This is a genomic window from Mucilaginibacter phyllosphaerae, from assembly GCF_004378255.1.
Taxonomy (GTDB): domain Bacteria; phylum Bacteroidota; class Bacteroidia; order Sphingobacteriales; family Sphingobacteriaceae; genus Mucilaginibacter; species Mucilaginibacter phyllosphaerae.
Genome location: NZ_SNQG01000002.1, coordinates 1 through 57,671, shown reverse-complemented (window position 1 = coordinate 57,671; position 57,671 = coordinate 1). Strand labels below are relative to the sequence as shown.

45 protein-coding genes and 1 riboswitch (1 of these 46 running past the window's edge) are annotated in these 57,671 nt (G+C 44.5%); of the genes, 25 read left to right on the top strand and 20 right to left on the bottom strand.

Annotation, left to right across the window (positions count from 1 at the left end; all coding sequences use genetic code 11):
• From E2R65_RS05130 to E2R65_RS05105, 6 genes are all read left to right on the top strand, one after another.
• On the top strand, positions 1–1,437 hold the 3' portion of the coding sequence (locus E2R65_RS05130) for a triple tyrosine motif-containing protein (protein ID WP_134335428.1). It extends 1,449 nt beyond the left edge of the window; only the last 1,437 of its 2,886 coding nucleotides appear in the window; its start codon lies off the left edge, out of view; its stop codon occupies positions 1,435–1,437.
• A gap of 256 nt (positions 1,438–1,693) precedes the next feature.
• Positions 1,694–4,717 carry a SusC/RagA family TonB-linked outer membrane protein gene (locus E2R65_RS05125; protein ID WP_134335427.1) on the top strand — a complete coding sequence of 1,008 codons (3,024 nt, stop codon included), beginning with the start codon at positions 1,694–1,696 and terminating at the stop codon, positions 4,715–4,717.
• A gap of 12 nt (positions 4,718–4,729) precedes the next feature.
• Positions 4,730–6,214 carry a RagB/SusD family nutrient uptake outer membrane protein gene (locus E2R65_RS05120; protein WP_134335426.1) on the top strand — a complete coding sequence of 495 codons (1,485 nt, stop codon included), beginning with the start codon at positions 4,730–4,732 and terminating at the stop codon, positions 6,212–6,214.
• A 107-nt stretch (positions 6,215–6,321) separates the two neighbouring features.
• Positions 6,322–7,674 carry a glucoamylase family protein gene (locus E2R65_RS05115; protein WP_134335425.1) on the top strand — a complete coding sequence of 451 codons (1,353 nt, stop codon included), beginning with the start codon at positions 6,322–6,324 and terminating at the stop codon, positions 7,672–7,674.
• A gap of 54 nt (positions 7,675–7,728) precedes the next feature.
• Positions 7,729–9,078: a glucoamylase family protein gene (locus tag E2R65_RS05110; RefSeq protein ID WP_204986285.1), complete on the top strand. Its 1,350-nt coding sequence runs from the start codon at positions 7,729–7,731 to the stop codon at positions 9,076–9,078.
• 67 nt (positions 9,079–9,145) lie between these two features.
• On the top strand, positions 9,146–9,946 hold the full coding sequence (locus E2R65_RS05105; protein WP_134335424.1) for a carboxylesterase family protein: 801 nt from the start codon (positions 9,146–9,148) through the stop codon (positions 9,944–9,946).
• A gap of 15 nt (positions 9,947–9,961) precedes the next feature.
• Here E2R65_RS05105 and E2R65_RS05100 read toward each other — a convergent pair whose 3' ends face one another.
• Both E2R65_RS05100 and E2R65_RS05095 read right to left on the bottom strand, forming a co-directional pair.
• Positions 9,962–10,216 (bottom strand): hypothetical protein, encoded by a 255-nt coding sequence (locus E2R65_RS05100; RefSeq protein ID WP_134335423.1) that lies wholly within the window; start codon positions 10,214–10,216, stop codon positions 9,962–9,964.
• Positions 10,217–10,612: 396 nt separating this feature from the next.
• Positions 10,613–12,016, bottom strand: a complete 1,404-nt coding sequence (locus E2R65_RS05095; RefSeq protein ID WP_134335422.1) for a tetratricopeptide repeat protein — start codon at positions 12,014–12,016, stop codon at positions 10,613–10,615.
• A 237-nt stretch (positions 12,017–12,253) separates the two neighbouring features.
• Here E2R65_RS05095 and amaB point away from each other — a divergent pair, with 237 nt between their 5' ends.
• Both amaB and E2R65_RS05085 read left to right on the top strand, forming a co-directional pair.
• Entirely contained in the window at positions 12,254–13,795 is a 1,542-nt protein-coding gene (amaB, locus tag E2R65_RS05090) for an L-piperidine-6-carboxylate dehydrogenase (RefSeq protein WP_134335421.1), read from the top strand.
• A 130-nt stretch (positions 13,796–13,925) separates the two neighbouring features.
• Positions 13,926–15,569 carry a S8 family serine peptidase gene (locus E2R65_RS05085; protein WP_134335420.1) on the top strand — a complete coding sequence of 548 codons (1,644 nt, stop codon included), beginning with the start codon at positions 13,926–13,928 and terminating at the stop codon, positions 15,567–15,569.
• A 1,359-nt stretch (positions 15,570–16,928) separates the two neighbouring features.
• Here the strand turns inward: E2R65_RS05085 and metF are convergent.
• The 10 genes from metF to E2R65_RS05040 all read right to left on the bottom strand — a co-directional run bounded on the left by metF (position 16,929) and on the right by E2R65_RS05040 (position 31,885).
• A complete protein-coding gene (gene metF / locus E2R65_RS05080) occupies positions 16,929–17,885 on the bottom strand; it encodes a methylenetetrahydrofolate reductase [NAD(P)H] (RefSeq protein WP_134335419.1) in 957 nt (318 codons plus the stop codon).
• A gap of 92 nt (positions 17,886–17,977) precedes the next feature.
• On the bottom strand, positions 17,978–21,694 hold the full coding sequence (gene metH / locus E2R65_RS05075) for a methionine synthase (RefSeq protein WP_134335418.1): 3,717 nt from the start codon (positions 21,692–21,694) through the stop codon (positions 17,978–17,980).
• A 190-nt stretch (positions 21,695–21,884) separates the two neighbouring features.
• Positions 21,885–21,996, bottom strand: a riboswitch (SAM riboswitch).
• A 500-nt stretch (positions 21,997–22,496) separates the two neighbouring features.
• Complete coding sequence (locus E2R65_RS05070; protein WP_134335417.1) at positions 22,497–22,862, bottom strand: response regulator; 366 nt, start codon at positions 22,860–22,862, stop codon at positions 22,497–22,499.
• A 153-nt stretch (positions 22,863–23,015) separates the two neighbouring features.
• A complete protein-coding gene (locus tag E2R65_RS05065; RefSeq protein WP_134335416.1) occupies positions 23,016–24,746 on the bottom strand; it encodes a helix-turn-helix transcriptional regulator in 1,731 nt (576 codons plus the stop codon).
• Positions 24,747–24,924: 178 nt separating this feature from the next.
• Entirely contained in the window at positions 24,925–26,232 is a 1,308-nt protein-coding gene (locus E2R65_RS05060) for an MFS transporter (protein ID WP_134335415.1), read from the bottom strand.
• Between the two features lie 66 nt (positions 26,233–26,298).
• On the bottom strand, positions 26,299–27,687 hold the full coding sequence (locus tag E2R65_RS05055; protein ID WP_134335414.1) for a M20/M25/M40 family metallo-hydrolase: 1,389 nt from the start codon (positions 27,685–27,687) through the stop codon (positions 26,299–26,301).
• A gap of 53 nt (positions 27,688–27,740) precedes the next feature.
• On the bottom strand, positions 27,741–29,849 hold the full coding sequence (gene recG, locus E2R65_RS05050) for an ATP-dependent DNA helicase RecG (RefSeq protein ID WP_134335413.1): 2,109 nt from the start codon (positions 29,847–29,849) through the stop codon (positions 27,741–27,743).
• Positions 29,850–29,861: 12 nt separating this feature from the next.
• Complete coding sequence (locus tag E2R65_RS05045; protein ID WP_134335412.1) at positions 29,862–30,242, bottom strand: RidA family protein; 381 nt, start codon at positions 30,240–30,242, stop codon at positions 29,862–29,864.
• A 20-nt stretch (positions 30,243–30,262) separates the two neighbouring features.
• A complete protein-coding gene (locus E2R65_RS19710) occupies positions 30,263–30,406 on the bottom strand; it encodes a DUF6728 family protein (protein ID WP_183500346.1) in 144 nt (47 codons plus the stop codon).
• A 72-nt stretch (positions 30,407–30,478) separates the two neighbouring features.
• A complete protein-coding gene (locus E2R65_RS05040; protein WP_308472310.1) occupies positions 30,479–31,885 on the bottom strand; it encodes an OmpA family protein in 1,407 nt (468 codons plus the stop codon).
• Positions 31,886–31,995: 110 nt separating this feature from the next.
• On the opposite strand from E2R65_RS05040, the gene E2R65_RS05035 reads away from it, so the two are divergent.
• Complete coding sequence (locus E2R65_RS05035; protein ID WP_134335411.1) at positions 31,996–33,288, top strand: aminopeptidase P N-terminal domain-containing protein; 1,293 nt, start codon at positions 31,996–31,998, stop codon at positions 33,286–33,288.
• Between the two features lie 60 nt (positions 33,289–33,348).
• Here the strand turns inward: E2R65_RS05035 and meaB are convergent, their stop codons facing one another.
• Positions 33,349–34,245, bottom strand: coding sequence for a methylmalonyl Co-A mutase-associated GTPase MeaB (gene meaB, locus E2R65_RS05030; protein ID WP_134335410.1), 897 nt, complete (start codon positions 34,243–34,245; stop codon positions 33,349–33,351).
• A gap of 109 nt (positions 34,246–34,354) precedes the next feature.
• Between meaB and E2R65_RS05025 the strand changes: the two genes are divergently transcribed.
• The 7 genes from E2R65_RS05025 (at position 34,355) to E2R65_RS04995 (ending at position 41,966) form a co-directional block, all read left to right on the top strand.
• A complete protein-coding gene (locus E2R65_RS05025) occupies positions 34,355–35,242 on the top strand; it encodes a glycosyltransferase family protein (protein WP_134335409.1) in 888 nt (295 codons plus the stop codon).
• 5 nt (positions 35,243–35,247) lie between these two features.
• On the top strand, positions 35,248–36,246 hold the full coding sequence (locus E2R65_RS05020) for a glycosyltransferase family 2 protein (protein ID WP_221229858.1): 999 nt from the start codon (positions 35,248–35,250) through the stop codon (positions 36,244–36,246).
• A 23-nt stretch (positions 36,247–36,269) separates the two neighbouring features.
• Entirely contained in the window at positions 36,270–37,241 is a 972-nt protein-coding gene (locus E2R65_RS05015) for a glycosyltransferase family protein (RefSeq protein ID WP_134335408.1), read from the top strand.
• A 58-nt stretch (positions 37,242–37,299) separates the two neighbouring features.
• Complete coding sequence (locus E2R65_RS05010; protein ID WP_134335407.1) at positions 37,300–38,253, top strand: glycosyltransferase family protein; 954 nt, start codon at positions 37,300–37,302, stop codon at positions 38,251–38,253.
• 115 nt (positions 38,254–38,368) lie between these two features.
• A complete protein-coding gene (locus E2R65_RS05005) occupies positions 38,369–40,201 on the top strand; it encodes an ABC transporter ATP-binding protein (RefSeq protein ID WP_134335406.1) in 1,833 nt (610 codons plus the stop codon).
• Between the two features lie 21 nt (positions 40,202–40,222).
• Positions 40,223–41,035 (top strand): DUF5672 family protein, encoded by an 813-nt coding sequence (locus tag E2R65_RS05000; protein ID WP_134335405.1) that lies wholly within the window; start codon positions 40,223–40,225, stop codon positions 41,033–41,035.
• Between the two features lie 13 nt (positions 41,036–41,048).
• Positions 41,049–41,966, top strand: a complete 918-nt coding sequence (locus E2R65_RS04995; RefSeq protein WP_158285217.1) for a glycosyltransferase family 2 protein — start codon at positions 41,049–41,051, stop codon at positions 41,964–41,966.
• An 11-nt stretch (positions 41,967–41,977) separates the two neighbouring features.
• Here the strand turns inward: E2R65_RS04995 and E2R65_RS04990 are convergent, their stop codons facing one another.
• Positions 41,978–42,862 carry a glycosyltransferase gene (locus E2R65_RS04990; RefSeq protein WP_134335403.1) on the bottom strand — a complete coding sequence of 295 codons (885 nt, stop codon included), beginning with the start codon at positions 42,860–42,862 and terminating at the stop codon, positions 41,978–41,980.
• Between the two features lie 121 nt (positions 42,863–42,983).
• Positions 42,984–43,664: a porin family protein gene (locus E2R65_RS04985; protein WP_229704711.1), complete on the bottom strand. Its 681-nt coding sequence runs from the start codon at positions 43,662–43,664 to the stop codon at positions 42,984–42,986.
• A gap of 178 nt (positions 43,665–43,842) precedes the next feature.
• Here E2R65_RS04985 and E2R65_RS04980 point away from each other — a divergent pair, with 178 nt between their 5' ends.
• A complete protein-coding gene (locus E2R65_RS04980; RefSeq protein WP_134335402.1) occupies positions 43,843–45,564 on the top strand; it encodes a glycoside hydrolase family 3 protein in 1,722 nt (573 codons plus the stop codon).
• Here the strand turns inward: E2R65_RS04980 and E2R65_RS04975 are convergent, their stop codons facing one another.
• Positions 45,565–47,151: a S41 family peptidase gene (locus E2R65_RS04975; protein ID WP_134335401.1), complete on the bottom strand. Its 1,587-nt coding sequence runs from the start codon at positions 47,149–47,151 to the stop codon at positions 45,565–45,567. It lies immediately after the preceding gene.
• Positions 47,152–47,366: 215 nt separating this feature from the next.
• Here E2R65_RS04975 and murQ point away from each other — a divergent pair, with 215 nt between their 5' ends.
• The 6 genes from murQ to E2R65_RS04945 all read left to right on the top strand — a co-directional run bounded on the left by murQ (position 47,367) and on the right by E2R65_RS04945 (position 51,939).
• A complete protein-coding gene (gene murQ, locus E2R65_RS04970) occupies positions 47,367–48,176 on the top strand; it encodes an N-acetylmuramic acid 6-phosphate etherase (protein ID WP_134335400.1) in 810 nt (269 codons plus the stop codon).
• Positions 48,177–48,324: 148 nt separating this feature from the next.
• Positions 48,325–48,891 carry a hypothetical protein gene (locus E2R65_RS04965; RefSeq protein WP_134335399.1) on the top strand — a complete coding sequence of 189 codons (567 nt, stop codon included), beginning with the start codon at positions 48,325–48,327 and terminating at the stop codon, positions 48,889–48,891.
• A gap of 91 nt (positions 48,892–48,982) precedes the next feature.
• Entirely contained in the window at positions 48,983–49,720 is a 738-nt protein-coding gene (locus E2R65_RS04960) for a Bax inhibitor-1/YccA family protein (RefSeq protein ID WP_134335398.1), read from the top strand.
• Positions 49,721–49,826: 106 nt separating this feature from the next.
• On the top strand, positions 49,827–50,417 hold the full coding sequence (locus E2R65_RS04955) for a TetR/AcrR family transcriptional regulator (protein WP_134335397.1): 591 nt from the start codon (positions 49,827–49,829) through the stop codon (positions 50,415–50,417).
• A gap of 4 nt (positions 50,418–50,421) precedes the next feature.
• Positions 50,422–50,652, top strand: a complete 231-nt coding sequence (locus E2R65_RS04950) for a hypothetical protein (RefSeq protein WP_134335396.1) — start codon at positions 50,422–50,424, stop codon at positions 50,650–50,652.
• 6 nt (positions 50,653–50,658) lie between these two features.
• Positions 50,659–51,939, top strand: a complete 1,281-nt coding sequence (locus E2R65_RS04945; protein ID WP_134335395.1) for an MFS transporter — start codon at positions 50,659–50,661, stop codon at positions 51,937–51,939.
• Between the two features lie 218 nt (positions 51,940–52,157).
• On the opposite strand, the gene E2R65_RS04940 is transcribed toward E2R65_RS04945, so the two are convergent.
• From E2R65_RS04940 to pdxA, 3 genes are all read right to left on the bottom strand, one after another.
• Positions 52,158–52,646 (bottom strand): cupin domain-containing protein, encoded by a 489-nt coding sequence (locus E2R65_RS04940; protein WP_134335394.1) that lies wholly within the window; start codon positions 52,644–52,646, stop codon positions 52,158–52,160.
• Positions 52,647–52,775: 129 nt separating this feature from the next.
• Entirely contained in the window at positions 52,776–53,960 is a 1,185-nt protein-coding gene (locus E2R65_RS04935) for a heparan-alpha-glucosaminide N-acetyltransferase domain-containing protein (protein ID WP_134335393.1), read from the bottom strand.
• A 79-nt stretch (positions 53,961–54,039) separates the two neighbouring features.
• Positions 54,040–55,095 carry a 4-hydroxythreonine-4-phosphate dehydrogenase PdxA gene (gene pdxA, locus E2R65_RS04930; protein WP_134335392.1) on the bottom strand — a complete coding sequence of 352 codons (1,056 nt, stop codon included), beginning with the start codon at positions 55,093–55,095 and terminating at the stop codon, positions 54,040–54,042.
• Positions 55,096–55,290: 195 nt separating this feature from the next.
• Here pdxA and rsmA point away from each other — a divergent pair, with 195 nt between their 5' ends.
• Positions 55,291–56,070, top strand: coding sequence for a 16S rRNA (adenine(1518)-N(6)/adenine(1519)-N(6))-dimethyltransferase RsmA (gene rsmA, locus E2R65_RS04925; protein WP_134335391.1), 780 nt, complete (start codon positions 55,291–55,293; stop codon positions 56,068–56,070).
• Between the two features lie 98 nt (positions 56,071–56,168).
• Complete coding sequence (locus E2R65_RS04920) at positions 56,169–57,035, top strand: PfkB family carbohydrate kinase (RefSeq protein WP_134335390.1); 867 nt, start codon at positions 56,169–56,171, stop codon at positions 57,033–57,035.
• A 129-nt stretch (positions 57,036–57,164) separates the two neighbouring features.
• Here the strand turns inward: E2R65_RS04920 and E2R65_RS04915 are convergent, their stop codons facing one another.
• Complete coding sequence (locus E2R65_RS04915) at positions 57,165–57,509, bottom strand: hypothetical protein (protein WP_134335389.1); 345 nt, start codon at positions 57,507–57,509, stop codon at positions 57,165–57,167.
• Between the last annotated feature and the right edge of the window lie 162 nt (positions 57,510–57,671).

Here is a 57,671-nt window from a genome sequence, read left to right as displayed (position 1 = left end):
CTTACCCTAAGCGCCGATCAAAAAAGAGTGATAACACAAAAGTATTATGATAAAAGTTCGGGCTTGCCCGATAATTACAATATTGGCGTATTTAACCTGGATAACAGGATTGTCTTCTCGTCCGACTCGGGTTTTTACGTATATGATGATATTACCGATCGTTTTTATAAATACCAGCAGCTAAATAAAAAGCTGCATACGTTTGCATCATCCAATAAAGTTATAGCGGCTATTGGTAAAAAGTACTGGTTTATAAACCATGGCCGTGTAGCACTTGCAGATCTTTCGGTACCCGGGCGGCTCACTATCGATTCTAACCGGTTTAGCATGCTCAACGGCCAGATGGTGCAGAATTACGAGAATATCAACCTCATTAATAATCTTACCTATCTTATTAGTGTAGATGATGGCTTTGTGATCGTTAACGATAAGGATGCTACCCGCGAGCCGCATTTTAAGCTGCCGCCAGTGCTTATCCGCAAAGTAGAGAATATTACCGACAAGGTTTACCCGCTTAGTGATATGAGCTACGGTGATGCAAAAATATCCATCCCATATAATCAAAACAATATCCGCATAGCGTATTCACTACCTTATTACAAACAGGCAAAAATTAAATATCAGTACTATCTGGAAGGTTATTCGCGCCAATGGAGCGACTGGAGCCCGCAAAGCCAAAAAGAATTTACCAACCTTAACCGGGGCACCTACCATTTTAATGTACGTGCTAAGATCAATGATGAAAACCAATCGCCGGTAACCACATTTACCTTTGAGGTTTTGCCGCCCTGGTATGCCGGCAATGCTGCCATTGCATTTTATGTATTGCTGCTGATATTGATCTATTATGGCATACGCAAGTATTATTTGTTAAAGCTTAAACGGCATCAACAGGAGATCCAGGAAAAACTGCAACGTGAAAAGGAGGAATTTTTACGGCAGGAAGCGATCATTAGCGAGCAGCAGATCGTAACTATTAAAAATGAACAATTGCAGGCCGACCTGGCCAGTAAGAACCGCGAACTGGCCAATTCTGCCATGAACATTGTTTATAAAAATGAACTGCTGCAAAAAATAAGCGACGAGATCAACAATTTTAAAGATAGCACAGGTAAAAAGCTTTCTGAAGATCAGCTGAAAAAAATCCATAAGGTTATTGACGAAGGCATGAGCGATGAACGCGACTGGAATGTTTTTGAAAACAGCTTTAACGAGGCACATGAAAACTTTTTTAAGAAGTTAAAACATGACCATCCCGACCTGGTACCTAACGACCTAAAACTTTGTGCCTACCTGCGCATGAACATGAACAGTAAAGAAATGGCATCGTTACTGAACATTTCTTTACGCGGTGTAGAGATAAGGCGTTACCGGCTGCGCAAAAAGCTTAATTTACCCCACGATAAAAACCTGGTAGAGTTTCTCATTGAGTTATAATACTACATCATCACCTCTCACAGCTATATAAAGCAGGTATGTTTAAAACCCATATGTTGTAGTATAGGTTATACATTTTTACAATATATAAGCAATTGTAAATAAGATATTTATACTTTATTCTTAAAATTATTGAGAAAGTATTTTTAGCCTGATGTAATAATGTAGAGTTATAATATTTGTTAAAATTGTATTATCTGCACAATTTCGAACCTACAAAACCAATTAACCAAGTACTCAAAAATTATTAACCACTATGAAGAGAATTTACTCAATCTCGGGGTTACTGCTATTGTTTACTTTTTTCTCGACTGTTGTTTTAGCACAAAACGCTACTGTTAAAGGTAAGGTTACTGATGCTAAAACAGGCGAAGCGCTTATTGGCGTTACAGTTGCGGTAAAAGGTACATCAACAGGCGCCCAAACAGATGTTAACGGCGCTTACACAGTAAATGCCCCATCAAACGCAACCCTACAGGTATCTTATATAGGCTATACCACGCAAGAAGTTGCAGTAGCGGGCCAAACTTCAATTGATTTTAAACTGCAAAGCTCAACCAACGAATTACAGGGCGTAGTAGTTGTTGGTTACGGTACCCAGCGCAAGGTAGATGTTACCGGTTCTATAGCAACCGTTAAAGGGGCCGATGTAGCCAAGCAGGCATCACAGAACGCCGTTAGCGGATTGCAGGGTAAGGTAGCCGGCGTGCAAATTGTAAATAACGGCACACCTGGTTCAACGCCGGATATAACCATTCGTGGTTTAGGTACTATTTACGGTAATACTAAACCATTATTTGTGGTAGATGGTGTTTGGTATGATGATATCAATTTCCTTAACCCACAAGATATAGAAAGCTTCAGCGTACTTAAAGATGCGTCAAGTACCGCAATTTATGGTATCAGGGCGGCTAACGGTGTTGTTTTAATTAGTACCAAACGTGGTGCAAAGGGCAAGCCGGTAATTAACTATAATGGCTTTGCTGGCGTACAGGCTGTAACCAACCAGGTTAAAATGGCTAATGCAACCCAGTATGCTACTGCCGTGAATGAGCTGGCTGCCTTAAACAACGGCGCCGCAGTATTTGCAGACCCTGCAAGCTACGGCACCGGTACAGACTGGTATAAACAAATACTGCGCAAAGCTTTTATAACAAACCACCAGGCTTCAATAAGCGGCGGTACAGATAAATACACTTATAATTACTCTTTTGGTTATTTAAACCAGGATGGTATTGTTAAAACCAACAATTTTCAGCGTTACACCGTACACTTATCAAACGATTTTAAAATTAGCAAGGCCCTAAAACTTGGCTACACTGCCAGCGGCTTATCTGATAAATCAAGGGATGTTAGCGGCGATATATTTCACCAGCTGTACGGCGCTGCACCAACCCTGCCTGTACGTAAGGCAGATGGCAGCTACGGCGACCCTAATGATTATGGCACTGGTGACGGTAACAATTATAACCCGCAGGCTACGCTTGATTTTTATAATCAGCGTACCAAAAACAAACGTGTTACCTACAACGTGTACGGCGAAGTTACTTTTCTTAAGAATTTCAAATTCAAATCAAGCTTTGGTGGCGATGTAAGCCAAAACGAGATCAGATCATATACGCCGGAATACCAGGCTACTGTAAAACAATTCAGCAACAAAACAAACCTTAGCCTTACCCATACCGATGTGCGTAACTGGATCTGGGAAAACACTTTATCTTACGAGGTTAAGTTAAACGACCACCGGATCACCGCATTATTAGGCTACAGTGCGCTTGAAAATGTTACCAGGCAAATAAATGGCCAGGCAGATAACGTACCTTATGCTGCAAAAGGTAACCTGCAAACATCTTTCCCAGATGACGCCAACGTTACCTACCTGGCTACACCAGGCGACCAGATACGCAACCGTGCGCTATCGCAATTCGGGCGTGTAAACTACTCTTATAAAGATAAATATCTGTTAAACGCGTCTATCCGCCGTGATGGTGCATCGCAATTTTTTGGTGCAAATACCTATGGTTACTTCCCTTCGGTTGGTGCCGGCTGGGTAATTACCAACGAAGATTTTATGAAGGACCAAAAAGTGTTCAGCAATTTAAAACTTCGTGGTAGTTGGGGTAAAGTAGGTAACTCGGTAGTACCTATTAATCCCACCGTACAGGTAATAGCTACTGATCCATATCTTACAGCAATATTTGGCAACCCGCAGGTAGCTTATCCGGGCGCCAGCATCAACAGCATCGTACCGCCATCTATCGTATGGGAAAAAACGGTATCGTCTGACTTTGGTATAGAGGGTGGTTTGTTTGATAACAAACTAACATTCGAAGCTGATTATTATAACCGCGAAACACAGGATGCCATATTTGCTATACCTGTAGCAGGGTCATTAGGTACAAGTAACAGCGCACTTATTGGCAACCAGGCCAGCATCCAAAACCGTGGTTTTGAGTTTTTGGTAGGCTGGAAAGATCAGGCTTCAAATAAATTCTCTTACAGCATTAGTGCCAATCTTGGTATCAACACCAACAAAGTATTGAATGTAATTACCGGCAAAAACCCTATTTACCAGGGTGGCGACGGCATTGCAAACGGTGCATTGGCAACACGCACCGTAGTAGGCGAACCTATAGGCCAGTTTTATGGTTATAAAGTTGTAGGCGTATTTCAAACGGCAGACCAGGTTTCCAAATCGGCCCAAATAGGCGCTAAACCCGGCGATTTTATTTATCAGGATACCAACAACGATAAAATTGTTGACAGCCGCGACCGCGTAGCTTTAGGCAGCCCGCTTCCTAAATACAGCTATGGTGTAAATACTTCATTTACATACAAAAACTTTGACCTTGCCTTAGATTTTCAGGGTGTGGCAGATGTAAGCGTTTATAATGCAAACGTTGCATATCGTTTCGGTAACGAAAACTTCACTCAAGATTTTTATAACAACCGCTGGCATGGCGAGGGTACTTCAAACACCTACCCATCTGTAAACGTTGGCAAAACAACCAATGCAGCGCCAAACTCTTTTTATGTAGAAAGCGGTTCGTATTTAAGGCTTAGGAATGCACAATTAGGTTACGTTTTACCACGCAGCCTGTTAAATACCTGGAAAATATCAAGAGTTAGGTTATTTGCCAATGCCCAGAATGCGCTCAACATCTTTGGCTACAAAGGTTTCTCACCAGAAATTGGCGGTGGTGTTGGCAGTCGTGGTATTGATGCTAATGTTTACCCGTTATATGCAACCTATAACTTTGGCGTTAACGTTACTTTTTAATCTTAAAAGAAGATGAATAACAAAAAATACACATTTATGCGCAAGGCCTCAGTTTTAGGCCTTATTGCATCAACCATATTAATTCAAAGCTGTAAAAAAGACTTTTTAAACACAGCCCCGGCCCAAAACACTGCAGCAACGCAGTTTTTTAAAACACCGGAAGATGCCGGCAAGGCAGTTAATGCCATGTATGCAAACCTGCACGAGTGGAACAACATTGCCTTTGCCCCTATTGCCATAGAAAGCATGGGATCTGACGATGTAGAAAAAGGTAGCAGCGCCAGCGACGCAACATTTTTTAATGATTACCACAACTTTACCATCACTGCCGGCGACGGACAGTTAGGTGGTTTTTGGACAGGGCAATACCAAACCATCAATTTTGCTAACCAGATTTTGGCAAATGTGCCCGGCATTACTATGGATGAGGCACTTAAAAACCGGTATCTGGCCGAAGCTAAATTTATTAGAGCGTATGAATATTTTAGGCTGGTAAGGGCTTTTGGCGATGTTCCTTTGCGCCTTACAATCCCTAAAGACGCATCCGAATATAATTTGCCACATACGCCAAAAGAACAGGTTTGGGCACAAATTGAAAAAGACCTTACCGAAGCCGCGGCTGTTTTACCGCAAAGCTATGGCTCGGCAGATATTGGCCGTATAACAAAAGGCGCAGCCTTAACCATGCATGCAAAAGTTGCGATGTACCTTAAAAAATGGAATGACGTTTTAAGTTATACCAATACCGTTATGGGCATGGGCTATTCGCTGTTCCCTAATTACGAGCAAATGTTTCGTACAACAAATAAAAACAACCAGGAATCGATATTTGAGATCCAGAATAACGTGATACCAAATAATCCTTCTGCCTCAAATTCGCAATATTCGCAGGTACAGGGCGTGCGCGGTTCTACAGGTGGTGGCTGGGGATTTAACGTACCAAGCCCGGAATTAGCTGCAGCTTACGCAACCGGCGACCCGCGCCGTGATGCAACAATTATTTTTAGGGGAGAAACTACACCCGAAGGTGATAAAATACCTTTGGAAGGCGATAACCCCATGTATAACCAAAAATCATATGTGCCGTTCGGCCTGTATGTATCGGGCTTTAATGAAGGTGCGCAGCAAAACAAAATCGTATTACGCTATGCAGATGTATTGCTGATGAATGCAGAAGCCAACAACGAACTTGGAAATTCAGCAGCAGCTTTAGGCCCGTTAGAGCAGGTGCGCGCACGTGCACGTGCTGGCAACGCAGGTGTATTACCTGCGGTTATTACTACAGACCAAGGCACCCTGCGCACCGCTATTTATAACGAAAGGCGCTTTGAATTTGCAATGGAGTTTGAACGTTATTTTGATGTGATACGCCAGGGCAGAGGAGCCGAAGTATTTGGGCCGCGCGGATGGAAAGCCGGTAAAAACGAGGTTTGGCCAATACCACAAACCGAGATAGATATTAGTGGTGGTACGTTAACTCAAAACCCGGGATACTAATCTCCTGCAACAATAAGTTTTATAACCGGGCACGGCCCAAAATCTGATTGATATAAGGCTGTCGTTGTTACGGCAGCCTTTTTTTGGCAATAACAAAGTGCAGCTATATGATAAATTTTCTTAAGCTTTTTACCGGTTTGTTTCTTATCGGCTCGTTATTTACCTGTAAGGGGGGTAATGAAGCACGCCCAACTCAACCGGTAAAACCAAACCGCATAGATTCTGCCGACAAATTCCCAAGAATATCAGACGACCAGCTGCTCACCCTGGTGCAAAGGCAAACCCTCAAATACTTTTATGATTTTGGGCATCCTACCAGCGGCCTGGCCCGCGAACGCAATACATCCGGCGATGTGGTAACCACCGGCGGTTCGGGCTTTGGCATAATGGCCATGATAGTTGGTGTGAACCGCGGCTTTATCACCCGCGCCGAGGGCTTGGCGCGGATGCAAAAAATTGTTGGTTTCTTAAAAAATACGGCACAAACCTTTCATGGTGCGTTTCCGCATTGGTTAAACGGCGCAACAGGCGCCGTGCAGCCTTTTAGCGCGCAGGATAACGGGGCCGACCTGATAGAGACATCCTTCCTGATGGAGGGTTTGCTAACTGCCCGGCAGTTTTACAATGGGGCAGGCGCCGATGAAACCGCCTTGCGCGCCGATATCAATACCCTTTGGCAAAATGTAGAATGGGACTGGTTTAGGCAAGGCGGACAAAATGTATTATACTGGCACTGGAGCCCCACCAACGGCTGGGCCATCAACATGAAAATTACCGGCTGGAACGAAGGATTGATAGCCTACGTACTGGCAGCGGCATCACCCACACATAACATACCTAAAATAGTATATGATAACGGCTGGGCAGGCAATGGCGGCATGAAGAATGGCGCTGCCTACTACGGTGTTAAATTACCTTTAGGCCCATCGCTTGGCGGCCCTTTATTTTTTGCGCATTACTCTTTCCTGGGTATTAACCCTAATGGCCTGGCCGATGCTTATGCCAACTACCAGCAACAAAACATTGCACACAGCCAAATTAATTACAAGTACACGGTTACCAACCCTAAAGGTTATTATGGGTACAGCGCAGATAGCTGGGGCTTAACAGCCAGCGATATCCAGAATGGTTACACCGCAAGCTCGCCAACAAATGATGTAGGGGTAATTGCGCCAACTGCGGCCATCTCATCATTGCCTTACACACCAACAGAATCTATGGCGGCGCTCCGTTTTATGTATTACAAACTGGGCGATAAAATATGGGGCAATTACGGTTTTTACGATGCCTACAACTTAACCAATGCCTGGTTTGCCAACTCGTACCTGGCTATTGACCAGGGACCGATTGTGGTGATGATAGAAAATTACCGCACCGGCCTTTTATGGAACTTATTTATGAGCTGCACCGAAATTAAAACGGGTATGAAAGGGCTTGGGTTTACAAGCCCGAATTTATAAAAACTAAAAATTGCCCAAAATTGAATGGGCTTTATGACTTAATAACATCAACACATGAAAAAAATATTACTATCAGCGTTTATGGCTGTAGCATCCTTATATAGCGTAGCCCAAAAACCTGCGGCAAAAGCAGATGCTATCAAGCCGGTAGGCATTATCAAAAACCTCAGCGATAGTGCCCTGTTAGATGTAGTGCAGCGCCAAACGTTCCGCTATTTTTGGGATTTTGGGCACCCCGTAAGCGGCCTTGCGCGCGAACGCAGCAACACTTCTTTTGATTACGGCAATGAAGTAGTAACTATAGGCGGCTCGGGCTTTGGTATTATGGCCATGATAGCTGCAGATCACCGCAAGTTTATCAGTCATGAGCAATCTGTTGACCGGATGCTGAAGATCGTGGAGTTTTTATTTAAGGCTGATGCCTACCACGGCGTTTTCCCGCATTGGTTAAATGGTGAAACCGGTAAAACCATCCGCTTTGGCCGCAAGGATGATGGCGGCGACCTGGTAGAGACCGCATACCTGCTGCAGGGCCTGATCTGCGCCAAACAGTACTATACTGCCGATACCCCGAAAGAACGCCGCATACGCGATGTGATCAGCTGGATCTGGGGTGAAACAGAGTGGGACTGGTACACCCGCGAAGGACGCGACAACCTGTACTGGCACTGGAGCCCAAACAACGGCTGGGCCATGAATTTCCCTATCCGTGGTTTTAACGAGTGTTTGATAACTTATATCCTGGCTGCATCTGCCGACCGCTACCCCGTTAGCGCCGATGTTTATCATCGCGGCTGGGCACAAAGTGATTTCTTTAAAAACGGCCAAACTTACTATGGCTACAAATTGCCTTTGGGTTTCCCATATGGCGGCCCATTGTTTTTTTCGCAATACTCTTTCCTGGGGTTAAACCCCAAAGGTTTAAAAGACCGCTACGCCGATTACTGGGAGCAAAACCAAAACCATACACTTATTAACCGCGCCTATTGTATTGATAATCCTAAAAAATTTAAGGGTTACGGTGAAAACTCGTGGGGCTTAACCGCCAGCGATAATTACGAGGGTTACAACGCACATTCGCCTGATAATGATCTGGGGGTTATTACGCCCACGGCGGCACTATCGGCCTTTCCGTACACACCGGAATATTCGATGAAGGCCCTGCGCCATTTTTATTATGACCTGGGCGATAAGATCTGGGGCGAATACGGCTTTACAGATGCCTTTAGCGAATCAAAGAACTGGTACGCCAAATCATACTTGGCTATTGATCAGGGGCCGATCATCGTGATGATAGAGAATTATCGCTCGGGCTTATTGTGGCACCTTTTTATGAGTGCGCCCGAAATTCAGCGGGGCTTAAAAAAGCTTGATTTTAAAAGCCCGGAACTGGCTAAGAAATAATTAATTGATCTTAATTAAATAGAAAGCCGTTAATTTACGTTTAGTAATAAACCAGAATTAACTACCAATGGCAATTCATAAATTAAAAATAGTGGCAATGCTGGGTATCCTATACCTGGCATTGCCTTTTTTAGCGCAGGCGCAAACCCTTTCGGCGTTTGACAGAGGATCCTTCATTATCAAAACCGACACCCTTCCTTACCGCATTTTATTCCCTAAAAACTTTAATCCGGCTCAAAAATACCCTTTAATTATAGTGCTGCATGGGGCAGGCGAACGAGGGAATGATAACGAGGCACAACTTAAATACGGGCCAAAACTATTCCTAAATGATACCATCCGGCAAAATTACCCCGCTATAGTGGTTTTTCCGCAATGCCCTAAAGATGATTACTGGGCCAACGTTAAAATAAGCCAGAGTTTAACAGGCAAACGGGTATTCAATTTCCAGGAAGGCGGCAAACCCAACTGCGCCATGACCTTGCTTTTAGGCATGGTAGATCAAATGCTGGATAAGCCCTTTATCAGTAAAAAACAGGTGTACATAGGCGGCCTGTCTATGGGTGGCATGGGTACGCTGGAAATGCTTAGGCGCAAGCCCAATACCTTTGCTGCTGCCTTTGCCATTTGTGGTGGCGACAATACTAACAACGTACCTAAATACGCCAGGAAAACCCCACTGTGGATCTTCCACGGGTTAAAAGATAGTGTGGTACCGTTTGATCATTCGCAGGTGGTGGTAGATGCTTTAAAGGCTGCCGGCGCAGACCCCAAATTTACCATTTACCCTAATGACGACCATAACAGTTGGGATGATGCCTTTGCCGAGCCGCAATTGATGCCTTGGTTATTTTCGCACAGTAAATAAAAAAATTAGCTTATTCTAAAACTGCTCATCGGCTTCAAGCGGATCAGTACCGGCGCTATCATTGTTGGTGATGTGATTATCCGCATTCAGGGCTGATGAAGCATCATCTTCGCTTAATGTTTCCTCAATTGCACCGGTATCGGCAACTGCGCCATCTTTATTGGTTGCATTTGCTGCATCATCACTATTGGTAACAATATCCTGCCCGGCTGCGTTAACTTTCGGGTCGTTGGGATTGTTAACGGGTGTTGGGTTATCTGGCGTATTCATCGTTATTATGCTTTAAATCATAACGGATGGGTGGCAGGCTTGTTTGTCAAAAAAGCTATGATCAGCAAAAGTGTTCACGTTCACGACGCATGAACACCGTGAACATTTTTAGGTAGCTCATAATCAACAGATTAATAATTAAACTACTGACAAAACAGCGCCACCACATTTATCAGTTATAAATCAGTGTTATGATGCTATCACCTGATAGCAATAAGGGGTACAAAACGCCAAAAAACGCCCGCCAATCGCCCCAAACCATCGTCATAAAAAAAGCCGGGTAGTTATTCGCCCGGCTTTAAGTTATTTGGTTTATAATTAGATTCGATTCCTTCTACTCTCTAATCACTATTCACTGCTCTCCAATCTCTAATCACTATTCTCTAATCACCACTATTACTTACAATACCTGTTTATGATATCGATGATCACCTTATTCTCCTGCAATTGTGGCAGGTAATCAAACAGGATGTAATGTTTTTCGGGGTCTGATGCCAGCGCCATTTCCAGGTAGTTCAATGCTTCATTATAATCGCCTTTGGCAAACAAATAGGCCACCATTCGGTAATAAAGCTCTGCCGCATCCGGGTTATTTTTAATCGCCTGCGAAATTACTTCAATGGCATCAACCAAACGTTTTTGCTCATATAATATGGATGAATAATCCAGCCAGGCGTCCACATCAAGCGGATTAAGCTCCACCACTTTTTCATAAGCGTTTTCAGCTTCGGGTAAGTGGCCAAGCTTATACTCTGCATCGGCAATAGCAAACCAGTAATCTGCGTTGGCAATATCCAGGTCTAAGGCCTTTTTGTAAAAGTGCAGCGCTTCAAAATAACGTTCTTCAAAATCAAGGGTAACGCCAATCCCAAACCAGGCATCTGCCAGTTTAGGGTCCATTTTAACCGATTTTTTGTAGAAGGAACGCGCCTCATCCATTTGCTCCAGCTTTTCATAACACTCGCCTATGGCGCAATAAGTATCGGCGTTGGGCTGTTCGTACTCAAAGGTTTGGCGGTAAACTTCTATCGCCTCGGCATATTTCTCCAGGTTAACCAGTGCGTTACCTTTATTAAAGTAGGCAGATGCAAAGCTGTCTTTGATCAGGATGGCATAATCGTAAGCATCTATGGCTTTTTCAAACAGGCTAAGTTTGGTATAAGCATTACCTAAATTATACCAGGCGGCATAACTGTAAGGCTCGTTATCAATATATTGCTGATAAAATTGAACGCTCTCTTCCTGGTTATCTAAAACATCATAGCAAAATGCCAGTTCGTATAAGGCGTCCTGGTTTTCCATGTTTTGTTTCAGGCACAGTTTAAGATAGGTGATAGAGGTTTCGTAATCGCCCATGTTTTGATAAACGTAGGCGATATGCAGTAATATCTCGTCGGTTTCTTCGGCAAGGTCAAGCGCCTTTTCGTAGTTCTCTAAAGCTTCGGTATTACGCTCCATACTCTCGTACAGGTTACCGCGGATGATGTAGATATCTGCATCGCTTGCTTCCAGCATAGCGGCTTTATCCAAAGCGGCAAACGCCTCTGATGCACGGTTGGTAACTACCAGCAGCTGCGCCTGTTTAATTAAAAATACGGCAGCAAAGGGGTGCTGGTTGCGGGCATACTCTGACACCTGCAGTGCTTTGGCAGGGTCGTTTTTTTCTATGTAGTAATCGATAATGTTCTCAAACGCCTGTGCGTCAAAAAAGTACTGATCGTGATTTCGAATCATCTCTTCGTACCGCTCCACCGAAAACTTTGGATCTTCGGTAAAACCAAATTCAAATTCTTCTTCCATTCAAGTTTATTTAAGAGAACACTATATTTTGCGGGCAGGTGCCAGACGCGCCCGGTTCAAACATGAGTTCAAATTACAATAATAAGCCTCTTAATGGCAATTAAGTTTTCAACATACAAACATTATTAACAGCTGTTAATACAAATGCCTGATAATAAATATGAAGCAATTTAGTTGGCGAGTGATGAGTTGAGATAATTGCCCTAAAGATTTTTACCTTTGACAAAAGTACCAATTATGAGCTTACCTATAAAAGATATTCTTTCGCATTTACATATAAACGACATTAACCATGCGTTTAGTACAGGCAGCAACTGGGGCAGCAGCCCTAATGCTTTTGTAAAAGATGTTACATCACCTACCGATGGTAAAAAGATAGCCACGGTAAAGTTTGCTACTGCTGATGAGTATAATAGTGTTGTTGTAACGGCCCAAAAAGCTTTTAAAACCTGGCGGCAGGTACCTGCTCCAAAACGCGGCGAGATCATACGCCAGATCGGCGAATCGCTGCGCGAAAATAAAAAACAACTGGGCACGCTGGTATCTTACGAAATGGGCAAAAGCCTGCAGGAAGGTTACGGCGAGGTACAGGAAATGATAGATATCTGCGATTTTGCCGTTGGCCTTAGCAGGCAGTTATACGGCTTAACTATGCATAGCGAGCGCCCCGAGCACCGCATGTATGAGCAATACCACCCGCTGGGTATTGTGGGGGTAATATCTGCCTTTAACTTCCCGGTAGCCGTTTGGAGCTGGAATGCCATGCTGGCCTGGGTTTGCGGCGATGTTTGCATCTGGAAACCATCCGAAAAAACACCTTTAACGGCCATAGCCTGCCAGCACATTGCACAGGAAGTATTTAAACGCAATAACGTTGATGAAGGCGTAAGCTGCCTCGTCATTGGCGACCGGGAGATAGGCGAACTGATGAGCAGCGATACCCGCGTACCGCTGGTATCGGCAACGGGCTCTACCCGGATGGGCAAGGCCGTTAGCGCGGCTGTTGGCGCGCGCCTGGGCAAAAGCCTGTTAGAACTGGGCGGCAATAATGCCATCATCATTACCGAAAATGCCGACCTGGACATGTCGCTGATCGGTGCCGTATTTGGCGCGGTAGGCACGGCCGGGCAGCGTTGCACCAGTACCCGCAGGCTCATCATCCATCAAAGTGTTTATGATGCCTTTAAAGAGAAATTAGTTAACGCCTACAAACAAATAAAAATTGGCGACCCACTGGACGAGAACAACCACATGGGCCCGCTGATCGATCAGGATGCGGTTGCTTTGTATTTAGATTCGATAGAAAAATGTAAAGCAGAAGGCGGCAATTTTGTAGTAGAAGGCGGCAAGCTGGAAGGTGACGCTTATGCATCGGGCTGTTATGTAAAACCCTGCATTGCCGAGGTGGAAAACCACTTTAAAATTGTACAGCACGAAACCTTTGCCCCTATCCTTTATCTGATCAAATATTCGGATCTGGATGAGGCGATCGATTTGCAGAACGGCGTTCCGCAGGGCCTGTCATCCGCCATCATGACCAATAACCTGCGCGAGGCAGAAACATTCCTTTCTTACGCGGGTTCTGATTGCGGGATTGCCAATGTTAACATCGGCACATCCGGCGCAGAGATAGGCGGTGCCTTTGGCGGCGAAAAAGAAACCGGCGGCGGCCGCGAGAGCGGTTCTGACGCCTGGAAAGTGTATATGAGGCGCCAAACCAATACTATAAACTATTCTAAAACGTTGCCTTTAGCGCAGGGCATTAAATTTGACCTGTAAGATAGCCCACCCAACCCTCCCGGCAGAGAGGGCTTTTTTAAAAGAGCGCGGTTAAAGTCTCCCCTACCGGGGGAGATTTAGAGGGGGCTAACCCGGCAACGAATAAATTATAAACACGAACTATTAAAATATGTATAAAATCTTCAAGACCATAACCGGCGCAGCCTTAAGCGCCGCCCTGCTGATCAGCATTGAATCAACCGCGCAGGTTGCACCCAAACCTGCTGCCGAACTGCCAAAGAACTGGCACCTGATGGACCTTAAAACCGATGGCTACTTCGGCATCAGCCTGAACCAGGCTTACCTGTTTGTAAAAGGCAAAAAAAGCAAAACCGTATTAATTGCTACGATAGATAGCGGTATAGATACGGCACAGGCCGACCTTAAACCTGTATTGTGGACCAACACCAAAGAGATACCGGGCAACGGCATTGATGACGATAAGAACGGTTATATTGATGACATGCACGGCTGGGACTTTTTAGGCGGGCCGGGCGGCAAATGCGATTTTACCGAAACTACCGAAGAAGTGCGCGAGTACAACAAGCTAAAAGGTAAATATGAAGGCCTTACAACCGCACCTGCAGGCAGCGAAAAAGAGTTTGCTTACTGGGAACAGGTAAAGCTTACCCATGATGCTACCATCAGTAAATCAAACGGCGAAATACAGCAGCTACAGCCTGTTATGAATGCCTTAATGGCAACAAGCGGATACATTAAAAAGGCGCTGAACTTAAAATCTGACGCATCATTTAAAAAGGCCGACCTGGCCAAGATCACTTCAAAAAGCGATACGGTTACACAAAGTAAAAACGTATGGAACTCGGTTTTTGACCAGCAGGGCGGTGATGATACCAACGCCAAGATCATTAACGAATTAAGCGAATACCTGGCCAAATTAAATAACGATGTAAACCCCGACCCGGATGCGCGTAAACGTATTGTTGGCGATAACCCCGATGTACAGGACGGCAAGCCTTATGGCAATAACCTGCTTAAATTTGCTGATGCCGAGCATGGCACCGGGGTAGCGGGCTTAATTGGCGCCGTGCGCAACAATAAATATGGTATAGACGGGGTGGCCGATAATGTGCGTATTATGGCTATTAAGGCTGTACCAAACGGCGATGAATACGATAAGGATATTGCTAACGCGATACGTTACGCGGTAGATAATGGCGCCCGCATCATTAACATGAGCTTTGGTAAAAAACTATCGCCGCATAAGGCCTGGGTAGATGATGCCTTTAAATATGCGGCATCTAAAAATGTATTGCTGGTGCAGGCTTCGGGTAACGATAACCAGGATGTGGACGCCAAGCCGCAATTCCCGAATGATACTTTTGCAGATGGATCCGGCACGGATGCCGATAACGTGATAAGCGTTGGCGCATCTGCCGATAAACTGAATGAAAATCTGGCGGGTACTTTTAGCAACTACGGTAAAAAGAATGTAGATGTATTTGCGCCGGGCGTAAAGGTAACATCTGTAAATATGGATGCCGAGTTTAACACTGCCGATGGTACCAGCTTTGCATCGCCCATTACGGCAGGTGTGGCCGCTTTAGTATTGGAGTATTACCCAAACCTGAGCGCCAAACAGCTAAAACAGGTGATCCTGGAATCGGCCACGCCGCTAACCGGCACTATGGTTTTAAAACCGGGCAGCACTACAGAAAAGGTTGATTTTACCACACTGTCTAAAACAGGTGGCATCGTAAATGCCTACAAAGCATTGCTTGCTGCATCAAAATTAAAACCGGCAGGGATCTAAGATAATTTCTGTGATATAACCAAGTAAGGCCCGGCGAATCGCCGGGCCTTACTTGGTTATATGGAAATGTCAGTCTGAGCTTGTCGAAGACTTGTAAGCCCGGTTAATGGTTCGACAGGCTCACCAGGACACACTTCACCAAATGTTACTCTGAGCTTATCGAAGACCTTGTACGCCCGGTTAATGGTTCGACAGGCTCACCAGGAACACACTTCACCAAACGTCAGTCTGAGCTTGTCGAAGACTTGTACGCCCGGTTAATGGTTCGACAGGCTCACCATGAACACACTTCACAAAATGTCAGTCTGAGCTTGTCGAAGACTTGTACGCCCGGTTAATGGTTCGACAGGCTCACCATGACACACTTCACACTATATCAGTCTGAGCTTGTCGAAGACTTGTACGCCCGGTTAATGGTTCGACAGGCTCACCAGGACATACTCCTTAATGTCAGTCTGAGCTTGTCGAAGACTTAGCAAAGCGGGCTAATGGTTCGACAGGCTCACCATGACAAGCTAAAACACTATGTCAGTCTGAGCTTGTCGAAGACTTGCACGCCCGGTTAATGGTTCGACACGCTCACCAGGACACACTTCACAAAATGTCAGTCTGAGCTTGTCGAAGACTTGCACGCCAGGCTAATGGTTCGACAGGCTCACCATGACACACTTCACAAAATGTCAGTATGAGCTTGTCGAAGACCTTGTACGCCCGGTTAATGGTTCGACAGGCTCACCATGACACACTCCACAAAATGTCAGTCTGAGCTTGTCGAAGACTTGTACGCTCGCCTAATGGTTCGACAGGCTCACCATGACATCTGCATTATGTCAGTCTGAACCTGTCGAAGACTTGTACGCTCGGTTAATAGTTAGACAGGCTCACCAGTACACACTCCTGAATATCAGTCTGAGCTTGTCGAAGGCTTGCACCCCCGGTTAATGGTTCGACAGGCTCACCAGGACACACTTCACAAAATGTCAGTCTGAGCTTGTCGAAGACCTTGTAAGCCCGGTTAGTGGTTCGACAGGCTCACCATGACACACTTCACAAAATGTCAGTCTGAGCTTGTCGAAGGCTTGTACACCCGGCTAATGGTTCGACAGGCTCACCATGACACACTTCACAAAATGTCAGTCTGAGCTTGTCGAAGACTTGCACGCCCGGTTAATGGTTCGACAGGCTCACCAGGACACACTTCACAAAATGTCAGTCTGAGCTTGTCGAAGACTTGCACGCCAGGCTAATGGTTCGACAGGCTCACCATGACACACTTCACAAAATGTCAGTATGAGCTTGTCGAAGACCTTGTACGCCCGGTTAATGGTTCGACAGGCTTACCATGACAAAGTTTATCGATTAAAATATCGCTTCAGCGATCCGTTTGGTTGGGCCGGGGTTACCCATGGTATAAAAGTGCAGTACAGGTGCGCCAAACTTCATCAGTTCTTTACACTGTTCAATCATCCATTCAATACCAATATCTTTTACATTTTTTTCATCCTTACAATCGTGGATGGCATCGCTTAATGCTTCGGGGATATCGATATGAAAGGTTTTTGACAGATTAACCAATTGTTTTGAGGTGGTGATAGGTTTCAGCCCCGGGATGATCGGCACGTTGATACCAACGGCGCGGCAGTTATTTACAAAATCAAAATATTTTTGGTTATCGAAGAACATCTGGGTAACAATAAAGCCTGCGCCCATATCAACCTTTTGCTTTAGATACTTAAAATCTGTTTTTAAGTTCGGCGCCTCAAAATGTTTCTCGGGGTAACCGGCAACACCTATACAGAAATCTGTTTTCAGGATGCCTTCGTAATGCTCGTGCAGGTAAACGCCATTGTTCATATTCACTACCTGTTGCAGCAGGTCCGTAGCGTAGCAGTGGCCGTTGGGCGTAGGCACAAAAGATGCATCGCCCCGGCGGGCATCCCCGCGTAAAACCAACACATTATCTATACCTAAAAACTGCAGGTCTATCAGGCCGTTTTCGGTTTCGTCCTTGGTAAAACCACCGCAAAGTAAATGCGGAACGGTATCTACCTTGTATTTATTCATAATAGCCGCGCAGATAGCAATAGTACCAGGGCGCTTACGATAAGCCAGTTTCTCCAGCAAGCCGGTTTGGTGCTCCTTATAAATATAATCCTCGCGCAGCGATGTTACATCGATGAACGGCGGCTTAAATTCCATCAACGGGTCGATAGCATCATAAATCCCTTGAATGCTTTGGCCTTTTAAAGGTGGGATAAGTTCAAAGGAAAAAAGTGTTTTTCCTGCCGCATTGGCTATGTGTTCTGTAATCTTCATGAGCCCCCTAACCCCCTAAAGGGGGAATTTAATTTTTTAAATTTCTAATAATAAACTACCCTTTCCTGCTCCCCCTTCAGGGGGCTGGGGGGCTAATAATTCAAATTTGGCCCTAACCAACGTTCCACAGTATCAACAGATAAGTTTTTCCTGACAGCATAATCCGCTATCTGATCTTTACTTATTTTATTCAAGCCAAAATACCTTGCCTGCGGGTGCGAGAAATAGAACCCGCTTACCGATGCTGCCGGTGTCATGGCCAGGCTTTCGGTAAGGTGCATGTGGGCATTCTCTTCGGCGCTCAGTATCTCAAACAAAGTTGTTTTTTCAGTATGATCCGGGCAGGCAGGGTAACCCGGTGCCGGGCGGATGCCCTGATATTCTTCCTTGATCAGTTCAACCGTATCTAAATGTTCGTCTTTAGCGTAACCCCAGTATTCCTTACGTACCAGTTCGTGCATTTTTTCGGCAAAGGCCTCGGCAAAGCGGTCGGCAATGGCTTTGGTCATGATGCTGTTATAATCGTCGTGGTCGGCCTCAAATTCAGCAACCAGCTCGTCGCAGCCAATACCGGTTGTTACGGCAAAGCCACCGAAGTAGTCGGCCACGCCGCTCTCCTTAGGCGCCACAAAATCCGACAGGCCATAATACGGCTCTCCTTTAACCTTTTCGTTCTGCTGGCGCAGCGTATGGATGCGTGTCAGCAAATGCTGGCGGGTTTCATCAGTATATAATTCAATATCATCTCCCACGCTGTTGGCCGGCCAAAAACCAATCACGCCGCTTGCACGCAATAGCTTTTGGTCTACAATGCGTTTCATTAATGCCTGGGCATCATCAAATAGCTTTTTAGCTTCGTCGCCTACAAACTTATCGGCAAAGATCTTAGGGTAACTGCCACGCAACTCCCAGGTATGGAAAAATGGTGTCCAGTCAATATAAGGCACCAGTTCTTCCAGCGGGTAGGCATCAAAAACTTTGGTGCCGGTAAAGCCTGGTGCCGGCGCAACCATCTTCAGGTCTATCTGGAATTTTTGTTCGCGGGCCTGCTCAATGCTTACAAAGCGTTTGTCGCTTTTTTTGTTAGCGTGTGCTTCGCGGGCTTTGGTATATTCGTCTTTGATGTTTTGGATGTAGCTGTCGCGGGTATCACGATTCATCAAGCTGCTGCAAACGGTTACACTGCGTGATGCATCCAGCACGTGGATGGCTGCACCCGAGTAATGCGGCGCCACCTTTACCGCCGCATGGATGCGCGAGGTGGTTGCCCCGCCAATAATCAGCGGAATAGTAAACCCTTCGCGCTCCATCTCTTTGGCAAAATGTACCATCTCATCAAGCGATGGGGTAATTAACCCGCTTAGGCCGATGATGTCTACTTCCTGTTTTTTAGCTTCCTCTATAATGCGCTGGGCAGGCACCATCACCCCAAGGTCTATCACCTCGAAGTTGTTACAAGCCAGCACCACGCCTACGATGTTTTTGCCGATATCGTGCACGTCGCCTTTTACGGTGGCCATTAATACCTTACCCGCATTAGCCCTGCTGCCACTGCTGTCTTCACCGGCATCTATAACACGCTGTTTCTCCAGCTCGATATACGGCAACAGGTAAGCCACCGCCTTTTTCATTACACGGGCAGATTTTACCACCTGCGGCAAAAACATTTTACCGGCACCAAACAGGTCGCCTACTACGTTCATGCCATCCATCAGGGGGCCTTCAATCACCTCTAAAGGCTTGGCAAACTTCTGGCGGGCCTCTTCCACGTCATCGTCCAGGTATTCGATGATACCTTTTACTAAGGCGTGCGACAATCTTTCTTCCACCGTACCCTTACGCCATTCCTCATCACGAACGATCTCTTTCCCCTTACTTTTGATGGTATCGGCAAATTCAACCAGGCGCTCGGTGGCATCATCGCGGCGGTTTAGTAAAACGTCTTCTACCAGTTCCAGCAGGTCTTTAGGGATCTCCTGATAAACCTCCAGCATCCCGGCGTTTACGATGCCCATATCCAGCCCAGCCTTAATAGCATGATACAGGAATGCCGAATGCATCGCCTCGCGCACCACATTGTTACCGCGGAACGAAAAGGAAATATTACTGACCCCACCGCTCACCTTGGCGTATGGCAGGTTTTGTTTTATCCAACGGGTAGCCTCAATAAAATCTACCGCATAGTTATTATGCTCTTCCAAACCCGTTGCTACGGTCAGGATGTTCGGGTCGAAGATAATATCCTGCGGCGGGAAACCCACTTCTTCAACCAGGATCTTATATGATCGTCCGCAGATCTCCTTGCGGCGCTCCAGCGAATCGGCCTGTCCGGTTTCATCAAAGGCCATCACCACGGCAGCAGCGCCATAGCTCAGGATCTTGCGGGCATATTCCTTAAATTTCTCTTCGCCCTCTTTAAGGGAGATGGAGTTTACAATACCTTTTCCCTGCAGGCATTTTAACCCGGCTTCGATAACCGTCCATTTAGATGAATCGATCATGATGGGCAGCTTGGCAATATCCGGCTCGCTGGCAACCAGGTTCAGGAATTTCACCATTACCGCTTCCGAGTCTATCATCCCCTCATCCATATTAATGTCGATCACCTGCGCACCGCCTTCTACCTGCTGCAGGGCAACGGTAAGGGCAGCCTCGTAATCTTCGGCCAGGATAAGTTTAGAGAATTTGGGCGACCCGGTGATATTGGTACGCTCGCCTATATTTACAAAGTTGGTTTCGGGGGTAAGGGTAACGGCTTCCAGGCCGCTTAAGCGCAGGTATGGCTCAATGTCAGGTAATTGCCTTGGCGGGTATTTAGCAGCCCTATCGGCAATACATTTAATATGATCGGGCGTGGTGCCGCAACAACCACCCACAATATTTACAATGCCTGCCTTGATAAAATCATCTACCTGATGGGCTGTTTCGTGCGGGGTTTCATCATATGCGCCAAACTCGTTAGGCAGGCCGGCGTTAGGATAAGCAGATATAAATACGCCTGCCTTTGCAGAAAGTTCCTCTAAGTGGGGCCTCATTTCGCGGGCACCTAAAGCGCAATTCAAGCCTACCGATAACAGGTTAGCATGACTGATAGAATTCCAGAAAGCCTCTACTGTTTGGCCGGACAAAGTACGGCCCGATGCATCGGTGATGGTACCTGAGATCATGATACCGCCACTATCACGGAAGGCAGGGTAATCTTTACCTGCTGCTTTACATTCGTCTTTATAGCGCTGGATAGCAAACAGCGCTGCTTTAGCATTCAGGGTATCAAAAATGGTTTCTACCAGCAGCACGTCAGATCCCCCATCTACCAAACCGCGCACCTGCTCATAATAGGCCTGGGCCAGGTCATCAAAGGTAACGGCGCGGTAACCCGGGTCGTTCACATCGGGCGACAAAGACGCCGTACGGTTAGTTGGCCCAACTGCACCCGCCACAAAGCGTGGTTTCGATGGGTCTTTTTGAGTGTACTCGTCGGCCACTTCGCGGGCTATGCGGGCGCCTTCGTAGCTTAATTCGTAATCAAGCTCTTCGAGGTGATAATCGGCCAGTGATATTTTTTGCGTGCTGAAGGTATTGGTTTCGATGATATCCGCCCCCGCATCCAGGTACTCGGCATGGATAGCCTTGATCACATCGGGGCGGGTAATATTCAGCAGGTCGTTATTGCCTTTCAGGTCTGATGGATGGTCGCGGAAACGCTCCCCGCGAAAATCCTCCTCGGTGAGCTCGTACCGCTGTATCATGGTACCCATAGCCCCGTCAATAACCAATATCCGTTTCTGTAATTCTTTTCTAATATCCATTGTTGAGATGTGAGATAGGAGATAGGAGTTGTGAGACAAGGAAAAACCATTACTCAAAACTCAATTCTCATATCTGATAAAACAAGGTATTATTGTGACAATGAAAAGCAGTAGCTATCTCCAATCTCACATGTAATATCTCCAATCTAAATGTAGCTTATCTCGAAAAGTCGGGTATAATATTGACTTTCACTTATCTGTCCCCGGTTGTTCTGTTAACCGGAGTAGAATGTAGCACCTTGTTAAGTAACAGGTTGCTAAGACATCGCAGGGTCTAATCCCTCCGTCTTTCTCCATAAGCGTTACAAAGATGAATAATAATGTTGTAAAGTGCAAACGTATTTAATGGCAGCCATCTGTAATTAATACGGGGGTTAAAAAATCGTACTCATCGTTTTTTAACCACATTGCATTTTTACAACAGGCAGGTACAAATCAGGGCACAATACCAAAAGAGGATTTTAATGATCACTACAGCACCATAGCCCTATCGGGCAAGTGTAATGCCCGACAGGTAAAAATGATGCACATAATAGATTCAGAAATCCCCCTCTAAATCGTATTAATCAGAGTTTTTTTTTTCGTCCTCCCATACAGAACCAAAAACGTATGATTTTTTATTGCACACGTTACACGAGTATCGTTTTATAGGGAGCCAGAATAAAGTGGCCTTCATCAACGCGGGCCTTCGGGCCCTGTTGGCTAGTTTACCCCTGCCGCAATGCGGGCAGGTCTTTTTTTGTTTTGTTTCCATTGTAGGGGTATTAAATGTTAACAATTAATCAATAATTATATCATATTTTTAAGCAGCTATTTTAGCAATAGCCTCTATCATTGCCAGCTTGTTTACCGGCTTGGGTAAAAAAGCATTAGGGCAGGTTTGGTTAGCCTGAGTTAATATATCTGCTGATGTTACTGACGATTGAAATATAAACGGAATATGTAAATGATGATTAATATATTGTGCAAGGTCAATCCCGTTCTCTTTTCCCTGTAACATTATATCTGTTATGACCAGGTCAACACTCATTGTACCAAGGTCCGTTACTGCCTTGGTATAATTTGATGCTGTGCCGCAAACCGTATGGCCCATATTTGATATTATTTCCCTTAAAGCCAGGGCTATTAAAGGGTTATCTTCTACAATATAAATATACAATTTTTGCATCAGGTAAATTTAGCTCTATCTATTATTTGAGTGCTTGTTAATTGGTTTAATTAATATGATAAAGTCCTCAAAGATGGGTGATAAACAACATTTCAAAGAATTTTAAGGGTGGACAAAATCAAGACAAATGCTTTTATAGCTTCTTTTTTAGCATTACAGGCTATTAACAACATCTTCCAGTTCCTCACTCTCTAAAAGTTCCATTTTTTTGCGCAGGCGCTGCTTGGCTTTTTTAACACCATCAATCGTTATCCCCAGCATAGCAGCCATTTCCTTATTATTAAGTTTTAATTTAATAAGTGCCAATAGCCTTACATCTGTGCCGGATAGGTTACCATACTGGTGCCGCAGGTTATAAAAAAATGTAGTGTGTACTCTCGAAAATAGTTTTTTAAACTCTTCCCAGTTCTCCTCCGTCATGATGTGGGCCTGCATCATCTTATCCAGGTTAACGGCTACATCCGTATCGCTAAATTGCCCTTTAACCTTTTCCAGCTCGGTTTTAAAACTCTCTATCAGGATATTTTTTTGTTTAAGGTTTTCGGTGTACCCGTTTAAAGACAGGCTGGCATTCTGAAGTTCTTCATCAAGCCGCCTTTTTTCAGATTCCATCAGCTCCTTATCCTTTTTAGCCTTAAGCCTTTGCCTGTTATAGATCAAAGCAGTTATGATCACCAAAAGCAATAGCACAGTAATGATGGTATTTTGCTTAAAAGCGTTTAGCTGCGCGCTTTTTTTAAGGTTATTAAACTCCTCGCGGCTTTTTTCCATCACCCACTGCATCTTTACACGCTCAATGGCCGCAACATTATCCCGCTTGGATACGCTATCCCTCAGTTTTTCGGATGTGTTACGATACCGGGTGGCATCAGCTACATGATCCAGCCTTTCGCTGAGTGTTGTTTTAAGTTCATAATACTGCACACGCTGTGTAAGTACGTTCTCGGTGCACTTCAGCAAGATCTTGTCTGCCGTATCCAGGCGCATGCCGGCTAATTTAAGTTCGCTGTAGTCAATATTTATTCTGATCAAGCGCAGCAATGCTATGGCCGAATTAAGCTTCTGTTCATACTTTAACGATTGCCTGTAATCATCTTCTATTAAGGGCAAAGCCTTACCATACCGGTGCTGCAAAAAATAAATGGACCCGATATTGCCATTGGCTATGGCTACCCAAGCGCTATCCTTAATAGCCTTTGCCATATATAGGGCATTATTAAAATAAGTTTCGGCTATGCTGTACTGGTTGCTGTTACGATAGGTAAGGCCAATAGTATTTACAATATTTATGCGTGTGCGGTTTACCTGCCGCTGATATTTTAAAGCCCGGCGCAGGTTTTCGCGCGCATTATCAAAGTCACCTACCGAATAATAAAAGATCGCGGTTTCTGAAAATATATTGCCCATTTCGGGCACGTTATCAAACCCAACCTCGCGCAGGTTCTCTTCAGACAGCAGATAGTACCTGCATGCTGCCGAATTATATTTGTAAAGAAACAGATAATTGGCTTTGCGATGCTGATATATGCCCGTTTCCAGCTGCATATCCTCGCCTTGTGCAAAAGCAATGGCCTTATTAAAATAAATATTACTTTTTAAATTATACCCTCTGTTAACCGAATAATAATCGGCACGCATATCAAATATGGCGCACTCCAGGTGCAGGTCTCTTAGTTGCCTGGCGATGGTTCGCATATCGTTCAGGCTGTGCATGGCGTCAGCCTCGCTCATTTTACGGCAATTGATGCGATACAGGGCCCTGGCCCCATCAACACGATGCGCGTCTACCGTATCTTTTAAGCTATTAAAAATGTGTGGTTTATATACCGGCGGGGGGCTGTATGCCGCAAAAGTAAGCAATGGCAAAAATAACAACCATATCATGATCGTAAAAAGCAACTTACGCTGCAAAATAGTTTTACGCTTTGTAATCAAGGCTTAAAAAATTAATTATTAAGTAGGGGTGATACTTATGCGCAAAAGTAATTAAAGCTGGATAATATCATATAAAAATCATTGGCTGATTTTAGCCCAAATAGGAGTAACACCTGTGGTTTTAAAACTATACAGGGGCGGTTGGTTCTTGTATCTGTGCGAGCGACAGCGGTACCAGCTTTTTTGTTTTTAACCAGGTAACAGATACGATCAGCAGCGTCATGGTGCCGCCAAATATAACCGCCGGCACTGTGCCCAGTAGTTTGGCCGCCATACCCGATTCAAAATCGCCGATTTCATTAGATGAGCCAATGAACATGGAGTTTACCGCCGATACCCTGCCCCGCATATGGTCGGGCGTTAAAAGCTGCATAATAGTACCCCTGATAATTACGCTTACGCTATCAAAAGCGCCCTGTAAAAACAGGAACATAAGCGATACATAAAATATATTTGATAAACCAAACCCGATGATAGAGATGCCAAAGCCCGAAACTGCTATCAGCAAATTTCGCCAGGGCTTATTCATGGGCGAGAAGCGGATCATGACGATCATGGTTAATGCCGCCCCTAATGACGATGCCATGCGCATAATGCCCAGGCCTTCTGCACCTACCTTTAAAATATCAAGCGCAAATACGGGCAACAAGGCCACCACCCCACCAAAAAACACCGAAAACAAGTCGAGGCTCATGGCATAAAACATTATTTTGTTGGTAAAAACAAAGTTTAAGCCCTCTTTTAAACTCACCCAGATATTCTCTTTCGGGATAAAAATGGGCGGATATTCGCGCAGCAGGTAAACCAACACCAATGATCCCAGCATAAATATCAGCGTTAACGCAAATGTTGCGGTTATACCCGTTAGACCGGGGTAAAAATGATGCGCAAACCCATAAATAAACCCACCGGTTAATGGCCCCAGTATAGATGCAACCTGCCAGCTGGAACTGCTCCAGGTGCTGCCGTTGGGGTAAAGTTCTTTGGGGATGCTTTGTGCGTAAATGGTAAAAGTGGCCGGGCCATAAAAAGCACGGGCAAGGCCATTACAAAAAATCATGGCGTATAAGATAGTCAATATGCCCGTTGTATGTAATTGCGATGCCACGTTGGTTAATGTGGTGATAAACATTACCAGCGATGATAAAAGTACGCCTGAAAATATAATAAGCAGCATTTTCCGTTTTTCGTACTTATCGGCAATGTAACCGCCATACAGGGCTATCCCTACAGCCGGGATAGCTTCGCTTAAGCCAATAAACGCCAGCGCTATTTTGCTGTGTGTTAACTGGTAAATATAAAAACCCAAAACTACGGTTTGCATTTGGTAGGCAAACGTAAAGCAAAAGCGCATACCAATGTACGACCGGAAATCCTTGTATCTTAAGGCTGCAAATGAATCTGTTTTGGGGGTGGAATTTCCGTCGTCTGGCACTTTGGTAGTATGTTAAAAAGTGAGGCCGCAATTTACAATTGAAAATTGCGGCCTCAAAGTTAAATTTTAAAAGTTTAAGCCATGCTGGTCTATCAGGTAAACCAATGCGGTAATGGCTGCAGCGCCTAACTCCAGCTCCCGTTTATTTACGTTTTCAAAAACATCGTTAGGCGTATGGTGAATATCAAAATAACGCTGCGAATCGGGCCTGAAACCGATCAGCTTTATGGATGGGATAGCCTCTTTTAAAGGGCCGATATCTGTGCCGCTGCCACCGGCGGTTAACCTGTCGGCCTCATAGGGTTCTAAAAGGCCCTTCCAGCTTTTGTTAATTTCTTTCAGGAATTTGGGTGATGCATCTTCAAAGCTAAAGCCGCGGGGGGTAAAACCACCCTCGTCTGTTTCAATGGCTGCAATGTGCTCCTCTTTATCTGCTGCGGCCTGTTCGGTATATTTAATACCACCTTTGTGGCCATTCTCTTCATTCATAAAAAATACCGCACGGATGGAGTTTTTAGGTTTATAGCCCGTTGCCTTAATTATCCTCAATACTTCTACAGATTGCATTACGCCGGTGCCATCATCATGCGCGCCCTCGGCCAGGTCCCACGAATCCAGGTGGCCGCCAACGGTGATGAATTTATTGGGGTTTTCGCTGCCTTTAATCTCTCCTATTACGTTGTATGATTTTACGTCGGGCAGGGTTTGGCAGCTTTGCTTAAGGTAAAATTTAATCAACGGCAGTTTACGCAGTTTCAGCATATTGCTGAGTTTATTGGCAGCTAATGTTGATATGGCTGCCGCCGGGATCTTTTTACCACTTTCGGCATAAACGGTACCGCCGGTGTGCGGATAATCATCCAATGCCGGGGTTATTGAGCGTACGATGGCGCCAACCGCACCATATTTTGCCGCTGCCGCCGGCCCTGCAAAGCGTTGTATGCCGGCTGCACCGTAACCGGCACCGGTTTCGATAAAACGCTGATCGAACGGGCCGTTAAAGAAAACAATTTTGCCCTTAATAACGCTTTCGCCCAGTGCATCTAATTCTTTCAGGCTGCGCACCTCTACAATATTGGCGGTGATGCCTGAAGCCGGTGTACCTACCGACATGCCCAGGGCAGCAACCGGTACGGCTATTTTATTTTTACCATCCATGATATAGGCTTGTTCTTTTGCGCCGCGCACCCAATGCGGTACCATTACTTCCTGCAGGTAAACCCGGTCAAAACCGTAGCCTTCCATCAGTTTTTTACTCCATTCTACAGATTTTGCCGCGCCTGCAGAGCCGCTTAAACGCTGGCCTATCTTTTTGCACAGGTAGCGTAAATTATCGTAACATTGGCCCTTAACCAGTGCTTCGTCATAAAACCGGCGGATCTGTACGGAATCCTGCGCCTGCGAACTGATGGCAGCGCCTGCTAAAAAGATGGAAAGAAGTAAGAATTTTTTCATGTTTAAAAGCGTTTAAGCAAATGTAATATTTGCTGCGCGTTTTCATGAATGCATCAGGATATTTTATCCCAGCTTAAACCGGCATTGTTTACCTGGAAAGCGAGGTTAAGGATCTGATTTTCCGGCGCGGCCAGTTGGGGGTCTTTCTCAAAGATGTCTATCACACAATTACGGGCCTGCTGCAGTATCTCCTGGTCGGTGGTCAGGTCGGCAACTTTCAGGTCCAGCACACCGCTTTGCTGCGTGCCTTCAATATTGCCGGGGCCGCGCAGCTGCATATCTGTTTCGGCAATCTCAAAGCCGTTGTTTGTTTTTACCATGGTATTTAAGCGGATGCGGCCATCATTGCTCAGTTTTTCTTTACTCATGAGTATGCAGTAAGATTGGTCGGCACCACGGCCAACCCTGCCGCGCAGCTGGTGCAATTGCGACAGGCCAAAGCGTTCGGCATTTTCGATGATCATTACCGATGCATTGGGTACATTCACCCCTACCTCTATCACGGTAGTGGCAACCATTATTTGTGTTTCGCCTTTTATAAAGCGCTGCATCTCAAAATCTTTTTCGGCGGCCTTTAGTTTACCATGCACAATACTGATGCGGTACTGGGGCAACGGAAACTCGCGCGACATCGTTTCGGTGCCATCCATCAGGTTTTTCAGGTCGAGCTTCTCGCTTTCCTGTATCAGCGGATATACCACATAAATCTGGCGGCCCTTAGCAATTTCCTGCTTCATAAAGCCAAACATGCGCAGGCGCTGGGCTTCATAATAGTGCGAAGTTTGGATAGGCTTACGGCCTGCGGGCAATTCATCAATTACAGAAATATCCAGATCGCCGTACATCGTCATGGCCAGCGTACGGGGGATGGGTGTAGCCGTCATCACCAGGATATGCGGGGGCACAACGTTTTTACGCCAAAGCTTGGCGCGCTGCTCTACCCCAAAACGGTGCTGCTCGTCAATAACCACCATGCCCAGGTTTTTGTATTGCACCTTATCTTCTATCAGCGCGTGCGTGCCTATCAGGATATTCAGTGTGCCATTCTCCAGCTTTTCGTGAATAACTTTACGGGCTTTGTTAGGTACCGACCCGGTTAACAGGGCCACCTCTACAAACCCTTCGCCTACCAGGCTTTTTATAGTTTGATAATGCTGATTGGCCAGAATTTCGGTAGGGGCCATAATGCAGGTTTGGAAACCGTTGTCTACCGCTATCAGCATACTCATTAAAGCCACAACGGTTTTACCGCTGCCCACATCGCCCTGCAGCAGGCGGTTCATTTGAACACCACGCTGGGTATCTGTACGGATCTCTTTTAGCACCCGTTTTTGCGAGTTGGTTAACGCAAACGGTAATTTATGATGATAAAACCCATTAAAGTAATGGCCTACTTTATCAAACACATTGCCTTTGAATTTTTGGGTACGCGCCAGTTTATTTTTTAACAGTTTTAACTGCAGGAAAAACAGCTCCTCAAATTTTAAACGGTATTGTGCCTCCTTCAGTTGACTGGCATCGTTGGGGAAATGAATGTTGCGGTAGCTTTGCTGCCTGCCTGCCAATTTAAAGCGGTTAAGGATGTAGGCGGGTAAATTCTCCTGAATATCTTTGCCCTGCTGCTCCAGCAATGCGGCAATTAATTTTTGCAGGCCTTTACTATCTAAGCTAAACTGCTTTAATTTTTCGGTTGAATTATAAGCAGGTTGCAGGGTTAAGTTGCCCTTTTGCTGCTGCACACCGGGTAAATAAGGCTCCATTTCGGGATGGGCCATCTGGGCTTTGTGGTTAAAAAAGCCGGGCTTGCCAAATATGATATACACCTTGCCGGGCACCAGCATTTTTTCGGCCCATTTTATGCCCTGAAACCATACCAGTTCAATTACGCCGGTATCATCATTAGCTTGTACAACCAGGCGTTTGGTGCGCTTTTCGCCAATAAGTTCTTTTTTGCTTACCCTTGCCAGTACCTGTACATAGGGCATATCAGGCAAAATATCCTTTATTTTATAAACCCGCGTACGATCTATATACTTATAAGGAAAATGCCTCAGCAGGTCTTCAAAGCTGTAAATCTGCAATTCCTTTTTAAGTACTTCGGCGCGGGCCAGGCCCACACCTTTTAAATACTCAATGGGTGTTTGAAAGTGCTGATTATTCAATTTTTAATAATATCAGGGCTTTAAGGCAATTACAGATATCTCTACATTAACACCTTTAGGCAATGCCGATACCTGTACGGTTTCGCGCGCAGGGAAATCAGCAATAAAATAAGAGCCATACACCTCGTTAACCTGTGCAAAAGTTTGCATATCGGTTAAAAATATGGTGGTTTTAATAATGCTGTCAAAACCTATACCCGCTTCGGTTAATATCGCTTTCAGGTTTTCCATCACCATCGTAGCTTCATCGGTTATGCCGGTGGTAACAATATCACCTGTTTTAGGGTTTGCGGGGATCTGGCCGGATACATATAGTAAACCATTGGCAGCAACTGCCTGGCTATATGGCCCTATAGGTGCAGGGGCATTACTGGTATTGATAATCGTTTTCATGATCGTGAGGTGTTTGGGGGTTACTTTTTAAGAAAAAACCACTGGATAAGTTTCCAGGTGATGCCGATTAAAAACATGCTGATGGCAATGGCATTAATTACATGCATAACCTTCAGGTTAAAGCTGGTGGGCCTGTTGGGGTCTTTTTTTCTAAAGAAGTACATAACACAAATTTAATAAAAAAAAGAAAGCCCCCCGAGTTATTCGGGGGGCTTCTTAATAATATTTAAGTGATATTATCTTTGTTTGAAAGCAACACGACGGTTAGCAACGCGTCCTTCTTCAGTTGAGTTATCAGCAATCGGGTTAGTTTCACCGTAACCTTTAACTTTTAATTTTGATGCAGCAACACCAGAGTTAACTAAGTAAGTTTTTACAGAGTTAGCACGGTCACGTGATAATGATAAGTTGTGAGCAGCAGTACCTTCAGATGAAGCGTAACCATCGATCTCAACAGTTTTACCAGATGAACGTAAGTCTGCTGAAGTAGCATCTAATACAGGGTAAGAAGAAGTTCTTAACACTGAGCTATCAAATTCAAACTGGATGTTTGAGTAAGCAGCAGCTGTAGAAGCAGTTGCAGTTGAATCAGCTTTAGGGAATACGATAACGCAACCAGAGCCATCAACAACGCTACCAGCAGGAGTGTTAGGGCATTTGTCAAACTGATCAGATACACCGTCACCATCAGAATCTTTCTTAAGATCAGTAACTGCGTTTTCAACGTTAGTTACACGGCCTTTAAGGGCTTCAACTTCCTGGCGTAAAGCAGCATCGTACAATTCGTCGTACATCATAGCTACAGGGTTAACCCACTCTAAGCTTGGTTTTGAGCTTGAACCCAAAGTGAATTCAAGACCACCGTAACCGTAAGAGTAATGATCTTTTCTGTTGTTACCAGTAGTAACACCATCAAAGTTACCACCATCAATAAAGTTTTGAGTGTAACCGAAGTTTAAAGCAACCGCGTCGCTTAAACGGAATTTAACACCTGCACCAATTGGGATAACTAATTCTTTAACGTATTTGTCTGTACCAGCGTTACCACCTGCAACACCATCTTTAAAATCATATGGTACGCCAGTTGGAGTGATACCAGTTGGGTTGTATAAAGCTAAACCGGCACCTGCTGTAACGAAGAAGTTAACAGAGTTTTTGCGACGGATAAAGTCGATAGTTGCAACGTTAACAACACCGCTTAAAGTAGCTTGCCAAAATTTGGTAGTGTAGTCGCCTACGTTAGGGGCATTGTCGCCAGATACTTTACCACCGCGTAAATCTAACTGTAAACCAAAGTTGTGGCCCAGTTGATCGCGGATAGAAAGGCCGTAACCTAATTCAATAACTTTGTTCCTGAAATCGTTACCACCGCCTGTAGCAAGTGTTTGTGAAGTTGCGCCAGCGTTTAAGCCGATGCTCCAGGTTTTGTACTGACCCCTACCGCCAAATACTTTGGCTGTAGTTGCTGTAGATGACATTGTTGTGTCTGCGGTCATTGTGGTAGTAGTTTTTGCAGTAGAGTCGGTCTGCGCGCTAACCACACCAGCAACCATCAGAGAAGCAAATGATAATGCTACTGATTTTCGTAATGTAGAATAATTCATAGTTTTAAGATTAAACGATTTAATTGTGATTTTTTTCAAAATTAGTAATTATGTTTGAAACAAATACCAAATCTTGTTCCAAAATTTATAATATCTACTACAATCAGTAGAAATAAATTGTTTTCATAAAAATTAATATTTTATAGTTCATGAAATATCTACCCGTTAACGAACAGTTATTTACAATTAATAGAAAAAATTTCGTTTCGCGATTAAAATCAAACTCTATAGCTATATTTCATGCTAATGACGAGTATCCGAGGAACGGCGATCAGTCTTTTATTTTTAAACAAAACCCCGATTTTTTCTATCTAACAGGTATCGATCAGGAGCAAAGCATCCTTGTTTTGTACCCCGATTGTCCTAATCAGCAATACAAAGAAGTACTTTTTTTAAGACAAACCAATGAGCATATTGCCATTTGGGAAGGACATAAATACACTAAAGACGAAGCGAGGAAAGCATCGGGCATACAGAATATTTATTGGCTGCACGAGTATGACGGCATTTTGCATACGATCATTAATTATGCAGATAACATCTATATAAATACCAACGAAAACGACCGTTACACACATACGGTACCCTACCGCGACCTGCGTTTTTTAGAAACGCTTCGCCAAAAATACCCGCTGCACCATTACGAAAGATCGGCGCCTATATTACGTGATCTGCGTGTTGTTAAATCAGAAATAGAGATTGCATTAACGCAAAAAGCGTGTGATATAACCAGGGATGCATTTATACGTGTACTAAAATTTGTACAGCCAGGCGTAACAGAGTACGAAATTGAGGCCGAAATAACCCACGAGTTTTTAAGGCAGCGTGCTACCGGCAATGCTTATAACCCTATTATCGCATCGGGCAAAAACGCCATTGTGCTCCATTATATAGATAACAACCAGGTTTGTAATGACGGCGATGTGATACTGTTTGACTGGGCAGCCGAATACGCCAATTACAATGCAGATATGAGCCGCTCGATACCGGTTAACGGCCGCTTTACTAAAAGGCAGCGCCAGGTGTATGATGCCGTACTGCGTGTACTGCGCGCATCAACCCAAATGCTGGTAGCCGGTACCGTATGGAACGATTATCATGAAGAGGTGGGCAAACTGATGACCGGCGAATTGATTGACCTGGGTTTGTTGAAGAAACATGAGGTAGATAAGCAGGACCCTAAAGCGCCTTTATATAAAAAGTATTTTATGCACGGTACATCACATCACCTGGGTTTAGATGTGCATGATTATGCCAGCCGCTACAAGCCTTTTGAAGTAGGTAATATACTAACCTGCGAGCCGGGCATCTATATACCAGAAGAGGGCCTGGGCATCCGTTTAGAGAACGATATATTGATAACCAAAGATGGTAACCGCGACCTGATGGCTGCTATACCGGTAGAAGCGGACGAGATAGAAGAAATTATGAACTCGAAATAGTGCGTGGTTAATTAGGTGAGTGGTGATTAGTTAATCATTCACTTAATTAATTTAGTTTAACTACTCACCCAGGTAGTTGGCGGCAAACCGGTACATATTAAAATCATCATAAGTTAAAGCTTTGGCAAGATCCTGCCGAAGCTTTTTTTTATCGATACCCGCCATTTTATTTTGCTGTATAATATTGTATATCTTTTGTGTAAGCAGCAACTCGCGGCGGCTGTTTTGGGGTTGCGGGTTTAACAGGATAAAGTTTGTTACAGCATCTATGCCTTCGTTTTTTGATGCTACGGTTTTAAATATGGGTAGTTTAGCATCCTTATTTTGCTGCAAGATTTTTTTGAGGTTGTTGATGAACAGGTCGGCGCCATCGCGGTCGGCCTTGTTAATGATAAAGGCATCGGCAATTTCCATCAGGCCCGATTTGATGTTCTGGATCTCATCGCCTGCTTCGGGCACCAGCATTACAAAGGTAAGGTCGGCCAGGCCGGCAATCTCTACCTCTGATTGCCCCACGCCAACCGTTTCAACAATAATATGATCGAACCCTGCCGCTTTAAGCACGTCGGTCATCTCGATGGTTTTTGCAGACAGGCCGCCTAATGAGCCGCGTGTGGCCAATGACCGGATAAAAACATCCGGATGGTTAAAATGCGAAGCCATCCGGATCCTATCGCCCAGTAAAGAGCCGAAGTTAAAAGGCGAGGTAGGGTCTATAGCCAGCACGGCCACTTTTTTGCCCTGCTGCACCAGGTTATTTATAATAGCATTTACCAGTGTACTTTTACCGGCGCCCGGCGGCCCGGTAATACCGGTAACCGGCGTATCGTTACTAAAAGTAAGGCTTTTTAAAAGATCACCGCTGCCGGCCAGGTTGTTTTCAACAATAGTTAACGCCCGCGCAACCGACCGGAAATCGGCGCTATCGGGTTTAATATGTTGAGTTGCACTGGTCATCGTATGCCTGTAAAGAAACAAAAATAAGCCCTAATTAATCAACACATAATAATATAAAATGGGCGGCTACAGATAATTATATTTGCAGCAACATATACCTTATATATTAATGAAGGTTTCGGGGTTTACATTTATACGTAATGCTGTTAAAAACGACTATCCTGTTGTGGAGTCCATCACATCAATACTACCCGTATGTGATGAATTTATTGTGGCATTGGGCGATTGTGACGACGATACCGAAAAACTGATCAATGCTATCGGGTCGCCAAAAATAAAGATCGTGCATACCATTTGGGATAGCAGCGTGCGCAATGGCGGTAAAGTTTTTGCCGATGAAACCGATAAAGCCTTTAATGCCATAGCTGCGGATAGCGACTGGGCATTTTACATACAGGGCGATGAGGTAGTGCATGAAAAATACCTGCCGCTGATAAAGCAGGAAATGCAGGATAACCTGGCTGATGTAAAAGTTGAAGGCCTGCTGTTTAAGTACCTGCATTTTTATGGCTCGTATGATTATTACGGGCACTCGCGCAGGTGGTACCGCCGCGAGATACGGATCATCAGGAATAATAAGGAGATCCGATCGTACCGCGACGCACAAGGGTTTAGGTGGGCCAATAACCGCAAAATACAGGTAAAACTTATAGATGCCTGCATTTACCATTATGGTTGGGTAAAACCACCTGCAGGCCTGGCAAACAAGCTGCGCAATTTTAACCTGTTTTACCATAATGATGAGTGGATGGCGCAAAACCTGCCCGAAACTTTTACATTTGATTACAGCCACAAAAACCCCGACAGGCTGGTACATTTTACCGGCACACACCCGGCAGTAATGCAAAAGCGGCTGGCGGCCACCAACTGGAGCCTGGATATTGACCTGAACGAACTGGATAGAAAAATGAGCTTTCGCCGCAAGTTATTACAAAAAATTGAAGACCTTACCGGCTGGCGTATCAGCGAATACAGGAATTATAAAATTGTTAAATAAGTATTTTGCAAATCTCAAAAAAAAGCATCTCTGTTATTATCCCTAATTATAATGGCCGCAAACTATTAGAAACGTATTTGCCCTATACTTTAACGGCTATTGAAAACGCCGGTGTGGTTTACGAAATTATTTTGGTGGATGATGCTTCGACGGATGAATCTGTTAATTATTTACTTGAGGCATATCCGCAAATTAAGGTGCTGGTTAACCCCCAAAACAAGGGCTTTTCTTATTCCTGTAACCAGGGTATAGCAGCAGCCCGGCATGAGCTGATATTATTACTAAATTCTGATGTGATGCTAACACCTGATTACTTTGAGCATCAATGGCAATACTTTATAAATGATGATACCTTTGGGGTAATGGGCCGGATTATAGATATGGAAGGCGACCATATACAGGATGCTGCACGCGTACCTAAGTTTAACGGCTTAAAATTAAAAACCGATTACTTTTATTATACTGCAGATAACAATGCTTGGTTATACACTTTCTATCTATCGGGTGCAAATGCATTAATAGATGCTGAAAAGCTAAAAAGTATCGGTGGTTTCTATGAAATATTTTCTCCGTTTTACTGCGAGGATATGGAGTTAAGTATAAGGGCGTGGAAACTAAGCTGGAAATGCTATTACGAGCATCAGGCGGTTTGCCGGCATCAACTGTCGGCCAGCACTAAAAATTATAAAACTGCGCGCTGGGTAAAAAGCATTTATTACCGCAACAGGTTTTATATGCATGCAATCCATTTAAACGGATTGGCATTGCTGGGTTGGTTTATGCAAATTACCTTTATTGATTTACTGCCAAAGCTTTTAATTGGCCAGTGGTATTTGTGGGGGAGCTATAAAGCATTGTTTAAAAACTGGGCGCAAATAAAGGAATATCGCCAAAAGTTGCAAAGCTTACTTGTTAACCATAACAGCAACGTAAGTATCTTTAAGATGATGGATATAATTAGGAAGGGTGTTAAAGGCAAAAACACAACGCGCTTTAAGCCCTAATTACAGGGTTAGCTTAAAAGTATATGATGTTTAAGAAAAAAAACTTACTTAGTAAACTGTGGTTGAAATTTACCGACAAACCGGCTTATAAAAAATATAAGTGGGAGATGATAAATTACAGGCAAACACAGTTTACAGATCATTTGATTGGCGATAATAAACTAAACAACGTCAATAAAATTCTGGATGCCGCCAAAGCTAACAAAAGCCTTAACCTGATACATAGTGGTAACGCCGGTGATATTATCTATGCGCTGGCTACCATTAAAAAAATAGGTGAGATTACTAATGTACCTGTTAACCTCTGCCTGAAAATTGGCAGGCCAAATCATTCACCCTTTTACAGTTCGCATCCGGTTGGTAATGTGATGCTTAACCAGGGCATGGTTAATAACCTCATCCCCTTAATTCAATCGCAGCCATACATTAATAATTGCGAGGTTTATACAGATCAGCCGATACATATTGATCTGGATTACTTCCGGTCGGGCACGGTACCGCTTAATGGTAATATAGCCCGGTGGTATAGCTATATAACCGGTGTAAGCCCGGTTTTATGGAAACCCTGGCTTACCATAGATGCTGATAAAAGCTATGCAGACACCATTGTAATGGCGCGCAGCGGCAGGTATCAGAACCGGGCAATTGATTATTCTTTTTTAAACGCTTATCCCAAAGTAGTATTTATAGGAATTGAAAGCGAGTATAAAGATCTGCTGCCCGTTATCCCTAATTTACAATGGAAGCCTGTTACTGATTTTTTAGAATTGGCGCAAGTAGTTGCAGGGTGCCGGCTTTTTATAGGTAACCAGTCGTTTCCGTTTTCGGTAGCAGAGGCGCTTAAGGTACCGCGCATCCTGGAGGTATCTTACGAAATAATAAATGTGGTACCCGAGGGTGAAGGGTCCCATGACTTTTTTTATCAGGAACATTTAGAATATCTGGTTAAAGAGTTAACCAACGAGGCTATTAGCGGGTTATTACCTGTAAAATAAAATACTTAAAAACACTTCAAATTATCTTTAGGATAAGCGAATACAAAACGTTTAAATAATGCCGTTCAAAAAAAGACCCCTTATAAGCAAACTGTGGCTTAAATATACCGACAGAGATACCTATAAAACCTATAAATGGGAGTTAGGTAACTATAAACAATCCCAGTTCACTAATTTTTTGTTGGGTTCGCAGCGGTTAAATAATCTTTCTAAAATCACCGGCGCTGCTAAAAATAAAGGCCATTTAAATGTGATCCATAGCGGCAACGCCGGTGATATTATGTATGCCTTACCCACGTTAAAAAAAATACATGAGCAAACCGGTGTACCTGTTAACCTTTATTTAGGTTTAAATAAGCCTATGCTGCTGCAGCATAATACTACCCACCCGCTTGGTAATGTAATGTTTAACCAAAAAATGGCCGATATGATAACGCCATTGATCAGGCAGCAGGCTTATATCAATATTTGCCAGCCTTATACAGATGAGGTGATAGATATTGACCTGGACTATTTCCGGGCCGGGCTAATCCCTTTAGATAAAGGTAACATTGCCCGCTGGTGCGGTTACATTACAGGTGTTACGCCTGATCTTTGGCAAAACTGGCTCTCTGTTAAGCCCGACACGGATTATGCCGATACGATTGTTATTGCCCGCAGTGCCCGTTATCAAAATAAACAGATCGACTATAGCTTTATCAGCCAATACCAAAATGTAGTTTTTATAGGTGTAGAAACTGAGTATAGCGAGATAAAAAAGATGATCCCTAATATCAGATGGGAGCCGGTGAACGATTTTCTGCAAATGGCTTGTATCATAGCCGGGTGTAAATTTTTCATTGGTAATCAGTCGTTCCCTTTTTCGATAGCAGAAGGGCTAAAGGTGCCCCGTGTGCTGGAGTTATCCTTTGATGTGATCAATGTTGTGCCCGAGGGCCCGGGCGGGAATGATTTTCTATTCCAGCAACATTTTGAATCGTTGGTTGCAGCATTGTATCATGCCGAGCGGTAAAAGCTGGCCGATAAAATAGCTTGTGCCAGTATAAAGCGGCTGCATTCAAACGGCTAACCACCTTACTTTTAATAATTAATAACATATATCTGTTAGATTTGCGTTTTATTTTATAATGAAGACTTACTTCCGGTTATTATCTTTCGCAAAGCCAATAGAAAAATTTGCTATACCTTATATCTTAACCACCGTGCTCTATGTAATATTCAGCACGCTTAATTTAGCGCTGTTATCGCCATTACTCAAAACGCTTTTTATAGATAAAAACATCATTCATCAGGCCCCTGCGGGCCCGGCGCCATCTGTGTTTCACCTGTTGGCTGCCTTTAATTATTATGTAGAATGGTTTTTAAGCAAATACGGCGCATGGGGCGCATTGCAGTTTGTATGCGGTACTATTATAGCATCAGCCTTATTGGGCAACTTTTTCCGTTACCTGTCTCAGCGTACCATGGAAAACCTTAGGGTGTACACGCTGTTAAATTTGCGCCGAACCGTATTTAACAACGTAATGAACCTGCATCTGGGTTATTTTAGCAATGAGCGCAAAGGCGATATTATTTCTAAAATAGCATCTGATGTGCAGGTAGTACAGTACTCGGTTACCGGCACGCTGCAGGTTATATTTAAAGAGCCGCTAACACTTATAGCCTATATGGTAGGCCTGTTTATCATCTCCGTAAAATTAACGCTGTTTTCATTGCTCATTATCCCGGTATCGGCCTTTGTTATATCGCGCATTGTAAAGCGTTTAAAACAACAGGCTGCCGCATCTCAGCAAACTTATGGCAACATGATAAGCTACCTGGACGAGGCGCTGTCGGGCATTAAAATCATCAAGGCATTTAATGCTATTGGCTTTATTAAAAGCCGGTTTGATAAAGAGAACACCCGCTACTCTGATATCACCCGCGCTATGGCAAAAAGGCAGCAGCTGGCATCGCCCGTATCTGAATTTTTTGGGATAACCATGGTAGCGGGGATCCTGCTGTATGGCGGCAACCTTATTTTTACCAATGATGCATCCTTTTTAAAGCCCGAGAATTTTATCACTTACATTGCTTTGTTTTCACAAGTGATGCGCCCGGCAAAGGCCATATCAGATTCTTTTAGTAACATCCACCAGGGCATAGCCGCCGGCGAGCGTGTATTAGGCCTTATTGATGAAAAGCCATTGTTTACAGATTTGGCCGATGCGGTTGCGGTTGACGGTTTTACCGGCGCTATCCGTTTTAAGGATGTATCATTTGCCTATCAGGACAGAATGGTATTATCAAACATTAATATGGTTGTCCCTAAAGGGAAAACAGTGGCTTTGGTAGGCCCGTCCGGCGGTGGTAAATCTACCATGATGGACCTTATCCCCCGTTTTATGGACCCGCAGCAAGGCAGTATAACCATTGATGAGCACGACATAAAAGATGTAACTGCCGCTTCTTTACGCAATTTAATGGGCGTTGTAAACCAGGAGTCGGTTTTGTTTAATGATACTATTTATAACAACATAGCCTTTGGTAAAACAGATGTTAAACGCGAGGATGTAGAAGCTGCCGCCCGTATAGCAAACGCCCACAACTTTATTTTGGAAACAGATAATGGCTATGATACCAACGTGGGCGACAGGGGTACCAAATTATCCGGCGGGCAAAGGCAGCGTATTTGCATAGCGCGCGCCGTGCTTAACAATCCGCCTATTATGCTGCTGGACGAAGCTACCTCGGCACTGGATACCGAATCTGAAAAACTGGTGCAGGATGCTTTAAACAACCTGATGAAGAACCGTACATCACTGGTAATTGCGCACCGCTTAAGTACCATCCAGAATGCAGATATTATTATCGTGTTAGAAAACGGAAAAATAATAGAACAGGGCACCCATCAGGAACTGCTTGCCGTAAATGGCATGTACCGCAAATTGATCAGTATGCAAACCTTTACCGAAAATTAATTCAGAGCCAGTTAAGCCGGTATGGAAGCATTAAACAAGGTAGCCGTTATTATTCCCTTTTACCGTGATCTGATCACAGATCTGGAAGAAATAGCGCTGCAGCAATGCCAAAAGGTTTTAGGTAATTACCATAAAATAGCCATTAAGCCCCAAAGCCTTGCTTTACCCCAAAAGGCACAGCAGGCAGTTGTTTTTAACCAGGTTGTAAGTTTTGCCAACCCTTATTTTGATGGCATTAGGGGGTACAATTCACTCATGCTGTCGGATGTTTTTTATAAAGCTTTTTTAGATTATGATTACATCCTCATCTATCAGTTAGATGCTTTTGTATTTAAAGACGAATTAATGCACTGGTGCAGCCTTGGTTTTGATTACATCGGGGCGCCCTGGCTACGCAGAAAAGGCTACCAGTTAAAACTAAAAGAAAAAGCGTACCAGTTTATGTTTGATATGCATACCCGCTTTAATGTTAAAAAAAACGGTGTGCCTACCGATAAACAGTTTTATAACAAGGTTGGCAACGGCGGCTTATCTTTAAGGCGGGTTAAAAAGTTTTATGCATTAAGTATTAAGCTGAAACCCATTGCCGATGACTATTTAAAACATACCGACGATAAGCATAACGAAGATGTATTCTGGAGCATTGAGGTTAACCGGAGCATTAAGCGCCTAAAAATTCCCGGTTACAAAACCGCCGTAAAGTTTTCTATCGAACTGGAACCAGCCAGGGCCTTTGCGCTGAATGAGGGCAGGCTTCCCTTCGGATGCCATGCATGGGATCTGTACACAGATTTTTGGCGCCCCGAGTTTAAAGTACAGGGGTATCATATTTAGCTTTAGCAATATTATGATGAAATTACCTGCGCTTGTATCTGTAGCACTATGCACCTACAATGGCGAAAAATACCTGGCACAGCAGCTGGATAGTATTTTAAGCCAAACGTATGCAAACCTTGAGGTGATTATAGTAGATGATTGCTCTACAGACGGCACGTTTGCTTTGGCACAGCAGTTTGCAGCCAAAGACTCGCGTATCAGGTGTATAAGAAATACGGATAACATAGGTTTTAATAAAAATTTCGAGAAGGCAATACAATTAGCCCAAGGCGACTTTATTGCCATCAGCGACCAGGACGATATCTGGGAACCGCAAAAAATACAGGTACTGGTTGATGGCATTGCCGATAACTGGCTGATATTTTCAAATTCGGCGTTTATTACAGAAACCGGGCAAGCCGCCCCGGGCACATTGTTAAATAACTTTAAGCTTGATACGCTTGATTTTAGGAATATCTTGTTGCTTAATTACGTAACCGGCCACACCTGCCTTGTGGCCCGCAGCTTTTTACAATACGTTGTGCCATTCCCCCCTGCCGGCTATTATGATTGGTGGATGGGGTTTGTAGCCCTATACCATCATAAGATAACCTATACCGATCAGATACTTACCCGTTACCGCATCCATCAGCGCTCGGTAATTCAAAACGTGATGAGTAACGAGAAACGCACCTTTGAACTGATTGATTTTAAAACTACGTTAACGATGCTGGCTAATTTTGCTGGTTATAAAAACCTTGCTAAAAAAGATGCCCGTCTTATTAACACGCTAAAGAAGGCCTGCAATCAAAAATTAAAAAGATCTTATTATATGCCGCTTGTAATGGTTGTTTATCAAAATTACCATGCCATGTTCCCTAATAACAAAAAACGGGGTATGTTATCTAAAATAGGGTTTGCGTTAAGGTATTCGCGCAGGTTAAACTAACAGATCGGTAATTATGCTTTTTTAGCAGAAAGCTTCTTTTTTAGGGCATAAAAACTAAGTTTTAAAAAAAGGCCTTTATTATAATTCCAAAAGGTATTGTTTTTAAAAAGGGTTGTAAAAGCCAGGTTAACAGGTAAATTAAATTCCATTAACTGGTCTGTAAAACGTTTAAAGGTCGCTTTTTCTATCTTATAGCTTTTAGCCGCACTAATATTTTTGATATTTAACGGCAGCCTGTGGTTCCACTTATTAAATACCTTCATGTTATCCAGCATCCACCTGCTGTCATAGTTCCCTTCAGAAAGATGATGAAGCAAGATATCGTATGTTACGGCATTCTTATACCTGGTGCCCACAGCCAAAGAAAAATCAATATCATAAGCATGGAAGCCGCTGCAGGTCACCTCGTCAAAAGTAAATTCGGCCACTACCTTTTTGGTGGTACTGATAAACACCCCATCTAAAACAGCAACCTCAGATAGCCGTTCATCTTCGGGGTTCTCATAATCATGAACCGTGCCTTTTGCACTGAATTTAAATGATTGCAGGATATTCATGTAAACACTTTGGCTATTTACACCACCGCCTGCCGATGGTGAAATAGGCACATAACCGGCGCCTGCCACGCCAACAAGCCCCAATTGCTCATCTTTAAATAAGTTAAGCAGTGTATTGCCCCAGTTTAATGTTTTGATAATAACATCCTCATGCATAAAGCAAAGCACCTGATACTTAGCCCGGCTTATCCCTTCGTTATAAACCTGGCTTATACCCTTATTTGTGCCTGCATTGTTAATAGCGATCAATTCATAGGGTACACCAATGGTATCGCTAATGTTTCGGGTTACATTTTCCAGGTAACCAGGGTTGGCAGAGCAAATAATTACAGATATCATTAACGGCGGATGTAATGTGTTGGATATACGGCAAATACCATGTTATTTGCTGCAAATAAATTCATTTATATGCAAAATGCCGCATTTTACTGCGGCATTTTGTAAATCGATGTAATATCTTTTAATTAAACTTAAACCCTAAACCCAAAGAAAATACCTGGTTGCGGTAATCCGGGATGGACGAGTCGAAGCTGGTGCGGTTCTTAGACAGGTCGATAGCATATCTGCCGCGTAATTCAACGTTGCGGTTAAGGTTAATACCCACCCCGATAACGCCCGAAATCACACTTTTATCGCCCCTGTTATTATACTCGTTTTCGTAAACGGTATCAAAGCCGTCATCATAAATATTTTTGGTTGAAGTAAGGAAGGTAAGCTGCGGCCCGATTATAAAATTAAAGCCCGGCACCACTTTAAACTTTGCCAGCAGGGGTATATCAATATAATTGGTACGCTGCTTAAACTCGCCATAATCCGTCTCTGCCTTATACCCTTTTTGCGAAAACAGTATTTCCGGCGCAAACGAGAAAGAGTATGATACCGGCAGTTCAAATGTTAAGCCTGCATGCCAGCCGGCTATGGTACTGGTACTAAAATCAGAATTATAGGCATCTACCGTGTTAGAAAAATTGACGCCGGCTGCAATACCAATTTTGGGCTGCATAAAATCATCGCGGTATCTTTGCTGTACCGGGGCGGGGCGCCTTACTCCTCTGCGCGGGTAGCGGCGGTCATACCGCTGTGCACTTGCTGATGCAGCAACGGTTAAAAGGCAAATAGCCATAAAGAGAAATTTTTTCATCGGTTTATGTTTTTAAGGTGTTATAGCTATACGGATACCACCGGATAGCTGCTTATTGTTAATTTTTATAAACTATAGAGTAAAAATTGGGCCGATGGTTTATTCGTATATCAATTTTAATGTGTTAAATAGTAAAACAAATCCTGATAACTAAGATTAAAGCTACATTTGAACCATAATGAAATCTATTAAATACCTGCGCCCCGCGCTTATTGTTACAGCTATTTTTTTTATTCAAAACGCTTTTGCGCAGAAGGCAGATTTTATAGCCGGCATAAACCAGCAAAACCGCTGGGTTGATTCTGTTTATAAAAAAATGAGCCGTAAAGAGCGCATCGGCCAGCTGTTTTACATCAGGGCGCATACCAATAAGGGTAAAAAGTATGAAGATTCTGTAGCCGCAGTGATCAGGGACGAGCATGTAGGGGGCCTGGTTTTTTTTCAGGGAGGGCCTGTAAGGCATGCCAACCTCATTAATGTTTACCAAAAGCAAACCAAAGTACCTTTGTTGATTGCCATGGATGGCGAATGGGGCCTGGGCATGCGCCTGGATTCGTCGGTATCCTACCCCTACCAGATGACGCTGGGCGCCATTCAGGATAATAACCTGATCTATAAAATGGGGCAGATGGTGGCCTATGATTTTAAGCGCCTGGGCATGCACATCAATTTTGCGCCGGATATGGATGTGAACAATAACCCCAACAACCCGGTGATCAATTACCGCTCGTTTGGGGATAATAAATATAATGTGGCCCAAAAAGGCATTGCCTACTTTAAGGGCATGCAGGATGCCGGCATCATTGTTTTTGCCAAACACTTCCCCGGCCACGGCGATACCAACGTCGATTCGCATTTTGCGCTGCCCCAGCTGCCATTTACACGCGCACGTTTAGATTCGTTGGAAGAATACCCCTTTAGGGAGGCTATAGCCGCCGGGGTAAGCGGGGTAATGATAGCGCACCTGAATATCCCAGCGCTGGATACCACTAAAAACTTACCCTCAACTTTATCCAGAAAGATAGTTACCGGCATCTTAAAAGATTCCTTAGGCTTTAAGGGCATCGTAGCCTCTGATGCTATGGAAATGCAGGGCGTGGTTAAAAACTTCCCTAACGGCGAGGCCGATGTAAGGGCCTTTTTAGCCGGGAATGATCTGATAGAGTTATCGGTCAATTCGCAAAATGGCGCTAAACTGATCCTGAAAGCCATCAGAAAAAACAAGATACCCAAAGCGGAATTTGAGGCTAAAATAAAAAAACTGCTCGCCGCTAAATACTGGGTGGGCTTAAGCAATTACAAACCGGCAACACCGGCAAACCTGATCCCGGATATCAACCGCCCTGCCGCGGCAGAGCTGATACAGCAGCTGGCAGATGCATCGGTTACCGTACTTAAAGGCACCGCACCTGTTTTACGCCAAAACCCGCTTAAAAAAACAGCTATCATCAGCATCGGGGTGGATAGGCCCTCTGTTTTTGAAATGGAACTATCAAAATGGTATGCCAACAGTATGATATTTTTGGTAGGTAAAAGCACCTCCCTTACCGATCTGAACCGCATGCTGCAAACCCTGAAAGGGTTCGACCAATTATACGTAAGCATCCATGATAGCCGCACACGCCCCGGCAGTAAGCTTGATTTTAGCAGTGATGTTAAATACCTGGTAGCTGCCTTGGCCGCCAAACCTAATGTAGTTACCAGCGTTTTTGCCAACCCCTACACCATTGCAGGTTTACCGGGTTTAGAAAAAAGCGCAGGTATTATTGTAGGTTACCAAAAAGATGATGCCATGCAGCGCTCGGCCGTTAAGGTAATAACCGGGTTAATGAAACCAACGGGCAAGTTACCGGTAAGCGTAAACATGTTTTTCCCTACCGGTGCGGGGGTAAGCTTTTAATTATTGCAGTAAAGCTTTTTTAAAGGTAGGGTCGTTACTGTTAAGCACACGGTAATAAGCATTGTTACCCCATTTAAAGCGGGCAGCATTGGCTTTCACTAAAGTTTTGATCATCTCGCCCGATATCCGCAACTCATGCGAATCGATATACTTTACCGTTTGTGATGCATACATAATAAAATTATGCAGGCCTTCGGGGCTTAAATTATATTGCTCAATAAAATTATCGGCAGTTGGGTATTTGGTTATTACAGGCTGCAGCCTGTCTATAACATACGCGGTAAAAAGCTGGTTGCCGGCAAGCTGTTCAATCAGCTGCGTGTTTTGGCTGGTATCTGCCGGTACAAAAACATCAGGCATGATGCCGCCGCGGCTAAATACTTTGCGCCCTTTGGTAGTATGATAGGTTGATGCCCCGATAAAAGCGCTGTCGGTAAGGTTGCTGCCTGCATTTAACAGTTCGCCTTTACTGATGCGGTTAGCCAGTTCATTGCGGTAGCTGGCCACGCCGTTTTTATACGATTTTTGGATAGACCGGCCCGACGGCGTGTAATACCTGGCCACTGTTAAGTTAATGGCCGTACCATCGCCAAACGGAAACTGCTGCTGCACCAGCCCCTTGCCGAACGACCTGCGGCCAACAATGGCGGCCCTATCCAGGTCTTGCAGGGCCCCGGCCAGTATCTCGCTTGCCGATGCCGAGTACTCATCAATAATTACGGTAAGGTCGCCCTTTTCATAACTGCCGGAGTCGGTTGCAAAATAATCGGTACGCGGCTCGTGAATGCCCTGGGTATAAACAATCAGTTTACCCTTTGGTAAAAACTCATCGGCCATAGCTGTTGCCGTGTTAAGGTAACCGCCGCCATTGCCGCGAAGGTCAAGCAACAGTTTTTTCATGCCGCCGGACTTTAATTTGGTTAGGGCTTCCCTAAAATCGGCATCGGTAGTTGATGCAAACTTGCTTATTTTAACATATCCGGCATCGCCGGTATTATAAAAGGCATCCAGGCTGCTTAACGTCACCCGATCGCGTTTAATGGCAAAATCCTTAATATTTTTTGATCTGTCGCGGCTGATGCCTAAAACTATCTGCGTATCCTTTTCGCCCCGGAATGTTTTGCTGATGCGGGCAACGTTAAGTTTGGTGCCCGAGAATGCTTTGCCATCTACCTTTATTACCCTGTCGCCAACTATAATACCGGCCTTTGCAGCAGGGCCTGCGGTGTTTACATGGGTCACAAAAAGGGTATCGCGCAGCAATTGATACTCTAACCCGATGCCGTTAAAGCCGCCTTCCAGCCGCTCGTTGATAGAGCGGGCCTGCTGCGCAGGCAGATAAACCGAATGCGGATCAAGGTTCTGCAGCAAATCGTTCACGGTTACGCCTTCTATGCTATCGGTGTTTACCGAGTCTACATATTTATTACTGACCAGGTAAAGCACGCGCGAGATCTTATCTGCTGCCGAGAAGTTGAAACTGAGCCTGCGCCCCCAAATGTTGTCGTCACTAATCAGCAGGCCGATCGTTACGCCTATCAAAATCAATATCAACGTCCTGAAAATAATGCCCGCAGTTCTTTTCATCTAAAATTTAGCCACGCAAATCTAATAAATAGCAGCTATTGCTTATAATTTATATCACGTTCGTTGCTTTGATGTTTTTTATTCAATTTTGTTAAAAAGAATAATTAATTTATTTAGCCTCACCCTTCCCTCTCTAAAAGAGAGGGTTTAAAATTGTGAAGCTCAAGTCCTTTCCTTTGGAGAGGATTTAGGTGAGGCCAATTGATGACCAAAATATGGAAATAAACACCGAAAAAGATTCCCGGTATAACGATCTCGAAAAGATGTCGGTACGGGCGATCCTTCAAAATATCAATAAAGAAGACCAAAGCGTGCCGCTGGCGGTAGAACAGGCTTTGCCGCAGATAGAACAGCTGGCAACTATCGTTACCCACCGGATGCGCAAAGGCGGCCGCTTGTTTTATATCGGCGCCGGCACCAGCGGCAGGCTGGGCGTAGTTGATGCATCAGAATGCCCGCCAACCTTTGGCGTACCGTTTGATTGGGTGGTAGGCATTATTGCCGGTGGCGATACCGCCATACGCAAAGCGGTAGAATTTGCAGAGGATAACACCACCCAGGCCTGGAAGGACCTGCAGGAATTTAATATAAACGAACAGGATGTGGTGGTAGGCATTGCCGCATCCGGCACCACACCTTACGTTATAGGCGGGTTAAAAATGGCTAACGAACACGGTATTGCCACAGGCTGTATTGTTTGTAATGCAGGCAGCCCGGTTGCCGCTACCGCGCAATACCCCGTAGAAGTAGTTACCGGCCCTGAGTTTGTAACCGGCAGCACCCGCATGAAAGCGGGCACGGCACAAAAGCTGGTTTTAAATATGTTGAGCACGAGTGTAATGATACAGCTGGGCCGCGTACGGGGTAATAAAATGGTGGATATGCAGTTATCCAATAATAAGCTGGTAAACCGCGCCGCGCGTATGGTTATGGCCGAAACAGGCATAGATGAAGCCACTGCTGCCGAACTGTTAAAGCAACACGGCAGCGTACGTAAAGCGGTGGATGCGTATAATAATAAGTAAGATGAGAACATAGATGTGCAGATGTGCAAGTGTGCAGATGTGCAGATAAAAAATAGATTACAAATTGATTAAATAATTTTGATATGTATATGCGCCGTGCAGGCATCTGCACACTTGCACATCTGCCTATCTGCACATCAATACCTACATGCACGAAATAGAACCATATTACCGCTGGCGGGATGATTATGTAGCTTCGGAGGATGAGTTTTCTCCGTTTTATGCTACGCAGTATAACGAATTTGAGTTTGATAAGCAGGTATATAACTATTTGCTGCATCCGCAGTGGGATTCGTTTGGCTCCAATACCCTGTACCTGAAAGTTTTGTACGTTGATTACGACCGCGGCTACAGCATCATCGAGTTTATTGGCGAATGGAACGATGCCATTAACAACGATATTATGCTGATGAAGCGCGAACTGATCGAACTGATGATAGACCAGGGGATAACCCATTTTATCCTGATCGGCGAAAACGTGCTCAACTTTCATTTCTCTGACGATAGCTACTACGAAGAATGGTTTCAGGAAGTAGAGGATGGCTGGATAGCCGGCATAAACTTCCAGGAGCATGTTATCCGCGAGTTTAAAAACGCCAATATCGATTACTATATCAACTTTGGCGGCCAGCTGGATGAACTGAACTGGCGCGCATTAAAACCCCTGCAGGTATTTAAAAAGGTAGAAGAACAGTTAACCAAAAGGCTCAACTAATTTCATTACATTGTAAGCTTTGCAAAAGCTGCAACTTTACCATCATTAAATCGTTTTTACTATATTCGTACAAATAATTTCTAATAAATAAATGGAAACTAAAACTCACGATTACGTTTACGACAACGTAAGTTATGTTGAAAACCCCGAAGCATCCCGCAAATTCATTGCTAATGTATTTGTTTGGATGTTTGTTGCATTAGGTATATCCTCTATATGCACCTATACTTTCGCGTTTATTCCCGAACTATCCGGCATGCTGCGCGATCCGCAAACGGGCCAAAACAACATTTTTGGTACCATAACCATGTTTGCCCCTTTTATTATGGTATTAGTGCTGGCAAGCCGGATAAACAAAATGAGTATGGTAACTGCCGCTATTGTTTTTGTGGCTTTTTCGGCCATTATGGGTATAAGCCTTAGCTATATATTTTACCTGTACTCTTTCGGTACCATATCAACTGCATTTATTACAGCATCTATCGTATTTGGTGTAATGGCTATTGGCGGTTACACCACCAATCAGGATCTGACCAAATTTGGCTCTATCCTCATCATGCTGTTGGTCGGTGGCATTGTTGCAACTATCTTAAATGTATTCATCTTCCGCAGCAGCAGTTTCGACTTGTTGATCAGCTACGTATTGGTTGCCGTATTTGTAGGCTTAACCGCTTATGATGTACAAAAGCTTAAACGCATTGGCGCCGGCATTGAATACGGTAGCGCCGAAGGTAAAAAAACTGCCATTATGGGTGCCTTAACCTTGTATCTTGATTTTATCAATCTATTTTTGCTATTACTGCGCATTTTTGGCGGTAACAGGCGATAATCAATAATCGTACAACAAATTGGAAGCCGCTTAACAGCGGCTTTTTTTGTTTAAATAATTTATAAATAAATGAATATTCATTTATATTTGTGGGATAGATTATCAAATGCGCGTAAGAAACCCGGATAAAGTACAGCTGGTAAAGCAAAAAGCTATCGAACTGATTGTGAAAGACGGCTTCGAGGGCTTCAGCATGAATAAGCTGGCCAAGGCATGCAGCATATCTGTTGCTACACTTTACATTTATTATAAGGACAGGGATGACCTGATCCTGAATGTGGCTATGGAAGAAGGTGAGATGATGGCAAAGGCTATGATCAATGGCTTTGACCCCAATATGCATTTTGAGCAGGGCCTGCGCAGGCAATGGCAAAACAGGTATCAGTATATGATGGATAACCCGGTGATGAATACGTTTTTTGATCAGCTGCGTACTTCCAGCTATCAGGATAAATTCCTGGCCGGCTTTTTAGCCGACTTTAAGATCATCATGTCCAAATTTATGCATAACATTATCCAGCGCGGCGAAATTGAACCGATGCCCTTTGAGGTGTACTGGTCTGTCGCCTTCGCCCCTTTGTATAACCTCGTACGCTTTGATAATGAAGGGCAAAGCATGACCGGCAAACCTTTTAAGCTGACAGACGAGGTGCTTTGGCAAACGTTTAACCTGGTTGTAAAAGCCCTGAAAAAGTAATTATATGCTAACAGAAAATTTTGACCATATCCTGCTGTTTAAAACCAACGCAAACTGTGCCGGCGATAAACAACTATTACATACCCTGCTGGATGGCAACCCGGATATACAGTGCTGGAGTGTAGATCTGGATGATGAAGACTGTGTATTAAGGATAGTATCCTACACCTTAAGCCATCCGCAGATAATTGAACTGATGAACAGCAGCGGCTATTACTGCTGCGAACTAACCTAACATCCCATGGATAACAAGCAGCCGGCAGCGGCATTTACAGGCTACCAAAAATTTGCAATATTTATATTGGCTATTACCCAGTTTACCGTGATACTTGATTTTATGGTGATGTCGCCGTTGGGCGATATGCTGATGAAATCGCTTAACTTAAAGCCATCGGCATTTGGCGTGGCGGTGTCTGCCTACGCCTTTAGCGCGGGTATCTCCGGCCTGCTCACTGCAGGCTTCGCCGATAAATTCGACCGTAAAAAACTGCTGTTGTTTTTTTACATCGGCTTTATTGTGGGTACTGTTTTTTGCGGCATGGCGCATTCTTATGCGGCTTTGGTGGCCGCACGCATCATCACCGGCCTGTTTGGCGGGGTTATCGGTTCCATATCCATGGCCATTATTACCGATATTTTTGCCCTGCAGCAGCGCGGCCGGGTAATGGGCTTTATCCAGATGGGGTTTGGCGCCAGCCAGGTGCTGGGGGTGCCTATCGGTATTTATATTGCTACCCTGTGGCAGTGGGAAGCACCCTTCTGGATGGTTGCCGCCCTGAGTATTTTAATAGCCATGGCCATTGCCGTATATTTAAAACCGCTTACGGCGCACCTGGCCACACAGCGTAACCAGTCGGCCCTGGCGCACTTGTGGCATACGGTATCTAAGGCTAACTACCGCGTAGGCTTTACCTCTACCGCCCTGCTGTCTATAGGTGGGTTTATGATGATGCCCTTCGGCAGCGCCTTTGCAGTGAACAACCTGGGCGTTAGCTATAAACAGCTCACGATGCTGCTGATGGTATCCGGCCTCAGTTCCTTACTCATTATGCCGCTGGTAGGTAAACTAAGCGATAAGATAGATAAGTTCAGGATCTTTGCCATTGCATCTGTATGGATGATGGTTGTCGGTGTAATTTATACCAATTTGGGTGTAACACCGCTGCCTTTGGTAATGGCATTCAATATTATGCTAATGATGGGCGTAATGAGCCGCATGGTACCATCCTCGGCCCTAACCAGCGCCATACCTGACCCCAGCGACCGCGGGGCGTTCATGAGCGTTAACGCGTCGCTGCAGCAAATTGCAGGCGGGGTAGCCGCGGCTGTTGCAGGTATGATTGTAACGCAGCAAAGCAAGGGCAGCCCCCTGCAGCACTATAATGTAGTAGGTTATGTAATTGTGGTGATATCCATCATCAGCATCTTTTTAATGTGGCGGGTTGATCACATGACCAAAAAGAAAATGGCTGATTCCAAAGTGATGATTCCGGAAGAGGTTGCCCTAAATGAAGGATTTTAATAGATAACACGGTTATATAAAAAGATAATAAAGCACAGTGGCCGCTAATGCCACTGTGCTTTATTGTTTACAGCCCAAAGTAATTAAACCTGATAACAGCGGATACCGGCTCTTGCATAAAGCCTTGTGCTGTATATGTGAACGGCCTGATGCAGAAACGCTATGCCAGTATCAATGATTTGGCGATTAACGAGGGCGACAGGCGCTTGTAGCTTCTGTTACGGTCTGCACAGCCTACCCAGTATTTTTGCATGTTGCGGATATTGCGCCAGCAGCTCGTCGCGGTTGGCCATCTCAAACTCGGCAAAGTCAAAGCCGGGTGCCACGGCGCAGCTTACCAGGGCGAAGCCGGTGCCTGTGGGTAGCTCGGCAGCGAACCAGGTGTGGGGTGGTATAATGGCCTGCAGCTGGCCGGTACCGGTGTCGCTCAGTTCGATGGTGGTTTGGGTGCCGTCGGTTGCGATGACATGGATGTGCAATGGGGCGCCTTTATGGAAGTACCACAACTCGTCGGACGCCAGGCGGTGGAAGCCCGAAAAGTCGGCCCCTTCCAGCAAATAGTAGATGGAGGTGCATGCCTGCCTGGCCGCGGTTTCGCCGGCCCGGCTCACCTCATTTGCCGACCGGAAAACTTCTTTGTAATAGCCACCCTCGGGGTGCGGTTGCAGGTTTAAATGGTTTATCCAGTACGGGGCGGTGTTGGGCATGGGCTACGGTAATTAAACGTGCAATATAAGGCGAAAAAGGGGCGAAAAAAAGTAGTTTACGGGCGAAAAAATCCGCTGTTTTCTGGGACTTACGGTGTGCATCTGCCCCCGGTTTAAATCGGGTCATCGCTAAATTTTTAGCCGCACATTTATCTTTTGCAGCAGGCCTGTAAGCCATACCATCACAAACGAAAACACGATGCATTTGATGAGGCCGCCGGTGCCCTGGTCCAGGTATTCGGGGTAGCCCAGGTTGGTCATCTGGTAAAGGGGGTAAAACAAAAAGGGCAGCAGGTAGCAGGTGAAAGTACTGGTGCCCGCAGGTTCTATCACCTTAAACCAGTGGAACTTATGCTTAAAATCTACCAAGAATATAAAGAATGCATACACTACCAAACTGATGCCGGTACATATCAGCACCCATGACGGGGTATCGCGCGCTTTGGAGATGCCACCGCTAAAATAGCGTACAATAAAGCCCAGATTAAACAATATTACGGCCATCAGCAGCATGGCTACCCATAGCATTTTAATTTCGTTATTTTTATTAAGGCGCATGTAAAGCACTGATACAAAGACACCTGCCATAGTAAAGGCCTGCATGGCACCGTTGCCGGCTATCCACATGTATTTTTGGATACCGCTTAAAAAGTTGAGCATCCCGAAATGAAAATCGATATTGAAGAACATGAAGAAGATCCAGGCGGCGGCCTGCACCCATAATATGCCGTTGGAGTAGTAATATATGAATGCACATACCAGGTACGACCAGCCTATAAGCCCCAGTATGCCCCACCAGGTAAGATGCAGCCAAGGGTGGTTAGGGTCGGTGCTTTTGTAGACGATGCACATGGCTATCAGCAGAGCTACGCCAAAGCCCTGGAAAAGATAACGCCTTAGTTTTGAGGTGTTTTTGCTATAATCTAAAAAGATGAAAAAGAAGCTGAAGGTTGCCAGGCTATCCCAAACGGGCTTGGGCAAAACAGTGGTGGCCTCGTTATAGGTTTCCATATTGGCATGAAAAAAGCCGATAAAGATGAGGGCGAACGAGCGCGTAATGATACGCATCGGGATATGGGCATTCTGGTTATGCAGCCGCTTTTTAAAGGCGTATGGGATAGACAGGCCCACTATAAACAAAAACGCCGGGAAAATGGTATCAGCAAGTCCTAAAGCGTCGGCATTGATACCAGCATGTTTGAGCCATTCGGGGGTATTGGGCACTCCGTCAAGATCATTCACGAAGATCATCAGGAACATAGTAACTGCACGAAACGCATCAATTGACCTGATGCGGTTAATTAAATTACTCATTAAACAGGAGAATGATTTTTAGAGATAAATGTTTTAATTAAACGGCTATTTATTCAAAACAGTATCTGCTAAAGGGTTATTAATCCCTGTCGCGGCTTAACTTGGCAAATACCAGCGGGTTTTCATTCAGTTCGGCAGTCTCTTTGCGGTGCTTAATTACGTGTATGGCCGTAAACAATGCCTCACGGAAAGAGATCTCTGACGCCAGGTTCTTCCCGGCAATGTCATAAGCCGTACCATGATCGGGAGAGGTGCGCACAAAGCTTAACCCGGCTGTATAATTTACGCCCGTTTCAAACGCAATCTGTTTAAAGGGGATCAGCCCCTGGTCGTGATACATGGCCAGTACGGCATCAAACTGCAGGTAAGTTCCGTTGGCAAAAAAGCCGTCGGCGCTGTAGGGGCCAAAGGCCAGCACATCATTATTGCGCGCTTCTTCTATCGCCGGTACAATGGTTTCTTTTTCTTCGTTACCAATCAGCCCATTATCACTGGCATGCGGGTTTAGGCCCAGTACCGCAATTTTTGGTTTGCGGATCCAGAAATCCTCCTGCAGGCTGGTATTCATCAGCTTTAGCTTATGTATAATTTTATCGGTAGTAATGCTTTCGGCTATTTTTGATACCGGGATATGGCCGGTTACCACGCCTACACGCAGGGTATCGCTTACCAAAAACATCAGCGATTCTTGTTTGCTGTCGCGATGCTGCAGGTATTCGGTATGGCCGGGGAAACTGAACTCCTCGCTTTGGATGTTATCTTTATTGATAGGTGCGGTTACCAGCCCGTCTATATGGCCGGCCAGCAGGTCGTCTGTGGCGCGCTGCAAAGATATCAGGGCGTACTTACCACCATCGGCAGTTACCTGGCCCATGTCAATGCGCACATCTTCTTCCCAACAATTGATCATGTTGGGTTTGCGGTGCAGGGCATTAGCCGGATGGTCTGCCACGTTAAAGTTAAACTCGCTGATATGGGTAGCACGGCGGTGGAATGACGCTACCTTGGTATGCCCGTAAACAATAGGGGTGCAGTAATCGTAGATGCGGCTGTCTGACAGGGTTTTAAGGATGATCTCTAACCCTATCCCGTTAACATCGCCGATACTTATGCCTATTTTAGGTTTGTCGCTCATGATTGTATGATGATTTAACCGGTTGTGATTTAATTTCGCCGATTACATCGGGTAAAAAAACAGCCGGTTTTATTTAATTTACCTGGTGCTATAAGCCGTTAAGTTTATGCACAACATGCAAATAAAAAGATTTTAAGTTTATAATTCCTGATTAAAGCACAAATATGCCTTAATTTGCTTAAATAATTACAGATAATGACATTGGTAAGGGCAAAAAAACATTTAGGGCAACACTTTCTTACTGATAAAAATATCGCATCAAAAATTGTAGAAAGCCTGCGCCCTGCAGGTAAATACAAGCAGGTGCTGGAAGTAGGCCCGGGGATGGGGATCCTGTCTGATTTTTTGCTGCAAAAGACCGATTACGAAACTTTTTTGATCGATATCGATACCGAATCGTACACTTTTCTGAAAAAAAAGTATCCTGCTTTGGGCGAGCGCCTGATCAACGCCGATTTTTTGGAACTGGATTTTAAAGCCAAGTTTGATAGCCAGATGGCCGTTATCGGCAACTTTCCGTACAATATCTCGTCGCAAATACTTTTTAAGATATTAGATCACCGCGACCAGGTGCACGAAGTAGTAGGCATGTTTCAGAAAGAGGTTGCCGAGCGCTGCGCCTCTAAACCCGGAAGCAAGGAGTACGGGATACTGAGTGTTTTTTTGCAGGCTTATTACAAGGTAGAATACCTGTTTACTGTTAAGGCGGGCGTGTTTAACCCACCGCCAAAGGTACTGTCGGCTGTGATACGCCTTACCCGCAATGCAACAGCCGGCCTGGGCTGCGACGAAAAATTGTTTTGGCAGGTGGTAAAGGCAGGGTTTAACCAGCGCCGTAAAACCCTTCGTAACGCGGTATCATCACTCATTAACAAAGAAAAGATGGTGGATAATAAAACCCTCGACCTGCGCGCAGAACGTTTAAGCGTGGCCGATTTTGTGAAGCTGACCAACGAGATAGCCGAAAACCGTTAAGCCAATGTAATAAATGCTGTTTGTAATGCCCATAGCAAATATTTGACAGGCAGATTATTACATTTGTACCCCCGCTTACCGTAAATAGAATTGAATACATGTACGATATTTGTTGCATAGGGCATATTACCTTAGATAAAATTGTTACTCCAAAGGCTGTAAAACATATGGCCGGGGGCACTGCCTTTTACTTTTCAAACGCCATTCGTAACATGGATGTTAAATACGGCCTGGTTACCGCCGTTGCCGATACCGAACTGCCAAGCGTTACCGCCCTGCGTGATAAAGGTATAGAGGTAAAGGTATTACCCAGTGCACATACCGTTTACTTTGAAAATATTTACGGTGAAAACCAGGATAACCGCACGCAGCGTGTTTTGCAAAAGGCCGATGCCTTTGTTGCCGAAGACCTGAAAGAAGTAGAGGCCATTATATTCCATTTGGGGCCGTTACTGGCCGATGATATGTCTACCGATCTGATCAAAGCTTTATTTAGCAGGGGGAATGTTTCGGTTGATGCACAGGGCTATCTGCGCGAGGTAATTGACAAAGGCGTACATGCAACCGACTGGGCCGATAAAAAAGAAGCGCTGCAGTATGTTGATATCCTGAAAGTAAATGAACACGAATTAGAGGCGCTTACCGGCCTTACGGATATAAAAGAGGGCGCCCGGGTACTGGCCGGGTGGGGCGTAAAAGAAGTGGTGGTAACCCTGGGCAGCATGGGCTCGGTAATATATGCCGATAGTATTTTTTATACCATCCCCGCTTACAAACCTACCGATGTGGTAGATGCTACCGGTTGCGGCGATACCTATATGGCCGGCTACCTGTACAAACGTGTTAAGGGTGCCGATATCCAAAAAGCAGGTGAATTTGCCGCCGCCATGGCCGGACTAAAAATTGAAGCATCAGGCCCTTTTGAGGGTAGCGAAGAAGATGTTTTGGAGATGATGGAGAGGTAGACCCATTCCTTCAAAACTGTTTTAGGCTTTGCGCACTGCTATAGATTGGTCTTTTGGCTTACGCAAGCAGAATGCTTACTGTGTTTTAGGTCGAATTAAAAACTTCGACCAGGGAAGTACTTAATTGAGTTAATTTATTTTAGTAGGCACAGGCTTGGGCTTACTGCTTTTTGGATTATTATTATCTGGTCCTTCATAGTTCCCTACTCCAGAAAGAACATATCCAATAAGGCCACCAATAATTGTTGCTATAGTTTCTCCTTTTAGTATATTTTCAATACCAAGAATTATCAGAGTAGGGATAATTAATGTTACGCAAGTAAATTGTATAATTCTGGCCCCTATTCCTGAAGGCTTACCCGTAGAGCTTTTTTTGTACATGCTTCTTACTAAAACCCCAACAATAACGATGAGCATAATGCAGCCCATTATTATTTCAATAACGCTTTTAGTATTGTAACATGATATAGACATAACTCAAATATAATAATATATTTTGCTAGAGGCTGTCTCAAAAGTGGGGCAGCCTTTTTGTTATTTAATGCGATTTTGGTAACTTAAAGTCATGGGAGCGAAAGTAGTCTTTAAACCATATGACCCCGACCAATTGACATTTCTGCCGTACAAACTGGAGGA

Bases quoted from the DNA above. Each gene is read 5' to 3' on its own strand.
- E2R65_RS05010 (WP_134335407.1), top strand. From the start codon at position 37,300: ATGCCGTTCAAAAAAAGACCCCTTATAAGCAAACTGTGGCTTAAATAT.
- E2R65_RS05120 (WP_134335426.1), top strand. From the start codon at position 4,730: ATGAATAACAAAAAATACACATTTATGCGCAAGGCCTCAGTTTTAGGC.
- E2R65_RS05055 (WP_134335414.1), bottom strand. From the start codon at position 27,687: ATGAAAAAATTCTTACTTCTTTCCATCTTTTTAGCAGGCGCTGCCATC.
- murQ (WP_134335400.1), top strand. From the start codon at position 47,367: ATGGAAATAAACACCGAAAAAGATTCCCGGTATAACGATCTCGAAAAG.
- E2R65_RS04990 (WP_134335403.1), bottom strand. From the start codon at position 42,862: ATGATATCTGTAATTATTTGCTCTGCCAACCCTGGTTACCTGGAAAAT.
- rsmA (WP_134335391.1), top strand. From the start codon at position 55,291: ATGACATTGGTAAGGGCAAAAAAACATTTAGGGCAACACTTTCTTACT.
- E2R65_RS19710 (WP_183500346.1), bottom strand. From the start codon at position 30,406: ATGTACTTCTTTAGAAAAAAAGACCCCAACAGGCCCACCAGCTTTAAC.
- E2R65_RS04980 (WP_134335402.1), top strand. From the start codon at position 43,843: ATGAAATCTATTAAATACCTGCGCCCCGCGCTTATTGTTACAGCTATT.
- E2R65_RS05065 (WP_134335416.1), bottom strand. From the start codon at position 24,746: ATGATATGGTTGTTATTTTTGCCATTGCTTACTTTTGCGGCATACAGC.
- E2R65_RS05110 (WP_204986285.1), top strand. From the start codon at position 7,729: ATGAAAAAAATATTACTATCAGCGTTTATGGCTGTAGCATCCTTATAT.
- E2R65_RS05005 (WP_134335406.1), top strand. From the start codon at position 38,369: ATGAAGACTTACTTCCGGTTATTATCTTTCGCAAAGCCAATAGAAAAA.
- E2R65_RS04920 (WP_134335390.1), top strand. From the start codon at position 56,169: ATGTACGATATTTGTTGCATAGGGCATATTACCTTAGATAAAATTGTT.
- E2R65_RS05125 (WP_134335427.1), top strand. From the start codon at position 1,694: ATGAAGAGAATTTACTCAATCTCGGGGTTACTGCTATTGTTTACTTTT.
- E2R65_RS05045 (WP_134335412.1), bottom strand. From the start codon at position 30,242: ATGAAAACGATTATCAATACCAGTAATGCCCCTGCACCTATAGGGCCA.
- E2R65_RS04995 (WP_158285217.1), top strand. From the start codon at position 41,049: ATGATGAAATTACCTGCGCTTGTATCTGTAGCACTATGCACCTACAAT.
- E2R65_RS05095 (WP_134335422.1), bottom strand. From the start codon at position 12,016: ATGGAAGAAGAATTTGAATTTGGTTTTACCGAAGATCCAAAGTTTTCG.
- pdxA (WP_134335392.1), bottom strand. From the start codon at position 55,095: ATGAGCGACAAACCTAAAATAGGCATAAGTATCGGCGATGTTAACGGG.
- meaB (WP_134335410.1), bottom strand. From the start codon at position 34,245: ATGACCAGTGCAACTCAACATATTAAACCCGATAGCGCCGATTTCCGG.
- metH (WP_134335418.1), bottom strand. From the start codon at position 21,694: ATGGATATTAGAAAAGAATTACAGAAACGGATATTGGTTATTGACGGG.
- E2R65_RS05070 (WP_134335417.1), bottom strand. From the start codon at position 22,862: ATGCAAAAATTGTATATTTATATTGTAGAAGATAACCCTTTAATAGCC.
- E2R65_RS04935 (WP_134335393.1), bottom strand. From the start codon at position 53,960: ATGAGTAATTTAATTAACCGCATCAGGTCAATTGATGCGTTTCGTGCA.
- E2R65_RS05105 (WP_134335424.1), top strand. From the start codon at position 9,146: ATGGCAATTCATAAATTAAAAATAGTGGCAATGCTGGGTATCCTATAC.
- metF (WP_134335419.1), bottom strand. From the start codon at position 17,885: ATGAAGATTACAGAACACATAGCCAATGCGGCAGGAAAAACACTTTTT.
- E2R65_RS04950 (WP_134335396.1), top strand. From the start codon at position 50,422: ATGCTAACAGAAAATTTTGACCATATCCTGCTGTTTAAAACCAACGCA.
- E2R65_RS04985 (WP_229704711.1), bottom strand. From the start codon at position 43,664: ATGAAAAAATTTCTCTTTATGGCTATTTGCCTTTTAACCGTTGCTGCA.
- E2R65_RS04975 (WP_134335401.1), bottom strand. From the start codon at position 47,151: ATGAAAAGAACTGCGGGCATTATTTTCAGGACGTTGATATTGATTTTG.
- E2R65_RS05015 (WP_134335408.1), top strand. From the start codon at position 36,270: ATGATGTTTAAGAAAAAAAACTTACTTAGTAAACTGTGGTTGAAATTT.
- E2R65_RS05100 (WP_134335423.1), bottom strand. From the start codon at position 10,216: ATGAATACGCCAGATAACCCAACACCCGTTAACAATCCCAACGACCCG.
- E2R65_RS04940 (WP_134335394.1), bottom strand. From the start codon at position 52,646: ATGCCCAACACCGCCCCGTACTGGATAAACCATTTAAACCTGCAACCG.
- amaB (WP_134335421.1), top strand. From the start codon at position 12,254: ATGAGCTTACCTATAAAAGATATTCTTTCGCATTTACATATAAACGAC.
- E2R65_RS05035 (WP_134335411.1), top strand. From the start codon at position 31,996: ATGAAATATCTACCCGTTAACGAACAGTTATTTACAATTAATAGAAAA.
- E2R65_RS04955 (WP_134335397.1), top strand. From the start codon at position 49,827: ATGCGCGTAAGAAACCCGGATAAAGTACAGCTGGTAAAGCAAAAAGCT.
- E2R65_RS05115 (WP_134335425.1), top strand. From the start codon at position 6,322: ATGATAAATTTTCTTAAGCTTTTTACCGGTTTGTTTCTTATCGGCTCG.
- E2R65_RS05000 (WP_134335405.1), top strand. From the start codon at position 40,223: ATGGAAGCATTAAACAAGGTAGCCGTTATTATTCCCTTTTACCGTGAT.
- E2R65_RS05085 (WP_134335420.1), top strand. From the start codon at position 13,926: ATGTATAAAATCTTCAAGACCATAACCGGCGCAGCCTTAAGCGCCGCC.
- E2R65_RS04960 (WP_134335398.1), top strand. From the start codon at position 48,983: ATGGAAACTAAAACTCACGATTACGTTTACGACAACGTAAGTTATGTT.
- E2R65_RS04965 (WP_134335399.1), top strand. From the start codon at position 48,325: ATGCACGAAATAGAACCATATTACCGCTGGCGGGATGATTATGTAGCT.
- E2R65_RS04945 (WP_134335395.1), top strand. From the start codon at position 50,659: ATGGATAACAAGCAGCCGGCAGCGGCATTTACAGGCTACCAAAAATTT.
- E2R65_RS05025 (WP_134335409.1), top strand. From the start codon at position 34,355: ATGAAGGTTTCGGGGTTTACATTTATACGTAATGCTGTTAAAAACGAC.
- E2R65_RS04915 (WP_134335389.1), bottom strand. From the start codon at position 57,509: ATGTCTATATCATGTTACAATACTAAAAGCGTTATTGAAATAATAATG.